General features: G+C 71.4%; 55 protein-coding genes and 1 pseudogene (1 of these 56 only partly in view). 40 read left to right on the top strand and 16 right to left on the bottom strand.

The annotated features are described in order from the left end of the window. On the top strand, positions 1-1555 hold the 3' portion of the coding sequence (gene ftsH, locus ACS04_RS08540; RefSeq protein WP_245236331.1) for an ATP-dependent zinc metalloprotease FtsH. Its footprint begins 281 nt before the window's first position; only the last 1555 of its 1836 coding nucleotides appear in the window; the start codon falls outside the window, past its left edge; the stop codon is at positions 1553-1555. A 34-nt stretch (positions 1556-1589) separates the two neighbouring features. On the opposite strand, the gene ACS04_RS08535 is transcribed toward ftsH, so the two are convergent. Continuing rightward, positions 1590-2267 (bottom strand): methyltransferase type 11, encoded by a 678-nt coding sequence (locus ACS04_RS08535; protein ID WP_048475929.1) that lies wholly within the window; start codon positions 2265-2267, stop codon positions 1590-1592. A 131-nt stretch (positions 2268-2398) separates the two neighbouring features. On the opposite strand from ACS04_RS08535, the gene proS reads away from it, so the two are divergent. From proS to ACS04_RS08445, 18 genes and pseudogenes are all read left to right on the top strand, one after another. Further along, positions 2399-3811 carry a proline--tRNA ligase gene (proS, locus tag ACS04_RS08530; RefSeq protein WP_048475928.1) on the top strand — a complete coding sequence of 471 codons (1413 nt, stop codon included), beginning with the start codon at positions 2399-2401 and terminating at the stop codon, positions 3809-3811. 213 nt (positions 3812-4024) lie between these two features. Further along, on the top strand, positions 4025-4624 hold the full coding sequence (locus ACS04_RS08525; RefSeq protein WP_048475927.1) for a hypothetical protein: 600 nt from the start codon (positions 4025-4027) through the stop codon (positions 4622-4624). A gap of 179 nt (positions 4625-4803) precedes the next feature. Beyond that, positions 4804-5244 (top strand): 30S ribosomal protein S16, encoded by a 441-nt coding sequence (gene rpsP, locus ACS04_RS08520; RefSeq protein WP_030162461.1) that lies wholly within the window; start codon positions 4804-4806, stop codon positions 5242-5244. Between the two features lie 2 nt (positions 5245-5246). After that, positions 5247-5486, top strand: coding sequence for an RNA-binding protein (locus ACS04_RS08515; RefSeq protein WP_030011889.1), 240 nt, complete (start codon positions 5247-5249; stop codon positions 5484-5486). 96 nt (positions 5487-5582) lie between these two features. Beyond that, complete coding sequence (gene rimM, locus ACS04_RS08510) at positions 5583-6146, top strand: ribosome maturation factor RimM (protein ID WP_048475926.1); 564 nt, start codon at positions 5583-5585, stop codon at positions 6144-6146. Beyond that, entirely contained in the window at positions 6146-6967 is an 822-nt protein-coding gene (gene trmD / locus ACS04_RS08505) for a tRNA (guanosine(37)-N1)-methyltransferase TrmD (RefSeq protein ID WP_048475925.1), read from the top strand. Before rimM ends, trmD begins: the two co-directional genes overlap by 1 nt. Before the next feature lie 133 nt (positions 6968-7100). Next, positions 7101-7451 carry a 50S ribosomal protein L19 gene (gene rplS / locus ACS04_RS08500; RefSeq protein ID WP_008737520.1) on the top strand — a complete coding sequence of 117 codons (351 nt, stop codon included), beginning with the start codon at positions 7101-7103 and terminating at the stop codon, positions 7449-7451. A 43-nt stretch (positions 7452-7494) separates the two neighbouring features. Beyond that, the gene (gene lepB / locus ACS04_RS08495) at positions 7495-8337 is read left to right on the top strand and encodes a signal peptidase I (RefSeq protein ID WP_048475924.1); all 843 of its coding nucleotides are present in this window, start codon (positions 7495-7497) and stop codon (positions 8335-8337) included. Continuing rightward, positions 8330-9376: pseudogene (lepB, locus tag ACS04_RS08490) on the top strand (signal peptidase I); the annotation flags it as partial. The gene lepB (ACS04_RS08495) and the pseudogene lepB (ACS04_RS08490), both read left to right, overlap by 8 nt. Beyond that, positions 9297-10196: a signal peptidase I gene (gene lepB, locus ACS04_RS08485; protein ID WP_048475922.1), complete on the top strand. Its 900-nt coding sequence runs from the start codon at positions 9297-9299 to the stop codon at positions 10194-10196. The pseudogene lepB (ACS04_RS08490) and the gene lepB (ACS04_RS08485), both read left to right, overlap by 80 nt. 44 nt (positions 10197-10240) lie before the next feature. Then, the gene (gene lepB / locus ACS04_RS08480; RefSeq protein ID WP_048475921.1) at positions 10241-11044 is read left to right on the top strand and encodes a signal peptidase I; all 804 of its coding nucleotides are present in this window, start codon (positions 10241-10243) and stop codon (positions 11042-11044) included. Next, the gene (locus ACS04_RS08475) at positions 11034-11540 is read left to right on the top strand and encodes an NUDIX hydrolase (RefSeq protein WP_048475920.1); all 507 of its coding nucleotides are present in this window, start codon (positions 11034-11036) and stop codon (positions 11538-11540) included. The genes lepB (ACS04_RS08480) and ACS04_RS08475 overlap by 11 nt, the downstream gene beginning before the upstream one ends. 55 nt (positions 11541-11595) lie before the next feature. Then, on the top strand, positions 11596-11904 hold the full coding sequence (locus ACS04_RS08470) for a DUF2469 domain-containing protein (protein WP_006139554.1): 309 nt from the start codon (positions 11596-11598) through the stop codon (positions 11902-11904). A gap of 163 nt (positions 11905-12067) precedes the next feature. Continuing rightward, complete coding sequence (locus tag ACS04_RS08465) at positions 12068-12439, top strand: YraN family protein (protein WP_048475919.1); 372 nt, start codon at positions 12068-12070, stop codon at positions 12437-12439. Beyond that, positions 12439-14079 (top strand): YifB family Mg chelatase-like AAA ATPase, encoded by a 1641-nt coding sequence (locus ACS04_RS08460; RefSeq protein ID WP_048475918.1) that lies wholly within the window; start codon positions 12439-12441, stop codon positions 14077-14079. Before ACS04_RS08465 ends, ACS04_RS08460 begins: the two co-directional genes overlap by 1 nt. Beyond that, positions 14076-15302, top strand: coding sequence for a DNA-processing protein DprA (gene dprA / locus ACS04_RS08455; protein ID WP_048475917.1), 1227 nt, complete (start codon positions 14076-14078; stop codon positions 15300-15302). Before ACS04_RS08460 ends, dprA begins: the two co-directional genes overlap by 4 nt. Before the next feature lie 209 nt (positions 15303-15511). Beyond that, entirely contained in the window at positions 15512-16348 is an 837-nt protein-coding gene (gene whiG, locus ACS04_RS08450) for an RNA polymerase sigma factor WhiG (protein WP_048475916.1), read from the top strand. Between the two features lie 52 nt (positions 16349-16400). Then, a complete protein-coding gene (locus tag ACS04_RS08445; protein ID WP_048475915.1) occupies positions 16401-16958 on the top strand; it encodes a TetR/AcrR family transcriptional regulator in 558 nt (185 codons plus the stop codon). Between the two features lie 101 nt (positions 16959-17059). Here ACS04_RS08445 and ACS04_RS08440 read toward each other — a convergent pair whose 3' ends face one another. Next, on the bottom strand, positions 17060-17524 hold the full coding sequence (locus ACS04_RS08440; RefSeq protein ID WP_053080728.1) for a M23 family metallopeptidase: 465 nt from the start codon (positions 17522-17524) through the stop codon (positions 17060-17062). 249 nt (positions 17525-17773) lie between these two features. Between ACS04_RS08440 and rpsB the strand changes: the two genes are divergently transcribed. The 9 genes from rpsB to ACS04_RS08395 all read left to right on the top strand — a co-directional run bounded on the left by rpsB (position 17774) and on the right by ACS04_RS08395 (position 27628). After that, positions 17774-18682: a 30S ribosomal protein S2 gene (gene rpsB, locus ACS04_RS08435; protein WP_048475914.1), complete on the top strand. Its 909-nt coding sequence runs from the start codon at positions 17774-17776 to the stop codon at positions 18680-18682. A 134-nt stretch (positions 18683-18816) separates the two neighbouring features. Further along, positions 18817-19653: a translation elongation factor Ts gene (gene tsf / locus ACS04_RS08430; protein ID WP_048475913.1), complete on the top strand. Its 837-nt coding sequence runs from the start codon at positions 18817-18819 to the stop codon at positions 19651-19653. Positions 19654-19816: 163 nt separating this feature from the next. After that, on the top strand, positions 19817-20596 hold the full coding sequence (gene pyrH, locus ACS04_RS08425; RefSeq protein ID WP_030162523.1) for a UMP kinase: 780 nt from the start codon (positions 19817-19819) through the stop codon (positions 20594-20596). A gap of 85 nt (positions 20597-20681) precedes the next feature. Beyond that, on the top strand, positions 20682-21239 hold the full coding sequence (frr, locus tag ACS04_RS08420; RefSeq protein ID WP_030162526.1) for a ribosome recycling factor: 558 nt from the start codon (positions 20682-20684) through the stop codon (positions 21237-21239). Next, positions 21239-22312 carry a phosphatidate cytidylyltransferase gene (locus ACS04_RS08415; RefSeq protein ID WP_048475912.1) on the top strand — a complete coding sequence of 358 codons (1074 nt, stop codon included), beginning with the start codon at positions 21239-21241 and terminating at the stop codon, positions 22310-22312. The genes frr and ACS04_RS08415 overlap by 1 nt, the downstream gene beginning before the upstream one ends. A 161-nt stretch (positions 22313-22473) precedes the next feature. Continuing rightward, positions 22474-23586, top strand: a complete 1113-nt coding sequence (gene rlmN / locus ACS04_RS08410) for a dual-specificity RNA methyltransferase RlmN (RefSeq protein ID WP_048475911.1) — start codon at positions 22474-22476, stop codon at positions 23584-23586. Between the two features lie 252 nt (positions 23587-23838). After that, entirely contained in the window at positions 23839-24936 is a 1098-nt protein-coding gene (locus tag ACS04_RS08405; protein WP_048475910.1) for a thiamine ABC transporter substrate-binding protein, read from the top strand. After that, entirely contained in the window at positions 24912-26594 is a 1683-nt protein-coding gene (locus ACS04_RS08400; protein WP_398022991.1) for an ABC transporter permease, read from the top strand. The genes ACS04_RS08405 and ACS04_RS08400 overlap by 25 nt, the downstream gene beginning before the upstream one ends. After that, complete coding sequence (locus tag ACS04_RS08395; protein WP_048475908.1) at positions 26594-27628, top strand: ABC transporter ATP-binding protein; 1035 nt, start codon at positions 26594-26596, stop codon at positions 27626-27628. The genes ACS04_RS08400 and ACS04_RS08395 overlap by 1 nt, the downstream gene beginning before the upstream one ends. A gap of 51 nt (positions 27629-27679) precedes the next feature. On the opposite strand, the gene ACS04_RS08390 is transcribed toward ACS04_RS08395, so the two are convergent. From ACS04_RS08390 to ACS04_RS08365, 6 genes are all read right to left on the bottom strand, one after another. After that, positions 27680-28582 (bottom strand): DMT family protein, encoded by a 903-nt coding sequence (locus ACS04_RS08390; RefSeq protein WP_048475907.1) that lies wholly within the window; start codon positions 28580-28582, stop codon positions 27680-27682. Positions 28583-28676: 94 nt separating this feature from the next. Continuing rightward, a complete protein-coding gene (locus ACS04_RS08385; RefSeq protein ID WP_048475906.1) occupies positions 28677-29792 on the bottom strand; it encodes an LOG family protein in 1116 nt (371 codons plus the stop codon). A gap of 26 nt (positions 29793-29818) precedes the next feature. Continuing rightward, positions 29819-30892 (bottom strand): hypothetical protein, encoded by a 1074-nt coding sequence (locus tag ACS04_RS08380; RefSeq protein WP_048475905.1) that lies wholly within the window; start codon positions 30890-30892, stop codon positions 29819-29821. Continuing rightward, positions 30874-31701, bottom strand: coding sequence for an ABC transporter ATP-binding protein (locus ACS04_RS08375; protein WP_078864554.1), 828 nt, complete (start codon positions 31699-31701; stop codon positions 30874-30876). The genes ACS04_RS08380 and ACS04_RS08375 overlap by 19 nt, the downstream gene beginning before the upstream one ends. A gap of 174 nt (positions 31702-31875) precedes the next feature. Next, a complete protein-coding gene (locus tag ACS04_RS08370) occupies positions 31876-33237 on the bottom strand; it encodes an aspartate aminotransferase family protein (protein ID WP_048475903.1) in 1362 nt (453 codons plus the stop codon). Positions 33238-33240: 3 nt separating this feature from the next. Further along, entirely contained in the window at positions 33241-33744 is a 504-nt protein-coding gene (locus ACS04_RS08365) for an Lrp/AsnC family transcriptional regulator (protein WP_030298396.1), read from the bottom strand. 169 nt (positions 33745-33913) lie between these two features. Between ACS04_RS08365 and ACS04_RS08360 the strand changes: the two genes are divergently transcribed. From ACS04_RS08360 to ACS04_RS08350, 3 genes are all read left to right on the top strand, one after another. Beyond that, positions 33914-35353 (top strand): gamma-aminobutyraldehyde dehydrogenase, encoded by a 1440-nt coding sequence (locus ACS04_RS08360; protein WP_048475902.1) that lies wholly within the window; start codon positions 33914-33916, stop codon positions 35351-35353. Between the two features lie 104 nt (positions 35354-35457). Then, on the top strand, positions 35458-36636 hold the full coding sequence (locus ACS04_RS08355; RefSeq protein WP_048475901.1) for an ABC transporter substrate-binding protein: 1179 nt from the start codon (positions 35458-35460) through the stop codon (positions 36634-36636). Between the two features lie 98 nt (positions 36637-36734). Continuing rightward, on the top strand, positions 36735-37235 hold the full coding sequence (locus tag ACS04_RS08350) for a hypothetical protein (RefSeq protein ID WP_048475900.1): 501 nt from the start codon (positions 36735-36737) through the stop codon (positions 37233-37235). Here ACS04_RS08350 and ACS04_RS08345 read toward each other — a convergent pair. From ACS04_RS08345 to ACS04_RS08325, 5 genes are all read right to left on the bottom strand, one after another. After that, positions 37202-38431: a serine hydrolase domain-containing protein gene (locus tag ACS04_RS08345; protein ID WP_048475899.1), complete on the bottom strand. Its 1230-nt coding sequence runs from the start codon at positions 38429-38431 to the stop codon at positions 37202-37204. The two genes, ACS04_RS08350 and ACS04_RS08345, sit on opposite strands and share 34 nt — an antisense overlap. A 145-nt stretch (positions 38432-38576) precedes the next feature. Beyond that, positions 38577-39314 carry a response regulator gene (locus ACS04_RS08340; RefSeq protein ID WP_048475898.1) on the bottom strand — a complete coding sequence of 246 codons (738 nt, stop codon included), beginning with the start codon at positions 39312-39314 and terminating at the stop codon, positions 38577-38579. Next, on the bottom strand, positions 39311-40495 hold the full coding sequence (locus ACS04_RS08335; RefSeq protein WP_048476004.1) for a sensor histidine kinase: 1185 nt from the start codon (positions 40493-40495) through the stop codon (positions 39311-39313). The genes ACS04_RS08340 and ACS04_RS08335 overlap by 4 nt, the downstream gene beginning before the upstream one ends. After that, positions 40495-41193, bottom strand: a complete 699-nt coding sequence (locus tag ACS04_RS08330; protein ID WP_398022985.1) for a glycerophosphodiester phosphodiesterase — start codon at positions 41191-41193, stop codon at positions 40495-40497. Before ACS04_RS08330 ends, ACS04_RS08335 begins: the two co-directional genes overlap by 1 nt. A gap of 31 nt (positions 41194-41224) precedes the next feature. Beyond that, a complete protein-coding gene (locus ACS04_RS08325) occupies positions 41225-42250 on the bottom strand; it encodes an adenosine deaminase (RefSeq protein ID WP_048475896.1) in 1026 nt (341 codons plus the stop codon). A gap of 108 nt (positions 42251-42358) precedes the next feature. On the opposite strand from ACS04_RS08325, the gene ACS04_RS08320 reads away from it, so the two are divergent. Then, entirely contained in the window at positions 42359-43060 is a 702-nt protein-coding gene (locus ACS04_RS08320; protein ID WP_048475895.1) for a DUF4190 domain-containing protein, read from the top strand. Positions 43061-43192: 132 nt separating this feature from the next. Here the strand turns inward: ACS04_RS08320 and ACS04_RS08315 are convergent, their stop codons facing one another. Continuing rightward, positions 43193-43747, bottom strand: coding sequence for a riboflavin biosynthesis intermediates N-glycosidase (locus tag ACS04_RS08315; protein ID WP_078864552.1), 555 nt, complete (start codon positions 43745-43747; stop codon positions 43193-43195). Positions 43748-43929: 182 nt separating this feature from the next. Between ACS04_RS08315 and ACS04_RS08310 the strand changes: the two genes are divergently transcribed. From ACS04_RS08310 to ACS04_RS08275, 8 genes are all read left to right on the top strand, one after another. Continuing rightward, positions 43930-45447, top strand: a complete 1518-nt coding sequence (locus tag ACS04_RS08310; RefSeq protein WP_048475894.1) for a gamma-aminobutyraldehyde dehydrogenase — start codon at positions 43930-43932, stop codon at positions 45445-45447. Between the two features lie 72 nt (positions 45448-45519). Further along, the gene (locus ACS04_RS08305) at positions 45520-46770 is read left to right on the top strand and encodes a polyamine ABC transporter substrate-binding protein (protein ID WP_048475893.1); all 1251 of its coding nucleotides are present in this window, start codon (positions 45520-45522) and stop codon (positions 46768-46770) included. A 70-nt stretch (positions 46771-46840) separates the two neighbouring features. Further along, positions 46841-47992: an ABC transporter ATP-binding protein gene (locus ACS04_RS08300; RefSeq protein ID WP_048475892.1), complete on the top strand. Its 1152-nt coding sequence runs from the start codon at positions 46841-46843 to the stop codon at positions 47990-47992. Beyond that, positions 47989-48918 carry an ABC transporter permease gene (locus ACS04_RS08295; protein WP_048475891.1) on the top strand — a complete coding sequence of 310 codons (930 nt, stop codon included), beginning with the start codon at positions 47989-47991 and terminating at the stop codon, positions 48916-48918. The genes ACS04_RS08300 and ACS04_RS08295 overlap by 4 nt, the downstream gene beginning before the upstream one ends. Beyond that, the gene (locus tag ACS04_RS08290) at positions 48918-49712 is read left to right on the top strand and encodes an ABC transporter permease (protein WP_048475890.1); all 795 of its coding nucleotides are present in this window, start codon (positions 48918-48920) and stop codon (positions 49710-49712) included. The genes ACS04_RS08295 and ACS04_RS08290 overlap by 1 nt, the downstream gene beginning before the upstream one ends. Before the next feature lie 21 nt (positions 49713-49733). Further along, positions 49734-51152, top strand: a complete 1419-nt coding sequence (locus tag ACS04_RS08285; RefSeq protein WP_048475889.1) for an NAD(P)/FAD-dependent oxidoreductase — start codon at positions 49734-49736, stop codon at positions 51150-51152. Between the two features lie 145 nt (positions 51153-51297). After that, a complete protein-coding gene (locus ACS04_RS08280) occupies positions 51298-51762 on the top strand; it encodes a bifunctional DNA primase/polymerase (RefSeq protein WP_048475888.1) in 465 nt (154 codons plus the stop codon). Positions 51763-51859: 97 nt separating this feature from the next. After that, positions 51860-53662, top strand: a complete 1803-nt coding sequence (locus ACS04_RS08275) for a chitinase (RefSeq protein WP_048475887.1) — start codon at positions 51860-51862, stop codon at positions 53660-53662. On the opposite strand, the gene ACS04_RS08270 is transcribed toward ACS04_RS08275, so the two are convergent. Together ACS04_RS08270 and gabT are read right to left on the bottom strand one after the other, a co-directional pair. Then, a complete protein-coding gene (locus ACS04_RS08270; RefSeq protein WP_342449403.1) occupies positions 53647-54252 on the bottom strand; it encodes a phosphatase PAP2 family protein in 606 nt (201 codons plus the stop codon). The genes ACS04_RS08275 and ACS04_RS08270 overlap by 16 nt on opposite strands. Before the next feature lie 385 nt (positions 54253-54637). Beyond that, positions 54638-55984: a 4-aminobutyrate--2-oxoglutarate transaminase gene (gene gabT, locus ACS04_RS08265; protein WP_048475886.1), complete on the bottom strand. Its 1347-nt coding sequence runs from the start codon at positions 55982-55984 to the stop codon at positions 54638-54640. Positions 55985-56373 lie beyond the last annotated feature (389 nt).

Here is a 56373-nt window from a genome sequence, read left to right as displayed (position 1 = left end):
CCTCAGCAAGCACCACGTCGTCGTCACGGCCTCCCCGGTCGTCGTCCAGCGCAGCTTCCTGGCCAACCTGCTGATCTCGCTCGCCCCGATGCTCCTGCTCGTCCTCCTGTGGGTGTTCATCGCCCGCCGGATGGGCTCGGCCATGGGCGGCGTCGGCGGCCTCGGCCGCAAACAGCCGCCCAAACCCGTGGAGCTGGAAGGCGGCAGACGCACCACCTTCGCCGACGTGGCCGGCATCGACGAGGTCAAGGGCGAACTCAACGACGTCGTGGACTTCCTCAAGAACCCCGAGCAGTACCGGGCCCTGGGCGCCCGCATGCCCGGCGGGGTGCTGCTCGCCGGACCGCCCGGCACCGGCAAGACCCTGCTGGCGCGGGCGGTCGCGGGCGAGGCCGGAGTGCCCTTCTTCTCCGCCTCCGCCTCCGAGTTCATCGAGATGATCGTCGGCGTGGGCGCCTCCCGGGTCCGCGAACTCTTCTCCGAGGCGCGCAAGGTCGCCCCCTCCATCGTCTTCATCGACGAGATCGACACCATCGGCCGGGCCCGCGGCGGCGGCGCCGCCATGGGCGGCCACGACGAGCGCGAACAGACCCTGAACCAGATCCTCACCGAGATGGACGGGTTCTCCGGCTCGGAGGGCGTCGTCGTCCTCGCCGCCACCAACCGCCCCGACGTCCTCGACCCCGCCCTCACCCGCCCCGGCCGCTTCGACCGCACGGTCTCCGTCGCCCCGCCCGACCGGGCCGGCCGCGAGGCCATCCTGCGGATCCACACCCGCGACATCCCGCTCGCCGCCGACGTGGACCTCGACCAGGTGGCCCGCATCACCCCCGGCATGACCGGCGCCGACCTGGCCAACCTGGCCAACGAAGCCGCCCTCCTCGCCGTCAAACGCCGGCAGGGCCAGGTCACGCAGGCCGACTTCATGGACGCCCTGGAGAAGGTCCAGCTGGGCGCGGCGCGCTCGCTCGTCATGCCCGAGGAGGAACGCCGCCGCACCGCCTACCACGAGAGCGGCCACGCGCTGCTCGGCATGCTCCAGCCCGGCGCCGACCCCGTCCGCAAGATCACGATCGTGCCGCGCGGCCGGGCGCTCGGCGTCACCCTCTCCACCCCCGACGCGGACCGCTACTCCTACACCGAGGACTACCTCCGCGGCCGCATCATCGGCGCACTGGGCGGCATGGCCGCCGAGCACGTCGTCTTCGAGGTCATCACCACGGGCGCCGAGAACGACCTCGAACAGGTCACCAACCTCGCCCGCGGCATGGTCGGCCGCTGGGGCATGAGCGAGCGCGTCGGCCGCCTCACCCCGATCCCGGCCGACGCGCAGAGCCCGTACGGACTGCTCGCGGCCCCCGCCACCCTCGACGTCGTGGACCACGAGATGCGGCGCATCGTCGACGAGTGCTACGAGGAGGCCTGCCGGCTGCTGCGCGAGCACCGGCCGAAACTCGACGCGCTGACCGAGGCGCTGCTGGCGAACGAGACCCTGGACGAGCCGGCCGCCTACGAGGCCGCGGGCATCCCCCGCCCCCCGAAGGACGCGAAGTAGCCGACGCCGCAGCCGCCGCCCGCGGCCGTCACGATCAGCGCACGCGGGCGACCACGTAGCGGAAGATGTTCGGCAGCCACACGGCGCCGTCCGCACGCTCGTACGGGTGAAGGGCCTCGGCCAGCTCCTTCTCGACCTGGGCCGGGTCGGACGCGGCCTCGTACAGCCCCGCCGACAGCAGCCCCCGTACCGCGCTGTCCACGTCCGCGTACCCGAAGGGGCAGAACACCCGCCCCGAGCCGTCGGGCGCGAGCCCGGCGCGCTCCACCGCCGCGTCCAGGTCCCGCGGCGCGGGGCCGCCGCCCAGCACCGCCGGCACCGTGCACCGCTCCGCCGGACCCCAGTCGGCCAGCACCACCGCCCCGCCCCGCCGGACGGCCGGCAGGGCCGCGTCCAGGGTCGCCTCGGACGGCGAGAAGGCCAGCAGCACGTCGTAGGGGCGCGCGCCGTCCGGCGGGGCCGCGACCACCTCCAGCAGCCGCTCGCGCGCCAGCGCCCGGCGCGCCGGATCCGCCTCCACCCCGGTGGCGGCGGCTCCCCGGCCCGCGGCCAGCAGCAGGGCCAGCCCGGCCCCGCAGTCCAGGCCGAGCAGCCGGTCACCCGGCCCGACCTCCAGCCGGTCGTAGACCGCTTCGTACAGCGGTACCAGCATCCGTTCCTGGATCTCCGCCCAGTCCCGGGCGACGAGCGTCGCCGTCGGCGTCGGTGTCATCGAAAGAGCGCTCCTGATTCCGTGTCGCCCCCTTGCCCCCCTTGCCAGGGAACTCCCCATTCGCCCCCGCGTCCAGAGGAGTGCGCCACCCGATTCACGCATCGAGTGCCCGGCGCCGTACCATTCGCGCCATGGCAAAGGCACCCGTTCTCACCCCCCAGGCGGAGGATTTCCCCCGCTGGTACCAGGATCTGATCAACAAGGCCGAGCTGGCCGACAACGGTCCGGTACGCGGCACCATGGTCATCCGACCGTACGGCTACGGGCTGTGGGAGCGGATGCAGCAGGAGATGGACGCGCGCATCAAGGACGCGGGCGCCCAGAACGCGTACTTCCCGCTGTTCATCCCGCAGTCTTACCTGACGCGCGAGGCCGAGCACGTCGAGGGCTTCGCCCCCGAGCTCGCGGTCGTCACGCACGGCGGCGGCAAGGAGCTGGACGAGCCGGTCGTCGTCCGGCCCACCTCCGAGACGATCATCAACGACTACTTCTCCAAGTGGGTCCAGAGCTACCGCGACCTGCCCCTGCTGATCAACCAGTGGGCGAACGTGGTCCGCTGGGAGATGCGCCCGCGCGTGTTCCTCCGTACGAGTGAGTTCCTCTGGCAGGAGGGCCACACGGCCCACGCCACGTACGAGGACGCCCGCGACTACGCCGCCCGCATCCACACGGACGTCTACGGCGACTTCATGACGAACGTGCTCGGCATCGACGTCGTGCTCGGCCGCAAGACCGCCAAGGAGCGCTTCGCCGGCGCCATCAACACCCTCACCCTCGAAGGCATGATGGGTGACGGCAAGGCCCTGCAGCTGGGCACGAGCCACGAGCTCGGCACCAACTTCGCCAAGGCCTTCAACACGCAGTACCTGTCGAAGGAAGGCAAGCAGGAGCTCGTCTGGCAGACCTCGTGGGGCGTCTCAACCCGCATGGTCGGCGGCCTGATCATGTCCCACGGCGACGACAACGGCCTGCGCGTCCCGCCGCGCCTGGCGCACGTCCAGGTCGTCGTCATGGCGATCAAGGGCGACGAGGCCGTGGCCAAGGTCCGCGAGCTCGGCGCGCAGCTGAAGGCCGCCGGCATCCGCGTGCACGTGGACGACCGCGTCGACACCCCCTTCGGCCGCCGCGCCGTGGACTGGGAGCTCAAGGGCGTACCGGTCCGCGTCGAGATCGGCCCCCGCGACCTGGAGGCCGGCACCGCGATGCTGGCCCGCCGGATCCCGGGCGGCAAGGAGCCCGTGCAGATCGACACCCTCGCCGACCTGCTGCCCAAGGTTCTCGACGAGGACCAGGCCCAGCTGCTGCGCGAGTCCCGCGAGCGCCGCCTGGCCCGCACCTCCGACGTCTCCACCATCGAGGAGGCCGCCGAGGCCGCCGTCGCCGGCGGCTGGGCGCGGATCCCGTGGGCCGACCTCGGACCCGAGGGCGAGGCCAAGCTGGGCGAGCAGGCCGTCTCCGTACGCTGCCTGATCGCCGAGGACGGGTCGGTTCCGGAGGCGGACGACGCCCCCGGTACCCTCGCCGTCGTCGCGCGTTCGTACTGATCGCCGCAGTCCGATCCGAGGGCCCGGACCCGGCGCACGGCACGAGCCGTGCGCCGGTGCCGGGCCCTTTGGTCGTCGTTACGTACCGACTCCTCCTGGGATCGGCGCACCCGTCCTCGTCGGGACGCATGAGACTGAACTGACTGGTACGTGCAAAAAATTTGGAATGGCCCGGAATCGGAACACCGGGGCACCCCGGCTCGTTGTCACGACGTGAGCACGACACCACCTGTTCTCGCCGCAGAGCTGGCGCAGGCGTGGGCCGACATTCAGCGGTACCACCCCGAGCTGCCTGACCTTGCCGCGCCCGAGTCCCTGATCGGAGAGTCCTCGTCCGCCTGCGGCGCCGAGCTCTCCTTCGAGCGACTGCTGCACGAGGCAGTCCACGGCATCGCCGCCGCCCGAGGAGTACGCGACACCTCCCGGGCGGGCCGCTACCACAACCGCAGATTCCTCGCTATCGCCGAGGAGATGGGGCTGGACCACTCCGACGAGCCGCACGCCAGCAGCGGCTTCTCACTGGTCTCGCTCAATCCCGAGGCGAAGAAGCGCTACCGCCCCACCATGGAGCGGCTCCAGCGCGCGCTGAAGGCGCACACGGCCGCGACGGCCGCCGACACCAAGCGCAGTTTCCGCGGGCCGGCCGCCCGGCACGGCTCCTCGGGTGGCGGTGTCCGCGTCAAGGCGGTCTGCGACTGCGGGCGCAACGTGCGGGTGGTCCCCTCCGTGCTGGCCCAGGCGCCGATCGTGTGCGGCGGCTGCATGAAGCCGTTCCGCATCCCCGAGGTGGCCCTCACCGCAGCTGCCTCCTGAGCCCGGCCGACTCCCCGCGAGAAGCGCCGCGGGCATGTGGCACAATGGCTAGCTGTACTCGACAGTCGCATAGGACCCCTCTCTCCTCCGGCTGACGCGTCCATCGGGCACCCGAGTACCGCAACCCCACGTGGCATCTCATGTGCCCAACCACGTCAAGTTCAGGAGACACCACTCCAGTGGCAGTCAAGATCAAGCTCAAGCGCCTCGGCAAGATTCGCCAGCCGCACTACCGCATCGTCGTCGCCGACGCCCGTACCCGTCGGGACGGTCGCGCGATCGAAGAGATCGGTATCTACCACCCGACGTACAACCCGTCGCGCATCGAGGTCAACGCCGAGCGTGCGCAGTACTGGCTGTCGGTCGGCGCCCAGCCCACCGAGGCTGTGCTCGCCATCCTGAAGCTGACCGGTGACTGGCAGGCGCACAAGGGCCTCCCGGCCCCCGCGCCGCTGCTGCAGCCGGAGACGAAGGAGAGCAAGCGTCGCTCCTTCGACGAGTTCGCCAAGGCCCTCGAGGGCATCGGCGAGACCAAGGGCGAGGCCATCACGCAGAAGGCGAAGAAGGCCGACAAGAAGGCGGACGAGGCTGAGGCCGCCGCCGAGTCGACCGAGGCCTGATCATGCTCGAGGAGGCTCTTGAGCACCTCGTAAAGGGCATTGTGGACAACCCCGACGAAGTGCAGGTCGCCTCGCGCAACCTGCGTCGTGGGCAGGTGCTCGAGGTCCGGGTCCACCCGGACGACCTCGGGAAGGTGATCGGCCGCAACGGCCGCACCGCGCGTGCTCTGCGTACCGTCGTGGGCGCCATCGGCGGCCGGGGGATCCGCGTCGACCTCGTCGACGTGGACCAGGTCCGCTGAGACTTGGTTCATCGAGAACGTGAATCACCGGCACGGGCCGGGGAGGGCATTCGTGCCCGCCCCGGCCCGTCGTCGTCTGAACAGGAGAAAACACAAGTGGAGCTGGTTGTCGCGCGGATCGGCCGCGCCCACGGGATCAAGGGTGAGGTCACCGTCGAGGTGCGGACCGACGAGCCGGAGCTGCGGCTCTCGCCCGGCGCCGTGCTGCGGACCGAACCGGCGTCGGCGGGCCCGCTGACCATCGAGACGGGCCGCGTGCACAGCGGGAGGCTCATGCTCCGCTTCGCCGGCGTCAAGGACCGCACCGGCGCCGAGGCGCTGCGCAACATCCTCCTGATCGCCGACGTCGACCCGACGGAGCTCCCGGAGGAGGAGGACGAGTACTACGACCACCAGCTGATGGACCTGGACGTCGTGCTCGAAGACGGCACCGAGATCGGCCGGATCACCGAGATCTCCCACCTGCCCTCGCAGGACCTGTTCATCGTGGAGCGCCCCGACGGCACCGAGGTGATGATCCCCTTCGTCGAGGAGATCGTCGCCGAGATCGACCTGGAGGAGCAGCGCTGCGTCATCACGCCCCCGCCCGGGCTGATCGACGACCGCGCCGAGATCGTCTCCACGCGCGACGCCGGGCCCGAGGCCGAGGGCGAAGCCTGATGCGTCTCGACGTCGTCACGATCTTCCCCGAGTACCTGGAGCCGCTGAACGTCTCCCTCGTCGGCAAGGCGCGGGCCCGCGGGCAGCTCGACGTACACGTCCACGACCTGCGGGACTGGACGTACGACCGGCACAACACGGTCGACGACACCCCCTACGGCGGCGGTCCCGGCATGGTCATGAAGACCGAGCCGTGGGGCGAGGCCCTCGATGCGGCCCTGGCCGACGGGTACGAGTCCGGAGCGCACGGGCCGGTCATGGTCGTCCCCACGCCCAGCGGCCGCCCCTTCACCCAGGAACTGGCCGTCGAGCTCTCCGAGCGGCCCTGGCTGATCTTCACGCCGGCCCGGTACGAGGGCATCGACCGCCGCGTCATGGACGAGTACGCCACGCGCATGCCGGTCTACGAGGTCTCCATCGGCGACTACGTGCTGGCGGGCGGCGAGGCCGCCGTCCTGGTGGTCACCGAGGCGGTGGCCCGGCTGCTGCCCGGGGTGCTCGGCAACGCCGAATCCCACCGCGACGACTCCTTCGCACCCGGCGACATGGCGAACCTGCTGGAGGGGCCGGTCTACACGAAGCCCCCGGTGTGGCGCGGCCGGGACATCCCGGAGGTGCTGCTCAGCGGCCACCACGGGAAGATCGCCCGCTGGCGCCGGGACGAGGCCTTCCGCCGCACCGCCCGGCACCGCCCCGACCTGATCGAGCGCTGCGAGGCCTCCGCCTTCGACAAGAAGGACCGCGAGATCCTGAGCATCCTGGGCTGGCGTCCGGCGGCCGACGGCCGATTTTGGCGTAGGCCGGAGGCCGTGGAAGAATAGGCGGCTGCTGTGTGCTCCCGGACGCCCCTGCCACAGGGGGACAGTCGTCCGGTGAGTGACGCGGCTCCCGAATTCTCTCCGGAAACCCGCACCGGCGGCCTGTGGCGTCGTGCGAAGAAAGCAGACGAAGAACATGTCTCACCTGCTCGATGGCGTCAACGCCGCCTCGATCCGCTCCGACGTCCCGGCCTTCCGCCCGGGTGACACGATCAACGTGCACGTCCGCGTCATCGAGGGCAACCGCTCCCGTATCCAGCAGTTCAAGGGCGTCGTCATCCGTCGCCAGGGCTCCGGCGTCTCCGAGACCTTCACCGTTCGCAAGGTCTCCTTCAGCGTCGGCGTCGAGCGCACCTTCCCGGTGAACTCCCCGATCTTCGAGAAGATCGAGCTCGTCACCCGCGGTGACGTGCGTCGCGCCAAGCTGTACTTCCTCCGTGAGCTCCGCGGCAAGGCCGCGAAGATCAAGGAGAAGCGCGACCGCTGATCTCCTCTCCGGGTCCCGGAGGCGGCCGGATAGGCTCCCCTCGATGGACACGGAAGCAGAGCTCACCCAGCGCGGCCACTCCTCCCCCGGACCGGGGGAGGGGCGGCCGCGTTTCGCGTTGTGGGGGCGCCGCGCGCTGCCCGGGTGGCGGGACCTCCTGACGGTGCGGGGGGCCGCGGCGCTCGGCGTGCTCTGTACGGCCTTCCTGCTGCTGATCAGCAATTTCGTGGTGCAGCCCTTCAAGATCCCGAGCCGGTCGATGGAGCCGACGCTCCAGGTCGGGGACCGGGTGCTGGTGAACAAGCTGGCGTACCGGTTCGGCGACCGGCCGAAGCGCGGGGACGTGGTGGTCTTCGACGGCCGGGGATCCTTCGTACGGGAGGGCGCCGAGGGTGATCCGATCGGCGGGGCCCTGCGCGGCGCGGCCTCCGCGCTCGGGATCGGCGAGCCGTCCGAGACCGACTTCGTCAAGCGGGTCGTGGGCGTCGGCGGGGACGACGTGGTGTGCTGCGACGCCGGCGGCCGGCTCAAGGTGAACGGGGTCGCGGTGGAAGAGCCGTACGTGTACCCGGGCGACGCGCCCTCGGCGGTGCCCTTCCGGATCGTCGTGCCCCTTGGGACCCTGTGGGTCATGGGCGATCATCGTTCCCAGTCCCGGGACTCCCGGGACCACCTGGGAGAACCGGGCGGGGGGATGGTGCCGGTGGAGAAGGTGATCGGGCGGGCCGACTGGATCGGCTGGCCGGCGTCGCGCTGGGGCTCGACCCCGGCGCATCCCCGGGGGCCCGCGGGTCCTGCCGCTTCCGCGGCCCCTGCCCCTGCCCTTCCCGCGACCCCCGCCGTTCCCACGGCCCCCGGCGGCTCCTCGGGCGGCGGTCATGGGTAACCGGGGGCGCACGAGAGGCGGCCGGGTCCCCGAGCCGGAGCCCGAGCCGGTGCCCGCGCCCGCCGAGACCGGGGGCCGCGCCGAGCGGCGCCGGCTGGCCCGGCGGGTCAAGCGGCGCAGACGCACCCGCCGGGTGGGCGAGGTGCCGCTGCTGATCATCGTGGCGCTGTGCATAGCGCTCGTCCTCAAGACCTTCCTCGTGCAGGCCTTCTTCATCCCGTCCGGATCCATGGAGCAGACGATCCGGATCGGCGACCGCGTGCTGGTCGACAAACTGACCCCGTGGTTCGGCTCCAAGGTCGAGCGCGGCCAGGTCGTGGTGTTCAAGGATCCCGGCGGCTGGCTCAAGGGCGAGGCCGCGCGCCCGGCCGAGGACCCGGTCGGCGTCAAACAGATCAAGGAAACGCTGACCTTCATCGGCCTGCTGCCCTCCGCCGACGAACAGGACCTCATCAAGCGGGTCATCGGCGTCGGCGGCGACACCGTCGTGTGCTGCGACGCCGAGGGCCGCGTCACCGTCAACGGGACGGCGCTCGTCGAGCCGTACGTGAGCCCCGGCAACGCACCCTCCGAAATCCGCTTCGAGGTGCGCGTCCCCAAGGGCCGGCTCTTCGTCATGGGCGATCACCGGGCCAATTCGGCCGATTCCCGCTACCACCTCGACGAGGCCTTCGACGGCACCATCGACGAGAACGGCGTCGTGGGGCAGGCCGTCGTCATCGCCTGGCCGTTCGACCACTGGCGCAAGCTCGAACAGCCGGCGACCTTCCGTTCGGTCCCCGATCCCGCCCCGAGCGGGCGACGCGGCCGCCGCGGGCGCCGACGGGGCCCGCCGTTCGCATAGTGTGTCCTCGGTCTCCCGCGCCTTTGGGAACTCCCGCTCGTTAAGGGAGGGGAGGGCCCGTGCCTGCTTCGGTGCGGGCGGCGATCTGCGAGGTTGAGGAGTGGATGTGGGGGATGTGGCGGTAGGCGCGCGATCCGGACGCGACGAAGGCGAGGAGCGGCCGGACGATGCCGAGCGCGGAGCCGAGGACGAGGGCAGCGGCGTTGAGGCGAAGCCCCACCGCTCGTTCTGGAAGGAGCTCCCGCTCCTCATCGGCATCGCCCTGCTGCTCGCCCTGCTGATCAAGACCTTCCTGGTGCAGGCGTTCTCGATCCCGTCCGACTCGATGCAGAACACCCTGCAGCGCGGTGACCGGGTGCTCGTGGACAAGCTGACCCCGTGGTTCGGCTCCGAGCCCGAGCGCGGCGAGGTCGTGGTCTTCCACGACCCCGCGAGCTGGCTGGCCGGGGAGCCCACCCCGGAGGCCAACTTCGCGCAGCAGATCCTCAGCAAGATCGGCCTGATGCCGTCCGCGGACGAGAAGGACCTGATCAAGCGGACCATCGCCATCGGCGGTGACACGGTCGAGTGCAAGAAGGGCGGACCGGTCGTCGTCAACGGCAAGGAGCTCGACGAGCCGTACATCTACCCGGGCAACACCCCCTGCGACGACGCCCCGTTCGGTCCGATCACCGTGCCCAAGGGCAAGATCTGGGTGATGGGCGACCACCGGCAGAACTCGCAGGACTCCCGCTACCACATGCAGGACTCCACCCAGGGCTTCGTACCGGTCGACAAGGTCGTCGGGCGGGCCGTGGTCGTGGCCTGGCCGATCACCCGCTGGGCCACCCTGCCCATCCCGGACACCTTCGACCAGCCCGGCATCGGGAACCAGACCAAGGCGACCGCGATGGGCCTCGGGGCCGCCGGGCTGGCGCCCGTCGGACTCGGCCCGGCCGCGGTGGGCCTGGCCGGAGCGGTTCCGGTCGTGCTGTGGCGCCGGCGGAGGCTGACCAGCGGGACTACCGGCAGGTAGGGTGCCGCCCAGGTCGTCGATCCCGGAAGTGTGGGGGCGCTGCAATGGGCGAAACACTGCAAACGCAGACAAGTAGGACTGAAGGAATACGCGGTGCCAAGGACGGCCGCGGCGGTCTCGGCCATGTGCTGGCGGGAGTCGTCGTGGCCGTCGGCTTCGTGCTCTTCCTGGGCGCTTTCGCCTGGGGGGCCTTCGTCTACCGGCCCTACACCGTGCCGACCGACTCGATGACGCCGACGGTGCAGCCCGGCGACCGGGTGCTCGCGCAGCGGATCGACGGAGGCGAGGTCCGGCGCGGCGACGTGGTCGTGTTCACCGACCACCTCTGGAGCGACACGCCGATGGTCAAGCGGGTCGTCGCCGTCGGCGGCGACACCGTGAAGTGCTGCGGCACCGGCGGCCGGCTCACGGTGAACGGCAAGGAACTCGACGAGCCGTACCTCGAACACACCGAGCTCGCGCCGGAGGCCGCGGCCGCCGGGCCCGTCCCGGCCTCGGACACCCCCTTCGAGGTCAAGGTGCCCGAGGGCAACCTCTTCCTGCTGGGCGACCGGCGCGCCGCCTCCCTCGACTCCCGGGCGCACCTCCAGGAGGCCGGCCAGGGCACCGTCCCCCGCTCCGCGGTCCAGGCCCGCGTCGACGCCCTCGCCTGGCCCTCGATGAAGATGCTCGAACGGCCCGGCACCTACGCCTCCCTCCCCGGCGGGACCTCGCGGCCCGGCCCGCTCCGCCTCCAGCTCACCGCGGTGGCGGCCGGAGCCGCCCTGGTGCTGCTGGGGGCCGCGTACGGGCCCCTGGTACGGGTCCTCGGCCGCGGGCGGCGGCGGGAGCCCGCCCGTGACCGCTGACGCGGCCGCCGCGGGCCGCCCCCGCCAGGTGTCCCGGGTGATCCTGCTGGACCCCGCGGACCGGATCCTGCTGCTCCACGGCTTCGAACCGAACGATCCCGCCGACCACTGGTGGTTCACCCCGGGCGGCGGACTCGAAGGCGGTGAGACCCGGGAGCAGGCCGCACTGCGGGAGCTCGCCGAGGAGACGGGGATCACAGAGGTGGACCTGGGGCCCGTCCTGTGGCAGCGGTACTGCTCCTTCCCCTTCGACGGGCGGCGCTGGGAACAGGACGAGTGGTACTACCTGGCCCGGACCACCCGCACGCGGACCGACATGGGCGGCCTCACCGAGCTGGAGCGGCGCAGCGTCAGCGGTGCCAGGTGGTGGACCTCCGAGGAACTTCTGTCGGCCCATGAGACGGTGTACCCGACCAGACTCGCCGAGCTGCTCCGTACGCTGCTCGACGACGGTCCTCCGGGTGCGCCGGTGGTCCTGGCCCCGGAAATCGTCTAGGGGTACGGGGGCCTGGCGCACAATAGGGGGACGCACGGCTGAAGGGGAACATGCCATGAGCGCCGAGGACCTCGAGAAGTACGAGACCGAGATGGAGCTGAAGCTCTATCGCGAGTACCGCGACGTCGTCGGGCTGTTCAAGTACGTGATCGAGACCGAACGTCGTTTCTACCTCACGAACGACTACGAGATGCAGGTGCACTCGGTCCAGGGGGAGGTGTTCTTCGAGGTGACGATGGCCGACGCCTGGGTGTGGGACATGTACCGGCCGGCCCGGTTCGTGAAGCAGGTGCGCGTGCTGACCTTCAAGGACGTGAACATCGAGGAGCTCAACAAGAGCGATCTCGAACTGCCCGGCAGCTGACGCCCGGCCCTCCGCCGCCCGCGCCGCGCCCGTGCGCACCCCGCCCCGGTCCCCCCGGATTCACCCTCACGGGTGAGTGGGTTGTCCACAATGCCCGCGCTGTCCACCAAGATCCACAGGGTGGGCGGGGCCGCGGGATCGTCGGGGGCGGAGGTGGTGCCCGATGAACGCGAAGGGCGTGGCACAGCAGGCATTGGGGCGGTACGGCGAGGAACTCGCGGTGAGGCGGCTCACCGAATCCGGGATGACGGTCATCGCCCGGAACTGGCGGTGCCGCAGCGGAGAGATCGACATCGTCGCGCGCGACGGGGACGCCCTCGTCGTGTGCGAGGTCAAAACACGCCGCACGGGGGATTTCGAACATCCCATGGCCGCCGTCCGGCCCGGCAAGGCCGAGCGCCTGCGCCGGCTCGCCGGGCGCTGGCTCGCCGACCACGGCGGACCACCCCCGGGCGGAGTACGGATCGACCTCGTGGGAGTCCTGCTGCCACGGCGCGGCGCACCCGTGGTGGAGCACGCCCGGGGGGTGGCGTGATGGGGTTCGCACGCGCCTGCTCCGTGGCCCTGGTCGGGGTCGACGGCGTGGTGGTCGAGGTCCAGGCCGACCTGGAGCCCGGCCTCGCAGCCTTCACCCTGGTGGGGCTGCCCGACAAGACCCTGACCGAAAGCCGCGACCGGGTGCGCGCCGCCGTCGTGAACTCCGGCGCCACCTGGCCGCAGAAGAAGCTCACCGTCGGGCTCAGCCCGGCCTCCGTACCCAAATCCGGAGCCGGATTCGACCTCGCCGTCGCGTCGGCGGTGCTGGGCGCCGCCGAAATGATCGACCCCGCGGCCATCGCCGATCTCGTGCTCATCGGCGAACTGGGACTGGACGGCCGGGTGCGGCCGGTGCGCGGCATCCTGCCGGCGGTCCTCGCCGCCGCCGACGCCGGCTACCGCAACGTGGTGGTGCCCCAGCAATGCGCCGCCGAGGCCATGCTCGTCCCCGACGTCAGCGTGCTCGGCGTCCGCAGCCTGCGGCAGCTCATCGCCGTCCTCACCGACGCGGAAGTCCCCGAGGAAAAACCACCGGATCGGCCCGGGCGGCCCGACCCCATGCTGGCCGGACTGGTGGTTCCGGGCGCGGGCATCGGCACCGGGATCTCCCGCGGCGCCGGCCGCACCGGGGGCGGCGAGACCCCCGACTTCCCCGAACTCTCCGACGTCGCCGGACAGCACGGCGCCCGCCGCGCCCTCGAAGTGGCGGCCTCGGGAGGCCACCACCTCTTCCTCAGCGGACCCCCGGGAGCCGGCAAGACGATGCTGGCAGAACGGATCCCCTGGATCCTCCCGCCGCTCTGCCGGCAGGACTCCCTGGAAGTCACCGCCGTCCACTCCGTCGCCGGGCTCCTGCCGCCCGGCGAACCGCTCGTCGCCCGGCCCCCGTACTGCGCACCCCACCACTCGGCGACCATGCAGTCCCTGGTCGGCGGCGGAGCGGGCGTGCCGAGGCCGGGAGCGGTCTCCCTGGCCCACCGCGGCGTGCTCTTTCTCGACGAGGCCGCCGAATTCAGCACGAAGGCCCTGGACGCGCTGCGCCAGCCCCTCGAATCGGGGCACGTGGTCATCGCCCGGGCCGCCGGCGTGGTGCGGCTGCCGGCCAGGTTCCTGATGGTCCTCGCGGCGAATCCCTGCCCCTGCGGGCGGCACACCCTGCTCGGGGCCGGCTGCGAATGCCCCGCCTCGGTGATCCGGCGCTACCAGGCCCGACTGTCGGGGCCGCTGCTGGACCGGGTCGACCTGCGCGTGGAGGTCGAGCCCGTCACCCGCTCCGACCTCCTGGGGCACGGCGGCCGCGGGGAGAGCACCGCCACCGTCGCCGACCGGGTACGCGAAGCCAGGGACCGCACCGCCGCCCGGCTCGCCGACACCCCGTGGCGCCTCAACGCCGAAGTACCGGGACACGAACTGCGCACCCGCTGGCAAGCCGCCCCCGGGGCTCTGGCCCAGGCCGAACGGGACCTGGAGCGCGGACTGCTCACCGCCCGCGGACTGGACCGGGTCCTGCGGGTCGCCTGGACCGTGGCGGACCTGCGCGGCCGCGACCGCCCCGACGCCCTGAACGTGGCCGTCGCCCTGGAACTGCGTACCGGCATCGCCCGCGGCGCCGCCCTGGCCATGGGAACCCGGTCATGACCGCCACCGGAACCGGACCGCGGAGCGAATCCGCGGCGCACACCGCGTCCGAGCCGGATCCCGATCCGGAGTCGCTGGCGCGGGCCGCCCTGACACGGGTGCTGGAGCCCGGCGAGGAGACCGGCGGGCGATGGCTGCGCGAGCACGGCGCCGTCGGGCTGATACGGCTGCTGACCGGCCCGGACGGCGAGGCGGCGACCTTGACCGGGGTGGGGGAGGGGCGGCTCGCCGGCTATCGCAGACGGGCGGCGCTCGCCGACCCCCGGCGTGACCTGGCGACCGCCGCCCGCAGCGGCGGCCGGTTCATCCGCCCCGGCTCCCCGCAATGGCCGACCCAGCTGGACGACCTCGGCGACGCCCGGCCGATCGGCCTGTGGGTGCGCGGCCGGGCGGACCTGCGGACCTGGGCGCTGCGCTCCGTCGCCGTGGTCGGGGCCCGGGCCTGCACCCCGTACGGGGCGCACATGGCCCAGACCCTGGCCGCCGGCCTCGCCGAGCGGGGCTGGGTGGTGGTCTCGGGGGCGGCGTACGGGGTGGACGCCGCGGCCCACCGGGGGGCCCTCGCCTCCGGCGGGGCCACCGCCGCGGTACTCGCCTGCGGGGTGGACGTCGCCTACCCGCGCGGCCACGCCGAGTTGCTCGGCCGCATCGCCGAACAGGGCATCGTCCTGGGGGAGCTGCCGCCCGCAAGCCACCCGACCCCGACCCGGTTCGTCCTGCGCAACCGGGTCATCGCCGCCCTGACCCGGGGCACCGTGGTGGTCGAGGCGGCCCACCGCAGCGGCTCCCTCGTCACCGCCCGCCGGGCCCAGCGGCTCGGCCGGTTCACCATGGGCGTTCCCGGACCGGCCACCAGCGGGCTCTCGGGAGGGGTCCACGAACTGCTGCGCGGCGAAGCCGTGCTCGTCACGGACGCGGCGGAAGTCATCGAGCTCGTCGGAGACATGGGCGAACTGGCCCCGCAGCGGCGCGGGCCGGTGCTCGCCCGGGACCTGCTGGACCGGGAAACCGCCCGCGTGCTCGAAGCCCTCCCGGCCGGCCGCCCCGTCCACGCGGGCGAAGTGGCCCTCGCCGCGGGCACCGGCACCGATGAAGTCATCGGCAGACTGTACGAACTTCACTCTCTGGGGTTCGTCGAACGGCAGGGCGAGGGCTGGCAGTTGACCACACAATCACCTGAAGGAGGCACAGAAACCGGCGGTGCCCGGCGAGGCGGTCATTGACCTGGGGCGTTCCGGTGAAAGAGTGAAGCCGATGAGAGACGCGGTCTCCCCGGTGGCAGCCGCCGGGACCCAGCGCCAGGCGCCGGTCCCGGGTCGCCCGCGCGAGTCAGGACGCCCCGGTGCCCGTGCGCGATCCCGTACTCTTCGCGCACCGCGACACTTCCGTCACGCTACGCTCCCAAGGAATCCCGCTCCGGCAAAGGCGAAGCATGCCCCAGCACACCTCAGGGTCTGACCGCGCTGCGGTGCCCCCCGCTGCCCGCGGCGGCGTGCGGACCACCGCGCCCTCGTCCCTCGAGGTGCTGTGGCGCTCGTACAAGGAGAGCGGCGACGAGCGCCTGCGGGAGCAGCTGATCCTGCACTACTCGCCCCTGGTGAAGTACGTGGCCGGCCGGGTCAGCGTGGGCCTGCCGCCCAATGTGGAACAGGCCGACTTCGTCTCCTCCGGGGTCTTCGGGCTGATCGACGCCATCGAGAAGTTCGACATCGACCGGTCCATCAAGTTCGAGACGTACGCGATCACCCGCATCCGGGGCGCGATGATCGACGAGCTGCGCGCCCTGGACTGGATCCCGCGCTCGGTCCGGCAGAAGGCCAGGGCCGTGGAGCGCGCCTACGCCACCCTCGAAGCCCAGCTGCGCCGCACCCCGACCGAGCACGAGGTCGCCGGGGAGATGGGCATCGCCGTGGAGGAACTCCACGCCGTGTTCAGCCAGTTGTCCCTGGCCAACGTCGTGGCCCTGGAGGAGCTGCTGCACGTCGGCGGCGAGGGCGGAGACCGCCTCTCGCTGATGGACACCCTGGAGGACACCGCCGCCGACAACCCGGTCGAGGTGGCCGAGGACCGTGAGCTGCGCAGGCTCCTGGCCAGGGCGATCAACACCCTGCCGGAGCGGGAGAAGACCGTCGTCACGCTCTACTACTACGAGGGCCTCACCCTCGCCGAGATCGGCAACGTGCTCGGGGTCACAGAGAGCCGGGTCAGTCAGATCCACACCAAGTCGGTGCTCCAACTGCGGGCCAAGCTGGCGGATGTCGGCCGATGAGCTTGCGCCCCCTCCGTAGAGTGGACGTGTGCCCAGGATTCGAGCGGCCTCCGTGGCCGAGCACCGGTCGATGCAGCGCGGCGCCCTGCTGGACGCCGCACGCTCCCTGCTGTCCGAAGGCGGGACGGAGGCGCTGACCTTCCCCGCCCTCGCGGAGCGCACCGGCCTCGCCCGGTCCTCCGTGTACGAGTACTTCCGCTCCCGCGCGGCCGTGGTCGAAGAGCTGTGCGCGGTGGACTTCCCCGTGTGGGCCGCCGAGATCGAAGCGGCGATGGAGCGGGCCGAGACGCCGGAGGCCAAGGTCGAGGCCTATGTCCGCAGCCAGCTGGGACTCGTCGGGGACCGGCGCCACCGGGCGGTGGTCGCGATCTCGGCCAGCGAGCTGGACGCGGGGGCGCGGGAGAAGATCCGCGCTGCGCACGGGGGTCTCGTGGCGATGATCGTGGAGGCACTGGGCGCCCTGGGGCACGAGCAGCCCCGCCTCGCGGCGATGCTGCTCCAGGGGGTCGTCGACGCGGCGGTGCGCCGCATCGAACTCGGCGCCGCCGAGGACCCCGGTGTGGTGACGGAGGCGGCCGTGGGCATGGCCCTCCGGGGCGTGCAGAGCTGAGGCTGCCTGGCCGCCACGGGCACGCGCCGCCCTCACCTGCCGGGTTGCCCGGAGGGCGATCGGCTCGTCCGTCGGTGCCTTCTCGGGCTGCGCGGCCCCGGTCAGTCGTCCTGGGGGGTGAGGGGCAGGAGTCTTGGTGTCGGGTGGGGGAGGACGGTCAGGGGGTTCAGGTACGCCGTGCCCGAGAGGAGGCCCCAGTGGAGGCAGGGGGTCGCGCAGTGCGTGCCCTCCGTGAGGACCGCCACCACTTGGCCGGCCGTGACCTCCTCGCCCTCCGCGACCAGCGGCCGGACCGGTTCGTACGTGGTGCGCAGGCCGCCGGGAAGGGTCAGGGACAGGACCCCGCGGCCGGCCACCGGCCCCGCGTGGTGCACCCGGCCCGGGCCCACCGCCCTGACCTCGGCGCCCACCGGGGCGGCCAGGTCCACCCCGCGGTGCCCCGCCGCGTAGGGGGTCGGGGGCGGGTCCCACCAGCGCGTCACCACCAGGGGCGGCGGCAGCGGCCGGGCCCCGGCGGAGAACGCCTGCGTCAGGGCCAGGAGCAGCGTGATCAGCAGTGTCGTCATGCCGTCCAGGTTGCCGTCGGGTCGCGCAGCGTGAGCGGGCCTGTGGACAAGGGGCCGGGTGTGGACAACGGCGTCACCTGGCATACCGCCCGGTCCCGTACACTTCTTACGGCGATCCGGGTCACCGGGTCGACTTCGCACGCCCCAGCACCAGCCGCTCAGGCCGGGTGAAAGCGTCTCTCGGTCCCCTTCCGGGGGCAGGGCGCGGTGGGGCGTCAGGAACCAAACCGAGAAACCAAGGAGATGGCCATGGCCGTCGTAACGATGCGGGAGCTGCTGGAAAGCGGCGTCCACTTCGGTCACCAGACCCGTCGCTGGAACCCGAAGATGAAGCGCTTCATCTTCACCGAGCGCAACGGCATCTACATCATCGACCTGCTCCAGTCGCTGTCGTACATCGACCGCGCCTACGAGTTCGTCAAGGAGACCGTCGCCCACGGCGGCTCCATCATGTTCGTCGGTACCAAGAAGCAGGCCCAGGAGGCCATCGCCGAGCAGGCGACGCGCGTTGGTATGCCGTACGTCAACCAGCGGTGGCTGGGTGGCATGCTCACCAACTTCTCCACCGTCTACAAGCGCCTCCAGCGTCTGAAGGAGCTTGAGGCGATCGACTTCGAGGACGTCGCCGCCTCGGGTCTCACCAAGAAGGAGCTCCTGGTCCTCTCCCGCGAGAAGACCAAGCTGGAGAAGACCCTCGGTGGTATCCGCGAGATGTCGAAGGTTCCCAGCGCCGTCTGGATCGTCGACACCAAGAAGGAGCACATCGCCGTCGGTGAGGCGCGCAAGCTCCACATCCCGGTCGTCGCGATCCTCGACACCAACTGCGACCCCGACGAGGTCGACTACAAGATCCCGGGCAACGACGACGCGATCCGCTCCGTCACCCTGCTCACCCGCGTGATCGCCGACGCCGTCGCCGAGGGCCTCATCGCCCGCTCCGGCGCTGCGACCGGTGACTCGAAGCCGGGCGAGAAGGCCGCTGCCGAGCCGCTCGCCGAGTGGGAGCGCGACCTGCTCGAGGGTGAGAAGAAGGCCGACGACGCCGAGGCCGCCCCGGCCGCCGAGGCCGCTGTCGAGACCCCGGCCGCCGAGGCCGACGAGACCCCGGCCGCCGAGGCCGTCGTCGAGGCTCCGGCCGCCGACGCCGAGCAGGCCTGACCCTCTGAGAGAGCCCGGCGTTCATCCGCCGGGCACTCGCAGCACGGACGATGACGGCGGGGGAGCCGCGCCACAAGCGCGCTCCTCCGCCGTTCACCCGTAGATCTACGACTTCGAGAGAGAATCACAGACTCATGGCGAACTACACCGCCGCTGACGTCAAGAAGCTCCGCGAGCTCACCGGCGCCGGCATGCTGGACTGCAAGAACGCGCTGGTCGACTCCGACGGCGACGTCGACAAGGCCGTCGAGGCGCTCCGTATCAAGGGTCAGAAGGGCGTCGCCAAGCGCGAGGGCCGTTCTGCCGAGAACGGTGCCGTCGTGTCCCTCATCGCCGACGACAACACCTCCGGTGTCATCGTCGAGCTGAAGTGCGAGACGGACTTCGTCGCGAAGGGCGAGAAGTTCCTCGCCGTCGCCAACGAGCTGGCCGCGCACGTCGCCGCGACCTCCCCGGCCGACATCGAGGCGCTGCTCGCGTCCGAGATCGCCCCGGGCAAGACCGTCACGGCCTTCGTGGACGAGGCGAACGCCAACCTCGGCGAGAAGATCGTCCTGGACCGCTTCGCGCAGTTCACCGGCGGTTACGTCACGTCGTACATGCACCGCACCATGCCCGACCTGCCGTACCAGATCGGTGTCCTGGTCGAGCTCGACAAGGAGAACGCCGAGGTCGCCCGCGGCGTCGCGCAGCACATCGCCGCGTTCGCGCCGAAGTGGCTGTCCGCCGAGGACGTCCCGGCCGAGGTCGTCGAGTCCGAGCGCCGCGTCGCCGAAGAGGTCACCCGCGCGGAGGGCAAGCCCGAGGCCGCCCTGCCGAAGATCGTCGAGGGTCGTGTCAACGGCTTCTTCCGCGACAACACGCTGCTCGGCCAGGCGTACGCCCTGGACGCCAAGAAGTCCGTCCAGAAGGTTCTGGACGAGGCCGGTGTCACCCTGGTGCGTTTCTCGCGCATCAAGGTCGGCATCTGAGTCCGTCCTCACAACGACGGACACCGGACCCCGGTAGGGTCTGAAGCAGTCGTCCGCGTGCGCGCGGAACGACCGCAGATCTGACGAGGAGGCCATTGCCGTAGAGGGAACCGCGAGGACCCACCGGCAATGGCCTTCTTCGTATGTGCACGAGGAGATCTCCATGAATCAGGGCGTGGACCCCCACACCGCTTCCGACGACAAGAGCGACCACGACAAGAAGGGCCGCCGCTTCATGCTGAAGCTGTCGGGCGAGGCCTTCTCCGGTGGTGGAGGACTGGGCGTCGACCCCGACGTCGTCCATGCCATCGCGCGCGAAATCGCCGCGGTGGTCCGTGACGGCGCGGAGATCGCCGTCGTGATCGGCGGCGGAAACTTCTTCCGCGGCGCCGAACTCCAGCAGCGCGGCATGGACCGTGCCCGGTCCGACTACATGGGCATGCTGGGCACCGTCATGAACTGCCTCGCCCTCCAGGACTTCCTGGAGAAGGAAGGCATCGACTCCCGTGTGCAGACGGCCATCACCATGGGTCAGGTCGCGGAGCCGTACATCCCGCTGCGCGCCGTACGACACCTGGAGAAGGGCCGCGTCGTGATCTTCGGCGCCGGCATGGGCATGCCGTACTTCTCCACCGACACCACGGCCGCCCAGCGGGCCCTGGAAATCGACGCCGAGGCCCTGCTCATGGGCAAGAACGGCGTCGACGGGGTCTACGACTCCGACCCGAAGAAGAACCCCGACGCGGTGAAGTTCGACGCGCTGGAGTACAGCGAGGTGCTGTCCCGCGACCTCAAGGTCGCCGACGCCACCGCCATCACGCTGTGCCGCGACAACAAGCTGCCGATCCTGGTCTTCGAGCTGCTCGCCGAGGGCAATATCGCCCGCGCCGTCAAGGGTGAGAAGATCGGCACGCTCGTGAGCGACCAGGGCACCCGGGCCTGAGCGCCTCGACGCCGGGCCCGGCCCCGCTGGGCCGAGCCCGCCCCGCCCGCCTGAACCATCCATATCTGACATGCAGGAGCACGTGGTGATCGAAGAAATCCTCCTCGAGGCCGAGGAGAAGATGGAGAAGGCCGTCGTCGTCGCCAAGGAAGACTTCGCGGCGATCCGCACCGGTCGTGCGCACCCGGCGATGTTCAACAAGATCGTGGCGGACTACTACGGCGCCATCACGCCCATCAACCAGCTCGCGTCCTTCTCGGTGCCCGAGCCGCGCATGGCGATCGTGACCCCGTTCGACAAGAGCGCCCTGCGCAACATCGAGCAGGCCATCCGCGACTCCGACCTGGGTGTCAACCCCAGCAACGACGGCAACATCATCCGGGTGACCTTCCCCGAGCTGACGCAGGACCGCCGCAAGGAGTACATCAAGGTCGCGCGCACCAAGGCCGAGGACTCCAAGGTCTCGATCCGCGCCGTCCGCCGCAAGGCGAAGGACTCCCTCGACAAGCTCGTCAAGGACAAGGAGTCCGGCGAGGACGAGGTGCGCCGCGCGGAGAAGGAGCTCGACGACACCACCGCGAAGTACGTCGCGCAGGTCGACGAGCTGCTCAAGCACAAGGAAGCCGAGCTCCTCGAGGTCTGATGAACGACTCTCCCTGGGCCACGGAGCCGGTTCCGGCGGGTCCCGCATACGATGCGCTGGTGGGCCCGCACACTCGGCCCATGCCCATCGTGCCCGATGCCGCCGGCCGTGACTTCGACGACCGGGAAGCACGCGATCGGGGGGCCGCCACCGACGGCGGCCCCCCGTTCCGCGCCGAGACGCCGCCGCAGGAGCCCATGCCCAGCCCCCCGCCTCCGCCCTCGCAGGCACCGCAGGACGCCACGCCGCCGCCGAAGAAGCGGGCGGGGCGGGACCTGCGTGCCGCCATAGGGGTCGGCGTCGGCCTCGGTGCGGTGATCTTCGCTTCGCTGTTCATCGTCAAGGCGGTCTTCGTCGGCGTCATCGCCGTCGCGGTCGTCGTGGGCCTGTGGGAGCTCACCTCCCGGCTCCAGGAGAAGAAGGGCATCAAGGCCCCGCTCGTCCCGCTCGCGGTCGGCGGCGCCGCGATGGTCATCGCCGGGTACGTCCGGGGCGCCGAGGGCGCCTGGGTGGCCATGGCCCTGACGGCGCTGGCGGTCCTCGTCTGGCGGATGACGGAACCGCCGGAGGACTACCTCAAGGACGTCACCGCAGGCGTCTTCGCCGCCTTCTACGTGCCCTTCCTGGCCACCTTCGTCGCGATGCTGCTCACCGCCGACGACGGCCCGGAGCGCGTGGTCACCTTCCTGCTGCTGACGGTGGTCAGCGACACCGGGGCGTACGCGGTGGGCTGGCGCTTCGGCAAGACGAAGCTGGCGCCGCGCATCAGCCCCGGCAAGACCCGCGAGGGGCTGTTCGGCGCGGTGGCCTTCGCGATGGCGGCCGGCGCGCTGTGCATGGAGTTCCTGATCGACGGGGGCGCCTGGTGGCAGGGGCTGCTGCTCGGCCTCGCGGTCGCGGTCAGCGCCACGCTGGGCGACCTCGGCGAGTCGATGATCAAGCGGGACCTGGGGATCAAGGACATGGGCACGCTCCTGCCGGGCCACGGCGGCATCATGGACCGCCTCGACTCCCTGCTGCCGACCGCCCCGGTGGTGTGGCTGCTGCTCGCCGCGTTCGTCGGCACCGGCTGAAACCGGGCCCCGGCGGGTTCCGGCCCGCGGGCGGTTCACCAGGGCAACCCCGCTGAGCTGGGACGACGTACGTCCGAAGGCTTTGGGTGGGTCCGGGCGGTTACTCTAGAGGGGCGCGCTGCTTCTGCGGCGCGCCTTTCGTCTTACGAGGAGTACCAGCCATGGCCCGCCCTGTCCCGGGAGAGCTCACCTTCGTCGCCCCTCGCGGGGCCAAGAAGCCGCCCCGGCATCTCGCCGACCTCACCCCCGAGGAGCGTCGCGAGGCGGTCGCGGCGATCGGCGAGAAGCCCTTCCGGGCCAAGCAGCTCTCGCAGCACTACTTCGCCCGGTACGCGCACGACCCGGCCGAGTGGACCGACATCCCGGCGGGCTCGCGGGAGAAGCTCCGCGAAGAGCTGCTGCCCGAGCTGATGAACGTCATCCGGCACATCTCGTGCGACGAGGACACCACGCGCAAGACCCTGTGGAAGCTGCACGACGGCACGCTCGTCGAGTCCGTGCTGATGCGCTACCCCGACCGGGTCACCATGTGCATCTCCTCGCAGGCCGGCTGCGGCATGAACTGCCCGTTCTGCGCCACCGGCCAGGCGGGCCTGGACCGCAACCTGTCCACCGCCGAGATCGTCCACCAGATCGTCGACGGCATGCGCGCGCTGCGCGACGGCGAGGTCCCCGGCGGACCGGCCCGCCTCTCCAACATCGTCTTCATGGGCATGGGCGAGCCGCTGGCCAACTACAAGCGGGTCGTCGGCGCCATCCGCCGCCTCACCGACCCCGAGCCCGACGGCCTCGGCCTGTCGCAGCGCGGTATCACCGTCTCCACCGTCGGCCTGGTCCCGGCGATGCTGCGCTTCGCCGACGAGGGCTTCAAGTGCCGCCTCGCCGTCTCGCTGCACGCGCCGGACGACGAACTGCGCGACACCCTCGTCCCCGTGAACACCCGCTGGAAGGTCCGCGAGGTCCTCGACGCCGCCTGGGAGTACGCCGAGAAGTCCGGCCGCCGGATCTCCATCGAGTACGCCCTGATCCGCGACATCAACGACCAGGCCTGGCGCGGAGACCTCCTCGGCCGCCTGCTCAAGGGCAAGCGCGTCCACGTCAACCTGATCCCGCTGAACCCGACGCCGGGCTCGAAGTGGACCGCCTCGCGCCCCGAGGACGAGAAGGCCTTCGTCGAGGCCATCGCCCGCCACGGCGTGCCGGTGACCGTTCGGGACACCCGCGGCCAGGAGATCGACGGCGCCTGCGGCCAGCTGGCCGCCTCGGAGCGCTAGCCTGCGGTCTCCGCGGGCCCGATTCGGCCACGGGGTACCCTGTGGCCGAACCAATTGCATATTCCGACAGGGGAGCGCCACAGCGCTGAGAGTGCGGTAACCATCATCCGCAGACCCTCTGAACCTCGCCCCGGTCATTCGGGGTAGGAAGTTCGGTCATCACTCAAGCTGTTGCGCCCTGCCCGGCGACCGCTCGCACTGAGCGCCGGGCAGGGCCGCGTCTTCTCCTGGTCATCCCAGGAGGAATCACCAGTGAGCACCACCAGGAAGTTCGCGGGCGCGGCGCTCGCGGCCGCGCTCGGCGTCGCCACGCTCAGCGCCTGCGGCGGCGCGAAGGACGAGTCCGCGTCCGGCGCGAGTGGCGCGCCGAAGTCCAAGACCGTCACGCTCGTCTCGCACGACTCCTTCAACGTGACCGACTCGGTCCTCAAGGAGTTCGAGCAGCAGAGCGGCTACACCGTCAAGGTCCTGAAGTCCGGGGACGCGGGCGCCGCCCTCAACCAGGAGATCCTCACCAAGGGCTCGCCGCGCGGCGACGTGTTCTTCGGCGTGGACAACACCCTGCTCTCCCGCGCCCTCGACAACGGAATCTTCACGCCGTACGAGGTCAAGGGCCTGGGCGACGTGAAGCCCGAGTACGTGCTCGACAAGGAGCACCGGGTCACCCCGATCGATTCCGGCGACATCTGCGTCAACTACGACAAGGCGTACTTCACGGACAAGAAGATCGCCCCGCCGCAGACGCTGGACGACCTGGTCAAGCCCGAGTACAAGAACCTGCTGGTCACCGAGAACGCGGCGACCTCCTCGCCGGGTCTCGGCTTCCTCCTCGCCTCCGTCGGCAAGTACGGCGAGGAAGGCTGGAAGGACTACTGGAGCAAGCTCAAGGCCAACGGGGTCGAGGTCGTCGACGGCTGGGAGCAGGCCTACAACGAGCGCTTCTCCGGCTCCGCGGGCGGCAAGAAGGCCAAGGGCGACCGGCCGCTGGTCGTCTCCTACGCCTCCAGCCCGCCGGTCGAGGTCCTGTACGGCGAGCCGCAGCCGGCCGAGGCGCCCACGGGCGTGGCCACCGGCACCTGCTTCCGCCAGGTCGAGTTCGCGGGCCTGCTCAAGGGCGCGAAGAACGAGGAGGGCGGCAAGGCGCTCCTCGACTTCCTGGTGGGCAAGAAGTTCCAGGAGGACATGCCGCTCCAGATGTTCGTGAACCCGGTGGTCAAGGACGCGAAGCTGCCGGAGCTGTTCACGAAGCACGGCGTGGTCGTCGAGAAGCCCGAGAACGTGGCTCCCGAGACCATCGCCAAGAACCGTGAGCAGTGGGTCAAGGCATGGTCCTCGCTCGTCGTGAAGTAGGACGCGAGAGCGCGCGCGGTACGGCCGTCCGGCTCCTGCTGATGGCCGTACCGCTCGCCTTCTTCGGGCTCTTCTTCGCGTATCCGGTCGCCGCGATCGTCGGTCGCGGGATCAAAACCGGCGAGGGCTGGCAGTTCGGCCGGATCGGCGAGGTGCTGGGCCGGCCGGACATCGCCGGCGTGCTCTGGTTCACCACCTGGCAGGCGCTCGCGTCCACGGCGCTCACGCTCCTGATCGCACTCCCCGGCGCGTACGTCTTCGCGCGCTTCGAGTTCCGCGGCAAACAGCTGCTGCGGGCGGTGGTCACGGTCCCGTTCGTCCTGCCGACGGTGGTCGTCGGCACCGCCTTCCTGGCGCTGGTCGGGCGGGGCGGGCTGCTGGACGAGCTGTGGGGGGTGCGGCTGGACACCACCGTGTGGGCGATCCTGCTCGCGCACGTCTTCTTCAACTACGCCGTCGTCGTACGGACGGTCGGCGGGCTCTGGGCGCAGCTGGACCCGCGCCAGGAGGAGGCCGCCCGGGTGCTCGGCGCCGGGCGGTTCGCCGCCTGGCGGCGGGTGACGCTGCCCGCGCTCGGACCCGCGGTGGCCGCGGCCTCGCTGATGGTGTTCCTGTTCACGTTCACCTCCTTCGGCGTCGTGCAGATCCTCGGCGGCCCCTCGTACGCCACCTTGGAGGTGGAGGTCTACCGGCAGACCGCGCAGCTGCTCGACCTGCCCACGGCCGCCGTCCTCACGATGGTCCAGTTCGCGGCGGTCGGCCTGATCCTCGGTGTCCACGCCTGGACGGTGCGCCGGCGGGAGACCGCCCTGCGGCTCGTCGATCCGGCGCGGACCGCGCACCGGGTCCGCGGGCCGGGGCAGCGCGCCCTGCTGGGCGGGGTGCTGCTGACGGTGGCGCTGCTGATCGTGGCCCCGCTGGCGGTGCTGGTGGAGCGCTCCCTCGATGCGCCCGGCGGGTACGGGTTCGGGTTCTACCGGGCGCTCCAGGACGCGGGCGCGGGTGGCGGAACGTTTCTGGTGCCCCCGCTGGAAGCCATCTGGAACTCCCTCCAGTACGCGCTCGCCGCCACCGCCATCGCCCTGGTGATCGGCGGGCTCGCGGCGGCGGCGCTGACCCGGCGCGGGGGCCGGTTCGTGCGCGGGTTCGACGCGCTGCTGATGCTTCCGCTGGGGGTGTCGGCCGTGACCGTGGGCTTCGGGTTCCTGATCACCCTGGACGAGCCCCCGCTGGACCTGCGCACCTCGTGGATCCTGGTGCCGCTCGCGCAGGCGCTGGTGGGGGTGCCCTTCGTCGTACGGACCATGCTGCCGGTCCTGCGCGCCGTGGACGGGCGGCTGCGCGAGGCCGCCGCCGTGCTCGGGGCCTCCCCGCTGCGGGCCTGGCGGGAGGTGGACCTGCCGCTGGTGCGGCGGGCGCTGCTGATCGCGGCCGGTTTCGCCTTCGCCGTCTCGCTGGGGGAGTTCGGGGCGACGGTCTTCATCGCGCGGCCCGACCGTCCGACGCTGCCGGTGGCCGTGGCGCGGCTGCTGGGGCGGGCCGGTGAGCTGAACTACGGGCAGGCCATGGCCCTGAGCACGATTTTGATGCTGGTGTGCGCGGTGTCCCTGCTGGTGCTGGAGCGGCTGCGCCCGGACAAGACCTCGGGAGAGTTCTGATGACGTTGCTCGAACTGGCCGGGGTGTCGGTGCGCTTCGGTGAGCGTGCCGTCGTCGACGCGGTCGACCTGGAGGTCGCCGAGCAGGAGATCGTGTGCGTGCTCGGGCCCAGCGGCAGCGGCAAGTCCACGCTGCTGCGGGTGGTGGCCGGGCTCCAGCCGGTCTCGGCGGGGCGGGTCCTGCTGGGCGGGGCGGACCAGGCGCGGGTGCCGGTGCACCGGCGCGGGGTCGGCCTCATGTTCCAGGACCACCAGCTGTTCCCGCACCGGGACGTGGGCGGCAATGTCGCGTTCGGGCTGCGCATGCGCGGCTCGGCCCAGGGGCCCGCGCGCGCGGCGTACGCGTCCCGGGTCGCGGAGTTGCTGGAGCTGGTCGGGCTCCCGGGGGCCCAGGGCCGCCCGGTGGCTTCGCTGTCGGGCGGTGAGCAGCAGCGGGTCGCCCTGGCGCGGGCGCTGGCGCCGTCGCCGAGGCTGTTGATGCTGGACGAGCCGCTGGGGCAGCTGGACCGCGGGCTGCGCGAGCGGCTGGTGGTGGAGCTGCGGGAGCTGTTCTCCCGGCTCGGGACCACGGTGCTGGCCGTCACCCACGACCAGGGGGAGGCCTTCGCACTGGCCGACCGGGTGGTGGTGATGCGGGAAGGGCGGATCGCGCAGGCCGGGACCCCGCTGGAGGTGTGGCAGCGGCCGGCCTCGGAGTTCGTGGCGCGCTTCCTCGGCTTCGAGAACGTCATCCCGGCGGTGGTGGCGGGCGGGGCCGCGGTGACGGCCTGGGGAAAGGTGCAGGTGCCGGCCGGGTCGCCGGAGGGGGAGCAGAGCCTGCTGATCCGTCCGGCCGGAGTGGTGCCGTCGGCCGCGGGGCTGCGCTGCGAGGTGCTGTCGCGAACGTTCCGCGGGACGCACGTCGCGCTGCGGTTGCGGCCGGAGGCCGGGCCGGAGCTGGAGGCGGAGTGCGGGCTGGCCGGGGCGCCCGGGGTGGGGGAGCGGGTCGCCGTGGCCTTCTCCCCGGCCGAGGTGGTCGTGCTTCCGGCGGCGTAGCCGCCGGCCCGGCCCTCCGCCCCCGTCCCGGCCCCCGGCCCGGCCCGGTCCTCAGACGCCGGCGGGGGCGGGTTCCTGCGCCGGGGTCGTGGCGCCCTCGTGGTTGCCGTACCAGGCGACGGCCACCGCGCCCGTGACGGCCAGGACGAAGCCGAGGACCGCCAGCCAGGCCAGGCCCGGACGGGAGGCGTCGCCCAGCCACAGGACGCCGATGGCGCCCGGCAGGACGGTCTCGCCGACCACCAGCGCGGCCGTCGCGCCGTTCACCGAGCCGATCTGGAGGGCGACCGTGTGCAGGTACATGCCGCCGACGCCGGCCAGCACGATCGCGTAGAGGGCCGGGTCGGCGAGCAGCGTGCCCAGGTCGAAGGGGTCGATGCCGTCGAGGATCCGGACGCCGACACCCAGCGCGCCGAAGGCGAGGCCTGACAGCAGGCCCGCCAGGATCGCCGCCCGGGAGCCGAGGAGGCGCACGGCCACCGTCCCGCCCGCGATGATCAGCAGGGTCACCGCGAACAGCCACCAGTGCGTGGACATCGGCGCGTGGTGGCCGCCCTCGTGGCCCGCCGCCGTCGCCAGCAGGACCAGCGCCGCGCAGACGACGCCGATGGAGGTCCATTCCTTGCGGGTCAGCCGGATGCCCAGCATCTTCACGCTGAGCACGGCCGTGATCACCAGGTTGGCGCTGATGACGGTCTGCGAGAGGAACAGCGGCAGCAGCCGGGCGGCCAGCGCGCCCAGCCCGAAGCCCACGAAGTCCAGGATGGTGCCGACGATGAACTCCCACGTCATCGCGGCCTTCGCGGTGGACGAGAGGTTCGGGCCGCCGTGCGCGGTCACCCCCGCGGCGGCCGGGGACATCCGGGCCGCCCTGCGGGAGCCCACGGCTTGCAGGACGGACCCCGTGCCGTAGCAGATGGACGCCGCGATCGCGGTCAGCAGGCCTATGAGCACCGAGGGCTCCGTTCACGTCTGGCGGTTTTGCGTGTTGATTACCTATGGCAGACGTGTGATCGGCCCGGGAAGTTGCCTCCCGTCGGCAGATGGTTCACTTCGTCCGGGCGGCGGCCGTCATCGCCGCGAGCGCGGCGGGGGCTTCGTCGACCGAGTCGACGAGCGCGATCCGCGATTCCATCGCGCGGCCGCGTGCCAGGGCCTTGAGCAGCGGCCACGCCGGCAGGTGCTCGGTCCAGTGCGTACGGTCGACCAGCACCATCGGGGTCGGCTCGCCCCGCGACTCGTAGTAGTTCGGCGTCGCGTTGTCGAATATCTCCTGGAGGGTGCCGGCGGCACCGGGCAGGAAGACCACGCCCGCGTTGGAACGGGCCAGCAGTCCGTCCTCGCGGGTGGCGTTCGCGAAGTACTTGGCGATGTGGCCGGCGAAGGCGTTCGGCGGCTCGTGCCCGTAGAACCAGGTGGGGATGCCCACCGAGTCGGCGCCGTCCGGCCAGCGCTCGCGCACGGCGAACGCCGCCCGCGCCCAGTCGGAGACCGAGGGGGTGAAGGAGGGGGCCTTGGCCAGGATCTCCAGGGCCTCCGGCAGGGCCTCGTCGGGGGCGCTCGCCAGGTAGGCGCCGAGGTTCGCCGCTTCCATCGCCCCCGGGCCGCCGCCGGTGGCCACCGTCAGCCCGGACCGGGCGAGCTCGCGGCCGAGTTCGGCCGCGCCCCGGTAGTCGAGGCCGCCGCGGGACATCGCGTGGCCGCCCATGACGCCCACCACCCGGGCGCCGGCGAGGTGTTCGTCGAGGGCGTCGGAGATCGCGTCGTCGTGGATGGACCGCAGCATCGAGGAGAAGACGTCGCCGTCTGCCTTGGTCTCCTGGAACCAGGCGTACGACTGGGCGTCCGGAGTGGTCTCGTAACCGCCGGGCAGCCCCGTGAACAGCTCGTCGGCGCTGTACAGGAGGCCGCGGTACGGGTTGAACGGGAGGTCCGGGACGGGCGGGAAGACGAGCGCGCCGTCCGCGCGCACCTTCGCCGAGGCGTCGGGCTCCATCGGGCAGCCGAGGAAGACGGCCGCGGAGGTGTCGCTGGAGAGCAGGGCGAACGTGCGCTCCAGCAGGTTGACCGACTGGACCCGGTAGCCGCTGAGCGAGCCGCGGGCCGCGACCCGGTCGAATTCGGCGAGCGTCTCGATCTCGGTGTCGCTGCATCGGTTGACCATTCGGCCCACCCTAAGGGCTGCCCGGGTCAGCGGGTCAATGCCAGCGACGTCAGCTGTGCCACACCCCACACGACGGGTCCGCAGAAGGCCACCAGCGCGGTCGCGCGCAGGGTCGCGGCCCTGCGCAGGACCCCGCCCGGGGTGCCCATGTCGCGCAGTGCCGTCCGGGTGGCCGAGCGGTCCTGACGGACCTCGACGGCGCGGGTGAGCAGGGTCGCGGCCGCGCACAGGATGACAAGGGCGCAGGCCGGGCCGGTCAGCGGGCCCAGCGGGACGCCGAGGCCGACGCGTGCGGGCAGGGCGGCGGTGGTGAGGGCGCCCGCGCCGATCGCGCACAGGACTCCGAGGGGGCGGCCCAGCCGGGGCGCCTCCTCCTGGAGGGTGCGCCCGGCCAGCAGTCGCATGGCGCCCGGGCGGACCGCCTGGACCAGGGCTCCGCAGGCGTAGGCCAGTCCGGGGCCCGCGAGGGAGAGGCCTACGGCGGTGAGGGCCCAGCCGGCCGGTGTCCCGGCACCGCCGGGGCCCGCGTACGCCAGGGCCGCCAGTCCGCAGGCGGTGAGGGCGATGCCCCAGGGCAGGGCGGTCTGCGGGGCCAGCGGCGGGTGCGGGCGCAGGGCGAGGGCGGTGGCGGCGGAGGCGCTCAGCGGGATCAGGGCCAGCAGGGTGAGGGCGGCCGCCACGGGCAGCGGCCGGTCGGCGTGCAGCAGTGCGGCCGCGGCTCCGTCGAGGGGCAGGCCGGTGAGTTCGCCCCGCAGGTGCAGGAAGGCGGCCAGGGCCAGGGCGCTGCCCAGGGTGCACGCGATGGCGGTGGAGACCGTCGCGACGAGGGTGAGCCGTACGGGGCCCAGCCCGACGGCGTCCAGCCCCTCGCGGGGCCGGGTCGCGGGGTCGGTCCGGGCGACGGCGACCGCGAACTGCACGGTGACGGCGAGCGGGACCATGGCCCACAGCAGGCGCGGGAACGATCCGGCAGGCCGGGCGGTGGCTTCCGCGAGCACGTACAGCAGGAGGAATCCGGTGCCGGCGCAGGCGGCGGCTACCAGCAGCCGACGCAGCTGGACGAGCGGGCGGGACCCGCGGGCTAGGCGGAGAGCGAGCACGCGGTCTGGCCCTCCGGGGTCTCGTCGGAAGGACCGCCGCCGTCGTCCGCGTCGCCCGGGCCGCCGGCTCCGCTGCCGGCGTGGGCGGCGAGGCGGCCGTCGAGGAGTTCGACGCTGCGGTCGGCCACGGCCGCGCTCTCCTCGTCGTGGGTGGCCAGCAGCACGGTGATCCCGTGCGAGCGGGCCGCGGTGGTGAGCGTACGGAGCAGCAGGGCGCGCTCGGCGCGGTGCAGCGGGGCGGTGGGCTCGTCGGCGAAGACGACCGAGGGTTCCTTGACCAGGGCGCGGGCGAGGGCGACCCGCTGGGACTCGGCGCGGGTCAGGGAGCCGGGGCGCTTGCGGGCGAAGGCGCCGATGTCGAGCCGGTCCAGCCATGCGCAGGCGGCGGTCTTGGCGGCGCGGTGGGAGGCGCCGGACACCAGCAGCGGCAGGGCCGCGTTCTCCCACACCTTGAGCTCGGGCAGCAGCAGGGGATCGGGGCCGATCCAGCCGAACCGGTCGCGGCGCAGCCGCTCGCGGGCCGTGGCGCCCATGGTGTGGACGGGCAAGCTGTTGAACCAGATCTCGCCCTGCTCGGGGACCAGATGTCCGGACAGGCAGCGCAGCAGGGTGGTCTTACCGCTGCCGCGCGGTCCGGTCACGGCCAGGATCTCGCCCTGGCGGACGCCCACCGAGACCCCGCTCAGGCCGGGCGAACCCGCGCCGGACTTGGTTCGGGGGGACCCCCCGTGGGAGTAGTGAACGGACCGTGCCCAAAGGACGTCATTGTCCGGTGGGGCGTTGTCCGGTGGAGCCACCATGGCGTACACCTCCGTCCGGGGGAACGAAGCGGAACCGGCCTAAGTCACTGGCGCCGCACTGAGATGTAAAGAGATGAACGTCTTGAATGGTGACAGCACACGGCCCGGACCCCCGCGTTCTCACTCGAACGGGGGATCCGGGCCGTGTGGTTCGGACGGTTTGCTGCTCGTCGGTACCGCTGTTTACAGCTTCGTCCACGCCTCGGTGAGCACCGAGCGCAGGATGCCCTCGATCTCGTCGAAGGTGCCCTGGTCCGCGATGAGCGGCGGGGCCAGCTGGATGACCGGGTCGCCGCGGTCGTCGGCCCGGCAGTACAAGCCGTTCTCGAAGAGCGCCTTGGAGAGGAAGCCGTAGAGCACGCGCTCCGTCTCCTCGTCCGTGAAGGACTCCTTGGTGACCTTGTCCTTGACGAGCTCGATGCCGTAGAAGAAGCCGTTGCCGCGGACGTCGCCGACGATGGGCAGGTCGTGCAGCTTCTTCAGCGTCGAGAAAAAGGCGTCCTCGTGGTCCAGCACGTGCTGGTTGAGGCCTTCCTTGTCGAAGATGTCGAGGTTGGCGAGCGCCACCGCGGAGGACACCGGGTGTCCGCCGAAGGTGTAGCCGTGCAGGAAGGTGTTGTCGCCCTTGTAGAACGGCTCGGCGATGCGGTCCGAGACGATGCAGGCACCGATCGGGGAGTAGCCCGAGGTCATGCCCTTGGCGCAGGTGATCATGTCGGGCACGTAGCCGAACTTGTCACAGGCGAACATCGTGCCGAGGCGGCCGAAGGCGCAGATCGTCTCGTCGGAGACGAGGAGCACGTCGTACTCGTCGCAGATCTCGCGGACCCGCTGGAAGTACCCGGGCGGCGGCGGGAAGCAGCCGCCGGCGTTCTGCACCGGCTCCAGGAAGACGGCGGCGACGGTGTCGGCGCCCTCGAACAGGATCTCCTGCTCGATCTGGTCGGCGCACCAGCGGCCGAAGGCCTCGGGGTCGTCGCCGTAGATCGGGGCGCGGTAGATGTTGGTGTTCGGCACCTTGTGCGCGCCGGGGACCAGCGGCTCGAAGGGGGCCTTCAGGGCCGGCAGACCGGTGATGGACAGGGCGCCCTGCGGGGTGCCGTGGTAGGCGACCGCACGCGAGATGACCTTGTACTTGGTGTGCTTGCCCTGGAGCTTGAAGTACTGCTTGGCCAGCTTCCACGCGGTCTCGACGGCCTCGCCGCCGCCGGTGGTGAAGAAGACCTTGTTCAGGTCGCCGGGGGCGTAGTCGGCGAGGCGCTCGGCGAGCTCCACGGCCTTGGGGTGCGCGTACGACCAGATGGGGAAGAACGCGAGTTCCTGCGCCTGCTTGTAGGCGACCTCGGCCAGTTCCTTGCGGCCGTGACCGGCGTTGACCACGAACAGTCCGGCGAGACCGTCCAGGTAGCGCTTGCCCTTGTCGTCGAAGATGTAGGTGCCCTCACCCCGCACGATGGTGGGGACGGGGGAGTTCTCGTACGACGACATGCGGGTGAAGTGCATCCACAGGTGGTCGTACGCGGTCTTGGAGAGGTCCTGGCTCACGGGCTATCGAGTTCCCCACATGTAGGTCTGCTTCTTCAGCTTCAGATAAACGAAGCTTTCGGTTGATCGCACGCCGGGGAGCGCGCGGATCTTCTTGTTGATCGTCTCCAGCAGGTGGTCGTCGTCCTCGCAGACGATCTCCACCATCAGGTCGAACGAGCCCGCGGTCATGACCACGTACTCGCACTCGGCCATCTGGGTCAGCGCGTCGGCCACCGGGTCGAGGTCTCCCTCGACGTTGATGCCGACCATGGCCTGGCGTCGCAGGCCCACGGTGAGCGGGTCGGTGACGGCGACGATTTGCATGACGCCCTGGTCGAGCAGCTTCTGCACGCGCTGGCGCACGGCTGCCTCCGACAGGCCCACGGCCTTGCCGATCGCTGCGTAGGGACGGCGACCGTCCTCCTGCAGTTGCTCGATGATCGCCAGGGACACAGCATCGACCGAAGGGGACGGTTGTCTGTTCCTGGAATCTGCGCTTCGACTGACCACGACCTCACTGTGCACGAGGAGTCGTCTGTTCCGCAAGACGGAATCGATGAAATCCGTTGTTTGGACTCCTGGATCTCACTGATTTCGCAGTTGGTGGCGTCCGGCCCTGCCGAAAGCATCCGCCTAGGGGCTAGGATTGGGATTCGTCTCAATCGTTGGACATGTGATCAGGAGTGTGGCTGGAGTGACCACCGAACTGCGTCGTCTGCGCAACTACATCGGCGGAGAGTTCAAGGACGCCGCCGACGGGCGGACCACCGAGGTGGTCAACCCCGCCACCGGCGAGGTGTACGCCACCGCCCCGCTCTCCGGGCAGGCCGATGTCGACGCCGCCATGGCCGCTGCCGCGGCCGCCTTCCCGGGCTGGCGCGACACCACCCCGTCGGAGCGCCAGAAGGCCCTGCTCAAGATCGCGGACGCCTTCGAGGCGCGCGCGGACGAGCTCGTGGCCGCCGAGTCGGAGAACACCGGCAAGCCGCTGGGCCTCACGGCCAGCGAGGAGCTGCCGCCGATGGTGGACCAGATCCGCTTCTTCGCGGGTGCGGCACGCCTCCTGGAGGGCCGCTCGGCCGGTGAGTACATGGACGGGATGACCTCGATCATCCGTCGTGAGCCGGTCGGCGTGTGCGCCCAGGTCGCGCCGTGGAACTACCCGATGATGATGGCCGTCTGGAAGTTCGCCCCGGCCATCGCCGCGGGCAACACCGTGGTGCTCAAGCCCTCGGACACCACCCCGGCCTCCACCGTCCTGATGGCGGAGATCATCGACTCGATCCTGCCCAAGGGCGTCTTCAACGTCGTGTGCGGCGACCGCGAGACCGGCCGGGCCATGGTCGAGCACCCCACCCCGGCGATGGCCTCCATCACCGGCTCGGTGCGCGCCGGCATGCAGGTCGCCGAGAGCGCCTCGAAGGACGTCAAGCGCGTCCACCTGGAGCTCGGCGGCAAGGCCCCCGTCGTCGTCTTCGAGGACGCCGACCTCGCCAAGGCCGTCGAGGACATCGCGGTCGCCGGCTACTTCAACGCAGGCCAGGACTGCACCGCCGCGACCCGCGTGCTCGTGCACGAGTCCATCCACGACGAGTTCGTGACCGCCCTCGCCAAGGCCGCCGCCGACACCAAGACCGGCGCCCCGGACGACGAGGACGTGCTCTACGGCGCCCTGAACAACCCGAACCAGCTGAAGCAGGTCGCGGGCTTCATCGAGCGCCTCCCGGCGCACGCCAAGGTCGAGGCCGGCGGCCACCAGGTCGGCGACAAGGGCTACTTCTACGCCCCGACCGTGGTCTCGGGCCTCAAGCAGGACGACGAGATCATCCAGAACGAGGTCTTCGGCCCTGTCATCACCGTCCAGTCCTTCACCGACGAGGCCCAGGCCCTGGAGTACGCGAACGGAGTCGAGTTCGCCCTCGCCTCCTCCGTGTGGACCAAGGACCACGGCCGCGCGATGCGGATGTCCAAGAACCTCGACTTCGGCTGCGTGTGGATCAACACCCACATCCCGCTCGTCGCCGAGATGCCCCACGGCGGCTTCAAGAAGTCCGGCTACGGCAAGGACCTCTCCGCCTACGGCTTCGAGGACTACACCCGCATCAAGCACGTGATGACCTCGCTCGACGGCTGATCGATCTCCGCGGGGATCGCATCGATCACCGCAGGGGCTTGGGAGGGCGGGCAGTAGACAGTGTGTCTATTGCCCGCCCTCCCGCGTTCCCCGAGGCTTTGCCCATGCCTGAACTCGCCTTCTCCCGCCGCGCGGCGCTGCGCGGCCTCGGTGCCGCCGGCCTGTTCGCGGCCCTGACCGGCTGCGGTGTGCCCGCCGCGTTCGTCCCCGAGGACCGGCGGGGAGGCGCGGACCGCTCCGAGCGGGACAAGCGGGTGGCTTTTTCGAACTGGCCCCTCTACATCGACACCGACGACGAGGACGAGGAGCGCAGGCCCACGCTGGACGCCTTCTCGGAGAAGACCGGTATCGAGGTCCGGTACACCGAGGAGATCAACGACAACGACGAGTTCTTCGGCAAGGTCAGCCCGGCCCTGATGAACCACCAGGAGACCGGCCACGACCTGGTGGTCGTCAGCGACTGGATGGCCGCCCGCTTCGTCCACCTGGGCTGGGCCCAGAAGATGGACCGCTCGGCGCAGCCCAACGTGGCCGCCCACCTGGACCCGCAGCTGCGCTCGCCCGCCTTCGACGAGGGCCGCCTGCACACCGTCCCGTGGCAGTCGGGCATCACCGGCATCGCCTACAACCGCAAGGCGCTGGGCCGGGAGATCAAGTCGGTGGGCGACCTGTGGCAGCCGGACCTGGCCGGCAAGGTCACCCTCTTCTCCGGCCTGGACGAGTCCTTCGCCCTGCTGATGCAGGGCAACGGCGTGGACGTCACCCGGTGGACCGAGTCCGACTTCCACCGGATGTGCGACCAGGTGGAGAGCATGGTGAAGAGGAAGCACATCCGCCGCTTCACCGGCAACGACTACACCTCCGATCTGAGCAAGGGCGACGTACTGGCCTGTCAGGCCTACTCCGGTGACGCCATCCAGCTCCAGGCCGACAACCCGGACATCGAGTTCGTCGTCCCCGAGGAGGGCGCCGAACTCTGGGCGGAGAGCCTGCTCGTCCCCAACCTGGCCCGGCACAAGGCCAACGCCGAGGCCCTGGTCGACTACTACTACGCGCCGGAGGTGGCCGCCGAGCTCGCCGCCGCCGTGAACTACGTCTGCCCCGTCCCGGCGGCACGCGAGGTCATGGCCGCCTCCGGTGACAAGGAGACCGCCGAACTCGCGGAGAACCCGCTGATCTTCCCCGACGGGGAGATGCGCAAGCGGCTCGTCGTCGCCCGGGACATCTCCTCGATCGAGCGCCGCTCCCTCGCCCAGCGCTGGAACGCCATCGTCGGCCTCTGAGGGCCCGGCCCCGCGGGAACGACCACGGTCCGCCACAAAAATGAACGTGTTCAGAGAATTGGCTGAACGCGTTCAGAAATCAGCGTACGCTTCCTTCCATGAGCGAGAGAAGCGCCCTTCAGCGGCGGATCCGTGCCTGGCTGGCCCTGTTCATCACCTGCCTCGTGCTCAGCGGTCTCACCGCCTTCCCGCTGGTCAGTGAATTGCAGTGGGCCAACTCCCTGCTCTCCCACGAGTGGCTCCGGCGGGTGGGCGATGGGCTGGAGCGGGCCGATGCCGACTACCCCTTCCTCCTCTACGGCACCGACTGGCTCGCCTTCGCCCACCTGGTGATCGCGGTCTTCTTCTACGGGGTCCACCGCGACCCCGTCCGCAACATCTGGATCGTCGAGGCCGGCATGATCGCCTGCGCCGGCGTGATCCCCCTCGCCCTGATCTGCGGCCCCATCCGGGGCATCCCCTTCGGGTGGAGCCTGATCGACATGTCCTTCGGCGTCTTCGGAGTCCTGCCCCTGCTGGTGCTCCGGCGGATGATCAAGCGCCTGGAGGCCATGCCGGCCCAGGGCTACCGGGCGAAGGCCGCCGCGACGATCCCGTAGGCCACCGGGTTCATCTCCCGACCCTTGGCGTCGGTGGAGTTGACCGAGTAGACCAGGGTGCGCGAGAGATCGCGCGCCCCGCCGATCACGGTGCTGTAGCCGAACCGGGAGCCGGTCTTGCCGTAGACCACCGTGCCGTCCGGCAGGGCGAACCGCGCCAGCCCCGCGGTCTGCTCCGCGGCCTTTCCGGTCTCGAAGTCCGCCACCGCCGGCACCGTGAACATCTCCTCCAGCTGCGCCTTCGGCACCACCCGGCCGGTGAACAGGGCCTGGGTGAACCTCTCCAGGTCCGCCGTCGTCGATATCAGGTCCCCGGCGGCCCAGCCGGCCGAGGAGTTCCACTCCGTCACATCCACCAGGGAGGTCCCGCCACCGGGCTTCGCCACCGCCTGGTAGCCGTGGTGGTGCGGGCCCGCCAGCCGGCTCTCCGTACGCGACGGAACAGAGGTGTGGCGCAGCCCCAGCGGCCCCAGGATCCGGGCGGACAGGGCCTGCTCGTACGTCGTGCCCGTCAGCTTCTCGATCAGCACGCCCAGCACCGTGTAGTCGATGTTGAGGTAGTGCTGGCGCTCGCCAGGCCGGAACTCGGGCCCCTTCGCCGCCGCTTCGGCGATCAGACCGTGCGGATCGACCACGTCGTACCGGTGCGCGTACTGCGCCTCGAACGAGTCCCCCGGACCGTCGGCCGCGGGGATGCCGCTCGTGTAGTTCAGCAACTGGCGCACGCTGATGGGCTCGAAGCCTCCCGGTCCCGACGGCAGCAGCCCCGGCAGGTACTGCTGCACGGGCCGGTCCAGATCGACCGTGCCCTCGGCGGCCAGCTGAAGGACCATCGCCGCCGTGAAGGTCTTGGTCACCGAACCCGCTCGGAAGCGGGCGTCGTCGAACGCCTTGCGCCCCGTGCGGACATCGGCCACGCCGGAACTGCCCACCCAGCGGCCGCTCGTCCCACCGACGCGGACCAGCGCGGCCGTCGCGTCCTTGCTCTCCGGGCCCACACCGGCGATCGCCTTCCGCAGGGCCGCCGCATCGGGCGGGGCCGTGTAGAGGGGCCGCTCGGTGGCTTCCGCCGGCACCCGCACGGCCACCGCGCCGGCACCGGGCGCCGCGGCCGCAGCCGTATGGGCGGCGGCCGGACCGGCCGCCACACCGAGGACCAGGGCGGTGGCGATCAGTGTGCGCTTGCGTACGTCCATGGCGGGAACCCCCTGCGAGTCATCCGGGCCCCAGCGGCCCCGATGACTCAATGCTGCAGGTCACCGGGGTCCCCGCGGATCACCCGCGGGAGGGGTCTTCACCGGTACGACAAGTCACCTGTGCGAGGGACCGGCCCGCCCCCTCTCACTCCCCAGAGGGAGATACCCCGGAGCCAGCCGCGCTCCCGGCCCCGCTCCGAGCCGCGCTCCCAGCCCCGCTCCCCACCCCGATCAACCCCGTCTCGTACGCGCAGATCACCGCCTGGATCCGGTCCCGCAGCCCGAGCTTCCCCAGCACGTTCCCCACGTGCGACTTCACGGTGTGCTCGCTCACCACGAGCGCGGCGGCGATCTCCGCGTTCGACAGCCCCCGTCCCAGATGCACCAGCGTCTCCCGCTCCCGCGCCGTCAGCACCTCCAGCCGCTCCGCGGGTACGGGCCCCGCGGCCGCCGGCCGCGCCGTCACCGCCGTGTACTCCTCGATCAGCCGCCGCGCCACCGAAGGCGCCAGCAGCGAATCGCCCGCCGCCACCACGCGTACCGCATGCACCAGATCGTCCCGCCGCACGTCCTTCAGCAGGAACCCGCTCGCCCCCGCGTGCAGCGCCTCGTACACGTACTCGTCCGCGTCGAAGGTCGTCAGCATCACCGACCGGCACGAGTTCCCGGCCGAGATCGCCCGGCAGGCCCCGATCCCGTCGAGCACCGGCATCCGCACGTCGAGCAGCGCCACGTCCGGACGCAGCTCCCGCACCGCCGCCACCGCCGCCGCGCCGTCCCCGACCTCCGCGACGACCTCGACGTCCTCCTGCGCGTCCAGGATCATCGCGAAGCCGCTGCGCACCAGCTCCTGGTCGTCCGCCACCACCACGCGAATCGTCAACGCCCCACCTCCAGCGGCGAGGTTACTAGGCGCACGCAGACCGAAAAGCCCAGGCCGCCCGGGCCCGGACCGTACTCCGCCGTCCCGCCGTGCGCCGCCGCCCGCTCCCGGATCCCGATCAGGCCGTGCCCCCCGCCGGCGGCCGCGGGTCCCGGACCCCGCCCGTCGTCGGTCACCCGCACCGTGAGCGTCCGCTCCCCGTACTCCAGCCGCACGGACACCGCCGACGCCCCGGCGTGCTTCACCACGTTCGTCAGCGCCTCCTGCACCACCCGGTGCACCGTCGCCTCCAGCGCCGCCGGCAGCGGGCGCACCGCTCCCGTCCGCTCGTACGACACCCGCTGCCCGCTGCCCCGGACCCGCTCCAGCAGCCCCGCCAGCTCCCCGATCCCGGGCTGCGGCGACCGCGGAGCGGCCTCCTGCGCCGCCCCCCGGTCCGTCCGCAGCACGCCCAGCATCGTCCGCAGCTGCGCCATCGCGTCCCGCCCCGTCTCGGCGATCGCCTCGAAGGCAGCCTCCGCCCGCTCCGGAGCCCGGCGCACCGCCACCGGACCGGCCTCCGCCTGCACGATCATGATGCTGACCGCGTGCGAGAGGATGTCGTGCATCTCCCGTGCGATGCGGGCCCGTTCGCGCGCCGCCGCCTGCTCAGCCTCGATCCGGTTCGCCCGCTCCAGCTCCGCCGCCCGCGCCTCGACGGCTTCCGTGTACGCCTGACGGGTGTACTGGAGCCGCCCCAGCGCGTACGCCGCCGCGAAGACGAACAGCGCGAACAGCAGCTCCCTGGCCGTCCCCGTGTTGAGCGCCACCGAGGCGAGGATCAGCCCCGTCAGCACCACGCCCATCGTGATCCGCACCCGGGCCGGACACAGCAGCGCCATCGTGTACACGCCGATCAGCGGGGCGTACGGCAGCGGCTGGCCGGGGCCGTCCAGCGCCAGCGTGTAGAGCGTGCCGGCCGCGACCATCCCGAAGATCGCGGGCACTGGCGCCCGCCGCCGCCACACCAGCGGCACGTTGCCGAGCGTGGTCAGCAGGTACGCGGGCCAGGTGGCCGGCGAATCCAGCGGATCGCGCGGCACGACGAACGGGATCGTCGTCGCCACCTGGACCAGCAGCGTCAGCCCGAGGTCCTGCCACCGCGGATCCGCCCGCCGGAGCCGCTCCCCCCAGGCCCGTATCACCGGCCGGGCACCGCGAGTTCCGCCCGTACGCGGGCCAGCGCGTCCAGCCGGTTGGTGGTGACCGCGTCCACCCCGGCCGCGATCAGCCCGCGCATCGCCCACGCCGTGTCCGCGGTCCAGGCCGAGACCAGCAGGCCCTCCCGGTGCAGGGCGTCCGTCAGCTCCCGGTCCACCAGCCCGAAGCGGTAGTTGAGCCAGGACGGCGCCACCGCGTCGATCAGCACCCGACGGGGCGGCGCCAGCGTGGTCCAGGTCAGCGCGATCTCGGCGCCCGGATCGGCGGCGCGCACGGCCAGCATCGTGTCCGGGCCCGCGCAGTAGTACGTACGGTCGCGGGCTCCGCACTCCCGGACCTGGCCGACGACCGTCCGCACGGCCTCGGCCGTGGCGCCAGGCAGGTCGATCATCACCCGGCCCGCGCCGGCCGCCATCAGGGCCTCGCGCAGGGTCGGGATCCCGCCCCGCGTCAGCTCCACCAGCTGTGCGGCCGTGACGGCGTCGAGCCGCACGTCATGGCCCCACAGCCGCTTGAGCGTCTCGTCGTGGAGCAGGACCGGCTGCCCGTCGCGGGTCAGCCGGACGTCGATCTCCACCGCGTCCGCCCCGCGCGCGAAGGCGGAGCGGATCGAGGGGAGGGTGTTCTCACGGACACGGTAGGGATCGCCGCGGTGGCCCACGGCCGTCAGGGTGCGCATGACAGCCATTGTCGGCGTTCCCCACGGTCCGTCAGGGCGCCAGCCAGGCGGCGGTGTACGTGTCGATCTCCGCGGTGAGCTTCGCCTTGCCGGCCTCGTCCAGGAAGGAGGCCTCGACGGCGTTCTTCGCCAGCTGCGCGAGCCCGCGCTCGTCGAGGTCGAGGAGGCGTGCGGCGACCGCGTACTCGTTGTTGAGGTCGGAGCCGAACATGGGCGGGTCGTCGCTGTTGATGGTGACGAGCACGCCCGCCCGCACCATCTCCTTGACGGGGTGGAGGTCCAGGTCGGTCACGGCCCGCGTGGCGATGTTGGAGGTCGGGCAGACCTCCAGTGCGATCCGGTGCTCGGCGAGGTAGGCCAGGAGTTCCGGGTCCTGCGTGGCGCTGGTGCCGTGGCCGATGCGCTCGGCGCCCAGCTCGCGGATGGAGTCCCAGATGGTCTCGGGACCGGTGGTCTCGCCGGCGTGCGGCACGCTGTGCAGGCCGGCCGCGCGGGCGGCGTCGAAGTACGGCTTGAACTGCGGGCGCGGGACGCCGATTTCAGGGCCGCCGAGGCCGAAGGAGACCAGGCCCTCCGGGCGCAGTTCGACGGCGAGGCGCGCGGTCTCGGCGGCGGCCTCCAGGCCGGCCTCGCCGGGGATGTCGAAGCACCAGCGCAGGATGACGCCGAGCTCGGTCTCGGCGGCCTTGCGGGCGTCCTCGATGGCCTCCATGAAGGCCTTCTCGTCGATGCCGCGGCGCGTGGAGGAGTACGGGGTGATGGTCAGCTCGGCGTAGCGGATGTTCTGCCGGGCCATGTCGCGGGCGACCTCGTACGTGAGGGTGCGTACGTCGTCGGGCGTGCGGACCAGGTCCACGACGGACAGGTAGACCTCGATGAAGTGCGCGAAGTCGGTGAACGTGAAGTAGTCGGCGAGCGCCTCGGGGTCCGTGGGGACCTTGGAGTCGGGGTGGCGGGAGGCGAGTTCGGCCACGATGCGCGGGGAGGCGGAGCCGACGTGGTGGACGTGGAGTTCCGCCTTGGGCAGCCCCGCGATGAAGGGGTGCAGATCGGGCATGAGGGAGCCTCCGGGAGGACGGGTGCGGACAGAACGGGCTTCATCGTAGGCAGCTCCGGGACCGTCGGTGACAGCACATAGCATGGGCGTACGAGAGGGGGGCGCCGCATGACCGAACAGAGCCCCGAGCCGCAGGATCCGTGGGCGCCGCCGGAGCGGCCGGCGGTGGAGCTCGGCAAACCGCAGGCCACACCGGGGGAGTCGGGGCCGCCGTCCGTGCACGACCAGCCGACGATCGCGGGGATGCCGGGGGCCGACGCCCCGCCGGCGCAGATACCCGGGCCGGCGCCGGTTCCCGCCGCGGTGCCCGCACCCGCACCGGGCACGGCGCTGCCGCCCGCGTACGGGTACCCGGCGCAGCCGGACCCGGGGGGCTACGCCTACCCCGGACCGCCGCCCGCGCAGCCGGCGTACGGCCATCCCGGATACCCGGGGCGGCAGGGCTATCCGGGGTACCCCGGCTACCCGGGCTACCCCGGCTATCCGGCGAAGAGCAACGGCTTCGGGATCACCGCCTTGGTCCTCGGCATCATCGGCGTGGTCACCTGCTACCTGGGCGTGCTGTTCGGCGTCCCGGCGCTCGTCTTCGGCATCCTGGGCCGCAAGAAGGCCCAGCGCGGCGAGGCCGACAACGGCCCGATGGCTCTTGCCGGCATCATCCTGGGCGCGATCGGCATCCTGATCGGCATCCTGATGATCGGGCTCGTCATCGCCGGCGTCCTGCTCGGCGACCAGGGGAGCGGCTCCGGCTCCGGTTCCGACTACGACGGCGGCTCGTCCTCGCACACGCACGTGCGCGAGCGCGTCTGACACGCTGACACGCCGGGTCCGCGGGTCCGTCGGATCCGCCGGGCCCGTCGGGGTACGGGCGCGGCGGGCACGGCACGAAGCCGCGGCCGCCTCGCTCGCCCGCCGCGCATGCGGGAGCGCGCCCGCCCGGGGTCAGGCCTCGCCCGCGCGCAGCAGTCCGCGCGCCTCCATCAGCGCGAATCCCAGCAGGTTCAGCCCCCGCCAGCGGGCGGGGTCCAGGGCGCCCTCGTCGTCCGCCGCCAGCCCGATGCCCCAGATGCGGTCCATCGGGCTCGCTTCCACCAGCACGCGGTCCCCGGTGCCCAGCAGGTACGCGCGCAGCTCGGGGGTGGACGCGAACTTGTGCACGCTGCCCTCCACCACGAGCGCGAACCGCTCCCGCGCCCATATCGCGTCGTCGAAACCGCGCACGAGCCGGCCGGCCTTCTTGGCCTGCGCCGGAGTCTTCGCCTCCAGCGCGGCGCGCTCGGCCTCCGCGTCCCCGAACAGCCGGGCCTTGCCGGCCATCATCCAGTGCTCGGCCGTGTCGTAGCGGACCTCACCGACCGTGAACGGGGAGGGCCACCACTGGCTCATGCAACTGGGGCCGAGCGTCCCGTCGGGGCGCGGCCGGTGCCCCCAAAAGGGCAGGTACTTCACCCGCTCACCACGGCTGACCTGCTCGATCAACGTGTCGATCTTCTCCATGCACGCGAGTGTGGCAGTCGCCACTGACACTTCGTACGGGATTTGCGATGTGTCTCGACACATGGTCGACCGATTCCGTCGCGTAATCAAAAGGCAACAACGGAATCACTTGGCGGTGGGGAACACCTCTGCCAGGATCGGCACTCAATTCGAGCTGAAGCTACGGAGAGCGTGAGAGCGTCATGGTGAATCGCTTCCAGGTCAAAGACCGCTTCGCAGACGGTGCGCAGTACATCGACGGGCGGCTGAGGTCCGGTACCTCCGGACAGTCGCACACCGTCGTCGATCCTGCGACGGGCGAGGAGGTGCTCACGTACGAGCTGGCCTCCACCGCCGACGTCGACGAGGCCGTCGCCGCCGCCAAGCGGGCCTTCCCCGCCTGGTCCGCGGCCACCCCCGGCGAGCGCTCCGACGCCCTGCACCGGCTGGCCGCCGTGCTGGCCGAGCAGGCCGAGGACTTCGCGTACGCGGAATCCCTGCAGTGCGGCAAGCCGATCAAGCTGTCCACCGAGTTCGACGTACCGGGGACCATCGACAACACCGCCTTCTTCGCGGGCGCCGCCCGCCACCTCCAGGGGCAGGCGGCAGCTGAATACTCAGGAGACCACACCTCCTACGTACGCCGCGAGGCCATCGGGGTCGTCGGATCCATCGCGCCCTGGAACTATCCGCTCCAGATGGCCGCCTGGAAGATCCTCCCGGCCATCGCCGCGGGCAACACGATCGTCCTCAAGCCCGCCGAGCTGACCCCGCTGACCTCCCTGATGTTCGCCCAGGCGGCCAAGGACGCGGGCCTGCCCGACGGCGTGGTCAACATCGTCACCGGCGCCGGCCGGGACGCGGGCGAGCACCTGGTGGGCCACCCGGACGTGGTCATGACCTCCTTCACCGGCTCCACGGCGGTGGGCAAGCGGGTCGCCGAGATCGCCACCGCCACCGTCAAGCGGCTCCACCTGGAACTCGGCGGCAAGGCGCCCTTCCTGGTCTTCGACGACGCCGACCTGGAGGCCGCGGCCCACGGCGCCGTCGCCGCCTCCCTGATCAACACCGGCCAGGACTGCACCGCCGCCACCCGCGCGTACGTCCAGCGCCCCCTGCACGAGGCCTTCGTCTCCCGCGTGGCCGAGCTGATGGAGACGGTCCGCCTCGGGGACCCCTTCGACCCGGCCACCGACCTCGGTCCGCTCGTCTCGCACGCCCAGCGCGACCGGGTCGCCGGCTTCGTCGAGCGCGCCCGCGGCTACGCCACCGTCGTCACCGGCGGCGAGGTCCCGGGAGGCGAGCTCGCCGAGGGCGCCTACTACCGGCCCACCCTCGTCAGCGGCGCCGCCCAGGACAGCGAGGTCGTCCAGTCCGAGATCTTCGGACCGGTCCTCGTCGTCCTGCCCTTCGACACCGACGACGAGGGCATCGCCCTGGCCAACGACACCCCGTACGGACTGGCCGCCTCGGCCTGGAGCCGCGACGTGTACCGGGCCGGCCGCGCCACCCGCGAGATCAAGGCGGGCTGCGTCTGGGTCAACGACCACATTCCGATCATCAGCGAGATGCCCCACGGCGGCTACAAGGCGAGTGGCTTCGGAAAGGACATGAGCGCCTACTCCTTCGAGGAGTACACGCAGGTCAAGCACGTGATGTACGACAACACCGCGGTGGCGGCCAAGGACTGGCACCGCACCGTCTTCGGGGACCGCACCTAACCGTCCACGGCTGCCGCCGCGTGGCAGCCGGCCGCCTGACCAGCGGCGCCACCCCTCCCGAAAGGGCAGTTCATGGAGCAGTTCGAGCCCGACCGCCTCTCGGCGGCGCAACTGGCCGCGATGCGGCGCAGCATCACCGGCGGGCGCGGCGCCCTCACCCGCCGCTCGCTGCTGCGCGCCTCCGGAGTAGGAGCGCTCACCCTCGGCGGCCTGGCCTCCCTGTCCGCCTGCGGCATCCCGCCGGCCAAGCGCGCGGGTGAGGCGTCCGCCGCCTCCGAGGACCGCTCGGACCAGGAGAAGGAGATCGACTTCTCCAACTGGACCGAGTACATGGACACCAGCGAGGACGAGAAGACCCACCCCACGCTGGACGAGTTCACCCAGCGGACCGGGATCAAGGTCAAGTACGCCGAGGACATCAACGACAACGTCGAGTTCTTCGGCAAGGTCCGCCCGCAGCTCGCGGCCGGCCAGGGCACCGGCCGCGACCTGATCGTCGTCACCGACTGGCTCGCCGCCCGCATCATCCGGCTCGGCTGGGCGCAGAAGCTGGACCCCTCCCACCTCCCGCACGCGTACGCCAACCTGATCCCGCAGTTCCGCAACCCCGACTGGGACCCGGGCCGCGCGTACAGCTACCCCTGGACCGGCATCGACACCGTCATCGCCTACAACGCGAAGGCCACCGACGGCAAGAAGGTCGACTCCGTCACGCAGCTGCTCGACGACCCCTCCCTCAAGGGCCGCGTCGGCTTCCTCACCGAGATGCGCGACAGCGTCGGCATGACCCTGCTCGACCAGGGCAAGGACCCGGCGAACTTCACCACCGCCGACTTCGACTCCGCCATCGGCCGGCTCCAGAAGGGCGTGGACACCCAGCAGATCCGCCGCTTCACCGGCAACGACTACACGGCGGACCTCGACAAGGGCGACCTCGCCGCCTGCCTGGCCTGGGCCGGCGACGTCATCCAGCTCCAGGCCGGCAACCCGGACATCAAGTACGCGATTCCGGCGCCCGGTTACATCACCTCCAGCGACAACCTGCTGGTCCCCGCCCATGCCCGGCACAAGGCCAACGCCGAGAAGCTGATCGACTTCTACTACGAGCCGCCGATCGCCGCCCAGCTGGCCGCGTTCATCAGCTACGTGTGTCCCGTCGAAGGCGTCAAGGAAGACCTGGCGAAGATCGACCCCGCGCTCGCGGACAACCCCCTGATCATTCCGGACAAGGCGATGGCGGCCAAGGCCCACGCCTTCCGCTCCCTCAGCAGTGAGGAAGAGACCGCCTACGAGGAGAAGTTCGCCAAGCTCATCGGAGCCTGACCGAACCCCTTCGTGCCGGCACCCGCGCCCCGCACCCTTCCGACGACACCACCACCGAAGGCCCAGGCCCATGACTGACAAGACCGCGGGCGGCGACGTCCGCCTCGCCGGGATCAGCAAGCACTACGGCTCGTTCACCGCCGTGCACCCGCTGGATCTCACCATCCCCCAGGGCTCCTTCTTCGCCCTCCTCGGCGCCTCGGGCTGCGGGAAGACCACCACCCTGCGCATGATCGCCGGCCTGGAGGAGCCCTCCACCGGAACGGTCAGCCTCGGCGAGCGCGAGGTCACCCACCTGCCGCCCTACAAGCGCCCGGTCAACACCGTGTTCCAGAGCTACGCGCTCTTCCCGCACCTGGACATCTACGAGAACGTGGCCTTCGGACTGCGCCGCCGCGGCATCAAGTCCGTCAAGAAGCAGGTCGAGGACATGCTGGAGCTGGTCGAGCTGGGCCAGTTCGCCCAGCGCAAGCCCCACCAGCTCTCCGGCGGCCAGCAGCAGCGCGTGGCCGTGGCCCGCGCGCTCGTCAACCACCCCCAGGTACTGCTCCTCGACGAGCCCCTGGGCGCCCTCGACCTCAAGCTGCGCCGCCAGATGCAGCTGGAGCTCAAGCGCATCCAGACCGAGGTCGGCATCACCTTCGTGCACGTCACGCACGACCAGGAGGAGGCCATGACCATGGCCGACACGGTCGCCGTGATGAACGGCGGCCGCGTCGAGCAGCTGGGCGCCCCCGCCGAGCTGTACGAGAACCCGAAGACCACCTTCGTCGCCAACTTCCTCGGCACCTCCAACCTCATCGAGGCCGAGGTGCTGGAGGCCGGCGGCTCCGACGTGCTGGTGGGTTCGGCGGACGCCAGGCTGCGGCTGCCCGCGGCCCGATGTTCGACCACGCCCACCGCCGGCGGAAAGCTGCTGGTCGGGGTGCGTCCCGAGAAGATCTCCCTGGTGCACGCGGCGGACGAGGACACCGTCGCGGCCGGCCGCAACAAGGTCCGCGGCACGATATCCGCCTCCTCCTTCATCGGCGTCTCCACCCAGTACGTCATCGACAGCCCCGTCTGCCCGGAGCTGGAGGTGTACGTCCAGAACATCGAGCGCGACGCCCGCCTGGTCCCCGGCGCCGAGGTGGTGCTGCACTGGAACCCCGAGCACACCTTCGGCCTCGACGCGGCCCAGGACATCGACGCGGGCATCGAGACGGTCGAGGAGGGCGCATGAGCGCCCCGGCCACGCCGGCGCAGGCCGCCGTCGCCGCCGAGCCCCCGGTCCACAGGGCCTCGCTGCGCAAGCGGCTGGTCCCGTACTGGCTGCTGCTCCCCGGCATCCTGTGGCTGCTGGTGTTCTTCGTCCTGCCGATGATCTACCAGGCCTCCACCTCGGTGCAGACCGGCTCCCTAGAAGAGGGGTTCCAGGTCACCTGGCACTTCCAGACGTACTGGGACGCCCTCACCGAGTACTACCCGCAGTTCCTGCGCTCCCTGCTCTACGCCGGCACCGCGACGGTGCTGTGCCTGCTGCTCGGCTACCCGCTGGCCTACCTCATCGCCTTCAAGGCGGGACGCTGGCGCAACCTCCTGCTGGTGCTGGTGATCGCCCCCTTCTTCACCAGCTTCCTGATCCGCACCCTGGCCTGGAAGACGATCCTGGCCGACGGCGGCCCGGTGGTGGGGGTCCTCAACACCCTGCACGTCCTGGACGTCACGAGCTGGCTCGGGATGACCCAGGGAGACCGGGTGCTGGCCACGCCGCTCGCGGTGGTCTGCGGTCTGACGTACAACTTCCTCCCCTTCATGATCCTGCCGCTCTACACCTCGCTGGAGCGCATCGACACCCGTCTCCACGAGGCGGCCGGGGACCTGTACGCCCGCCCCTCGACCACCTTCCGGAAGGTGACCTTCCCGCTCTCCATGCCGGGCGTGGTCTCCGGGACCCTGCTCACCTTCATCCCGGCGAGCGGCGACTACGTGAACGCCGAACTGCTCGGCTCCACGGACACCCGGATGATCGGCAACGTCATCCAGTCGCAGTACCTGCGCATCCTCGACTACCCGACGGCCGCCGCGCTGTCGTTCATCCTCATGGCCATCGTGCTGATCATGGTCACCATCTACATCCGCCGAGCGGGGACGGAGGACCTGGTCTGATGCGTTGGCTCCGGCGCAATCTCGTCGTCATCTTCGGCCTCGGCACGCTCGCGTACATGATCCTGCCGAACGTCGTCGTGACCGTCTTCTCCTTCAACAATCCGGCCGGCCGGTTCAACTACGCCTGGCAGGAGTTCTCGCTCGACGCCTGGAAGGACCCCTGCGGGGTCGCCGACCTGTGCGGCTCGCTGTCCCTCTCGCTCCAGATCGCCGTGTGGGCCACCCTCGGCGCCACCGTCCTCGGCACGGCCATCGCCTTCGCGCTGGTGCGCTACCGCTTCCGGGCGCGCGGCGCGGTCAACTCGCTGATCTTCCTGCCGATGGCCATGCCCGAGATCGTCATGGCCGCCTCGCTGCTCGCCCTGTTCCTGAACATGGGCATCCAGCTGGGCTTCTGGACGATCCTGATCGCCCACATCATGTTCTGCCTCAGCTTCGTCGTCGCCGCCGTCAAGGCGCGCGTCCTGTCGATGGACCCGCGGCTGGAGGAGGCCGCCCGCGACCTCTACGCGGGCCCTGTGCAGACCTTCCTGCGGGTGACCCTGCCGATCGCGGCACCCGGTATCGCGGCGGGCGCGCTGCTGTCGTTCGCGCTGTCGTTCGATGACTTCATCATCACCAACTTCAACTCGGGCAACACCGTCACCTTCCCCATGTTCGTGTGGGGATCGGCCCAGCGCGGTACGCCTGTACAGATCAACGTCATCGGTACGGCGATGTTCGTCATCGCGGTGCTGGTGGTGCTCGTCGGCCAGATGGTCGGCAACCGCCGCAAGAACGCACAACCCAAGTAACTCTGTAGGGAGTTGGAAGACATGGCCCCAGTCGCCATGCGAAGTGTGGCTCAATCCCTTTCCGGAGCACTGCCGGTCTCGTACTGGCTGGACGACCCCGGCAAGCCCGCCGCGCAGCCGGCGCTGACCTCCGACGAGGCCTGCGACCTGCTCGTCATCGGCGGCGGCTACAGCGGGCTGTGGACCGCGCTCATCGCCAAGGAGCGCGACCCCGCCCGGGACGTCGTCCTGATCGAGTCGAAGGAGGCGGGCTGGGCCGCCTCCGGCCGCAACGGCGGGTTCTGCGCGGCCTCCCTCACGCACGGCCTGGCCAACGGCATGGCGCGCTGGCCGGGCGAGCTCGCCAAGCTGGAGGAGCTGGGCGCCCGCAACCTCGACGAGATCGAGGCGGCCATCGCCCGCTACGGCATCGACTGCGATTTCGAACGCACCGGCGAGATCGACGTGGCCACCGAGCCCCACCAGGTCGAGGAGCTGCGCGAGCTGTACGAGGAGGCCGGGAAGCTGGGCCTCGGCGGCGGCTCGCGCTGGCTGGACCGCGAGGAACTGCGCGCCGAGGTCGACTCGCCGACCTTCCTCGCGGGCCTGTGGGACACCGACGGCGTCGCCATGCTCAACCCCGCCCGGCTGGCATGGGGCCTGAAGGAGGCCTGCCTGTCGCTGGGCGTGCGGATCTACGAGAACACCCGCGGGCTGGACCTGGCCGCCTCGGGCGCCGGGATGGCCGTACGCACCCCGTACGGGCGGATCTTCGCCCGCCGCGTGGCGCTCGGCACCAACATCTTCCCCTCGCTGGTCAAGCGGATCCGGCCGTTCACGGTGCCCGTCTACGACTACGCGCTGATGACCGAGCCGCTGACCGCCGACCAGCTGAAGGCCATCGGCTGGAACAACCGCCAGGGGCTGGGCGACAGCGCCAACCAGTTCCACTACTTCCGCATCACCCCGGAGAACCGCATCCTGTGGGGCGGCTACGACGCCATCTACCCCTACCGCGGCAAGCTGGACTCCGAGTACGACCACCGCCCCGAGACGTACCTGAAGCTCGCGCAGCACTTCTTCGCCGCGTTCCCGCAGCTGGAGGGCATCAAGTTCAGCCACGCCTGGGGCGGGGCCATCGACACCTGCTCGCGCTTCTCGGCCTTCTTCGGCACCGCGCACGGGGGCAAGGTCGCCTACGCGGCCGGCTACACCGGGCTCGGGGTGGGCGCCACCCGCTTCGGCGCGGACGTGATGCTCGACCTCCTCGACGGGGCCCGCACCGAACGGACCGAGCTGGAGATGGTGAAGTCCAAGCCGATGCCCTTTCCGCCCGAGCCCTTCGCCTGGACCGGGATCACGCTCACCAAGTGGTCCCTGGCCCGGGCGGACGCCCGCGGCGGCCGCCGCAACCTGTGGCTGAAGGTCATGGACAAGTTCGGCCTCGGCTTCGACAGCTGACCGCCCGCCCCCGCCCCGGCGCGCGCCGCGCTTCACCCCGTGAGCCGCTTCACCCCCACGGGGTGGGCGAACCCGCGTCATCGCAGGGCCCGGCCCCGCTCTCTTCCGGTGAGGAACCCTCATCCGAGAGAACGGAGGCCGGGCGATGCGCGGCACGGACATCAAGAGCGCGGTGGAATGGCTCGTATCGGTGGCGCCGGATCCCGACGCCTGCCGGTGGGAGTGGGAGCGCAACCCCCTCGGGGTCGCCCTGCTGCCCGCCGGCCGGCGGTGGGACGTGCTGATCCTGCCCGGGGAGCTGGGGCAGACCGCGCTCGACGTACTGACCCTGCTCCTCGACCGGCCCGGCCCGGTGCTCGCCGACTTCGGCGACACCCGGCTGGGCTTCTTCGTGCCCCCGGGGACCGCGTCCCGCTGGCTCGGCACCGGCGTGCGGGGAGCGGGGCGGGGGACCTGGATCGTGGTGCCGTACCCGGGCCGGACCACGGGCGGGGTGCACTGGCTGGTGGCCCCGGACGGCAGCGGGACGCTCACGGACCCCGTGCTGCTGGAGCTGGCCATGCACGAGGCGGCGGCCCGGGTGGCGGGGCAGGAGGGCCGCAAGCCTTGACAAGGGCATTGGTCTGGACCATGTTGGGCGCCGCTGCCGCATTCCCGGCGGCCTGGCTCCATCCCCCCATGCTCCGGAGGCAGTTGTGCGCAGACGCATGTCCTTCGTTACCGCGGCCGCCCTCGCGGTGGCCGCCTTCCTCGCCGCGGGCCCGCCGGCCGCGGCGGCCGACGCCGACCTCGCCCGCAACGGCGGCTTCGAAGCCGGACTCGACGGCTGGAGCTGCTCGGCCGGCAGCGGAACCGTCGTCACCACCCCGGTCCACGGCGGGAGTTCCGCCCTCCGGGCCACCCCGGCCGGCCAGGACAACGCCCGCTGCTCCCAGGCCGTCACCGTCAAGCCCGACTCGACGTACACGCTGGCCGCCTGGGTGCAGGGCGCGTACGTCTACCTCGGCGCGGCCGGGACCGGCACCACCGACGTGTCCACCTGGACCCAGACCCCGGGCGCCTGGAAGCAGCTGAGCACGACCTTCCGCACGGGGCCGGCCACCACCTCCGTGACGATCTACACGCACGGCTGGTACGGCCAGAGCGCCCACCTCACGGACGACGTCACGCTCGTCGGCCCCGACCCGGGCGGCACCGGACCGGGCCAGCCCCAGCCCCCGGCCGCCCCCACCGGCCTGACCGCGTCCGGCGCCACCGCGAGCAGCCTGAACCTCTCCTGGTCGGCCGCCTCCGGCGCCACCTCGTACACGCTCTACCGCGACGGCGCCGCACCCGTGGGCGTCACCGGGACCTCGGCGACGGTCACCGGCCTCGCCGCGTCCACCCCGTACACCTTCCGGGTCACCGCGGTGAACGCGGCCGGCGAGTCCGCGAAGAGCGCCCCGGTCACCGCCTCCACCACGAGCGGGTCAGGCGGCCCGGGCAACCCCGGCCTGCCGGCCCACGCCCTGGTCGGCTACCTCCACGCGAGCTTCGCCAACGGCTCCGGCTACGTGCGGATGGCGGACGTCCCCGCCTCCTGGGACGTCATCGACCTCGCCTTCGGCGAACCGACGTCGGTGACCTCGGGAGACATACGCTTCTCGCTCTGCCCGGTCGCCGAGTGCCCGAACGTGGAGTCCGCCGCCGAGTTCAAGGCGGCCATCAAGGCCAAGCAGGCGGCCGGCAAGAAGGTGCTGATCTCGATCGGCGGCCAGAACGGCCAGGTCCAGCTCGCCACCACGGCCGCCCGCGACACCTTCGTCTCCTCCGTCAGCAAGATCATCGACGAGTACGGGCTCAACGGACTCGACATCGACTTCGAGGGCCACTCGCTCTCCCTCGCGACGGGGGACACCGACTTCCGGGCCCCCACCACCCCCGTGATCACCAACTTGATCGCCGCCGTGAAGACGCTCAAGGCCAAGTACGGCCCCGACTTCGTCCTGACCATGGCCCCCGAGACCTTCTTCGTCCAGCTGGGATACCAGTACTACGGCTCCGGCCCCTGGGGCGGCCAGGACCCGCGCGCCGGCGCCTACCTCCCCGTCATCCACGCCCTGCGCGACGACCTCACCCTGCTCCACGTCCAGGACTACAACTCGGGCTCGATCATGGGCCTCGACAACCAGTACCACTCCATGGGCGGCGCCGACTTCCACATCGCCATGACCGACATGCTGCTCACCGGCTTCCCGGTCGCGGGCGACACGGCGCGCTTCTTCCCGCCGCTGCGCCCCGACCAGGTGGCCATCGGCCTCCCGGCCACCACCAACGCGGGCAACGGGCACACCCCGCCCGCCGAGGTGAACAAGGCCCTGGACTGCCTGACGAAGAAGACGAACTGCGGGACCTACCAGACCCGCGGCACCTGGCCCGCCCTGCGCGGCCTGATGACCTGGTCGGTCAACTGGGACCGCTTCGGCGCCTGGGAGTTCTCGAAGAACTTCGACGCCTACTTCGGCGGCTGACCGCCGCCGGCCCGGCCGGTCGGGTCCCCGAAGGCTCCGACCGGCCCGCGCCGTCGGCCGCGATCGGCCCGTGCGCGTGGTCCGGCGGCGCGGCGGACGGTGTGGGCGACGGGCGCCAGCAGGAGGGCGCACAGGAAGCAGCTGGCCAGGACGTCCACGGGCCAGTGCCAGCCGCGCAGGATCAGGCCGGTGGCGGTGGCGGCGGTCAGCAGGAGGGCCAGGGCCATCGGCCACGGGCGGCGCGCGTACGGGGAGACCAGCAGGGCCGCCCCGATGTACGCGACGGCCGAGGTCGCCGTGTGGCCCGAGGGGAAGTAGCCGGCGGCCCACGGCTCCAGGGGCCCCGGGCGGGCGGTCCACTCCTTCAGCGGCACGATCACGGCCGGGACCAGGGCCATCGCCAGCCCGGCCGCCAGCGCCGGGGCCCAGGACCGCGAGCGGCGGACGGAGTACGCCATCGCCAAGGCCAGGACGGGGACGGCGACCGGGACGTTGCCGAGGTCGCTGAGGCGCTCGGTGACGGAGTCGGGGACCGTGCGGACCAGGGCGCGGCTCAGGCGCGCGTCCGGCGTGAGCAGCGGACCCGACACCAGGACCTGCCAGGTCGTCAGGGCGAGCCCCAGCAGGGGGAGAAGGAGGAGGAGAATGGCCGGCCGTCCCGGAACAGGGGGGATGGTTCCGGGACGGCCGCCCGGATCGGGTTGCCGAGCGCCCCGGGGGGTTTGGGGCGAACGGCCGTCCGATCGGTGAGGAGTGTGCGCGAACGCAGGCCCAGTGCGGCGCTGGGGAAGCCCGGTACTGGAGTCGCCCCCGGTCTCCCGGGAGCGGGGTGTCTCACTCATCTGCAGAAACCGTACGGCAGCGAAAAGGGGACCGACAGCAGGAACGCGCTCCTGCCATCGGCCCCCCACATCTTCTTCACAGCGCCTGCCCGTTACCGGAGGTAGCGGCGGGCTCCTGTGTTCGGAAGCTAGCTCAGACGTCCGTGCCGATGGCCGCGAACGCCGCCTCGATGAGGTCCAGGCCCTCGTTCAGCAGGTCCTCGCCGATGACGATCGGCGGCAGGAAGCGGAGCACGTTGCCGTAGGTGCCGCAGGTGAGGACGAGCAGGCCCTCGGCGTGGCAGGCCTTGGCGAGCGCGCCGGCCGCCTCCGGGAACGGGGTCTTGGAGACCGGGTCCTTGACGAGTTCGATCGCGATCATCGCACCGCGGCCGCGGATGTCGCCGATGATGTCGTACTTCTCCTGCATGGCCGTCAGGCGGGTCTTCATGACGGACTCGATCCTCTTCGCCGCGGCGTTGAGGTCGAGCTCCTTCATCGTCTCGATGGAGCCCAGCGCACCGGCGCAGGCCACCGGGTTGCCGCCGTACGTGCCGCCCAGGCCGCCCGCGTGCGCGGCGTCCATGATCTCGGCGCGGCCCGTCACGGCGGCGAGCGGCAGACCGCCCGCGATGCCCTTGGCGGTGGTGATCAGGTCCGGGACGATGCCCTCGTCCTCGCACGCGAACCACTGGCCGGTGCGGCAGAAGCCGGACTGGATCTCGTCGGCGACGAAGACGATGCCGTTCTCGTTGGCGAACTTCACGATCGCCGGCAGGAAGCCCTTGGCCGGCTCGATGAAGCCGCCCTCGCCGAGGACCGGCTCGATGATGATCGCGGCGACGTTGTCGGCGCCGATCTGCTTGGTGATCTGGTCGATCGCCTGGGCGGCGGCCTCGGGGCCGCAGTTCTCGGCGCCGGTGGGCCAGCGGTAGCCGTAGGCGACCGGGACGCGGTAGACCTCGGGGGCGAACGGGCCGAAGCCGTTCTTGTACGGCATGTTCTTCGAGGTCAGCGCCATCGTGAGGTTCGTACGGCCGTGGTAGCCGTGGTCGAAGACGACGACGGCCTGGCGCTTGGTGTACGCACGGGCGATCTTGACGGCGTTCTCGACGGCCTCGGCGCCGGAGTTGAACAGCGCCGACTTCTTCGCGTGGTCGCCCGGGGTCAGCTCGGCCAGCGCCTCGCAGACCTCGACGTAGCCCTCGTACGGCGTGACCATGAAACAGGTGTGGGTGAAGTCCGCGAGCTGCGCGGAGGCGCGGCGCACGACGGCCTCGGCGGAGGCGCCCACGGAGGTCACGGCGATGCCGGAACCGAAGTCGATCAGGCGGTTGCCGTCGACGTCCTCGATGATGCCGCCGCCGGCGCGGGCCGTGAAGACGGGGAGCACGGAGCCCACGCCGCCGGCCACCGTCTGAAGGCGGCGGGCCTGCAGCTCCTGCGACTTGGGGCCGGGGATCGCGGTGACGATCTTGCGCTCCTGCGGGACAGCGGTCATAGGGGGCTCCTGGGGGGTGTTTTCGGACGCACTTGTGTCTTTGTCCGCAGGCTAGGCCCGGGGGAGGGGGTACGGCATGCTCCGTTCGGGAGTGGTACCCGCGTGTCCTTGTCCGTCACGGCCATAGGAGGCAGTGGCCACCTGTCTTGTGGACGCTGCGGAGACAGGGCCCCGTACGGGGCCCACGGGCGCCCGCGGACAACTACATTGAGCGACGCAGCGCAGGCACGGGCAGGGGGCAGGGGTTTCATGGACACCGACGGCACGTACGGCCACAGCCACGGCGGGCCCGGCGGCCCGCCCGACGAGGTGACCGCCGCGGGCCACGTGCCCCGCCCCGCCGGACCGCCGCCCGCCCTCCCGCCCCGGCCGGCCAAGGCTCCGCCGCC

It is taken from the genome of Streptomyces roseus, assembly GCF_001044425.1.
Taxonomy (GTDB): domain Bacteria; phylum Actinomycetota; class Actinomycetes; order Streptomycetales; family Streptomycetaceae; genus Streptomyces; species Streptomyces roseus.
This window is presented reverse-complemented; position numbering and strand designations above follow the sequence as displayed.

Coding starts and splice junctions, on each gene's coding strand:
- lepB (WP_048475924.1), top strand. CDS start 7,495: ATGGACACGGAAGCAGAGCTCACCCAGCGCGGCCACTCCTCCCCCGGA.
- ACS04_RS08415 (WP_048475912.1), top strand. CDS start 21,239: ATGAACGACTCTCCCTGGGCCACGGAGCCGGTTCCGGCGGGTCCCGCA.
- ACS04_RS08305 (WP_048475893.1), top strand. CDS start 45,520: ATGGAGCAGTTCGAGCCCGACCGCCTCTCGGCGGCGCAACTGGCCGCG.
- rlmN (WP_048475911.1), top strand. CDS start 22,474: ATGGCCCGCCCTGTCCCGGGAGAGCTCACCTTCGTCGCCCCTCGCGGG.
- ACS04_RS08280 (WP_048475888.1), top strand. CDS start 51,298: ATGCGCGGCACGGACATCAAGAGCGCGGTGGAATGGCTCGTATCGGTG.
- ACS04_RS08515 (WP_030011889.1), top strand. CDS start 5,247: ATGCTCGAGGAGGCTCTTGAGCACCTCGTAAAGGGCATTGTGGACAAC.
- ACS04_RS08295 (WP_048475891.1), top strand. CDS start 47,989: ATGAGCGCCCCGGCCACGCCGGCGCAGGCCGCCGTCGCCGCCGAGCCC.
- lepB (WP_048475921.1), top strand. CDS start 10,241: ATGGGCGAAACACTGCAAACGCAGACAAGTAGGACTGAAGGAATACGC.
- ACS04_RS08400 (WP_398022991.1), top strand. CDS start 24,912: ATGGTCCTCGCTCGTCGTGAAGTAGGACGCGAGAGCGCGCGCGGTACG.
- ACS04_RS08285 (WP_048475889.1), top strand. CDS start 49,734: ATGGCCCCAGTCGCCATGCGAAGTGTGGCTCAATCCCTTTCCGGAGCA.
- ACS04_RS08290 (WP_048475890.1), top strand. CDS start 48,918: ATGCGTTGGCTCCGGCGCAATCTCGTCGTCATCTTCGGCCTCGGCACG.
- whiG (WP_048475916.1), top strand. CDS start 15,512: ATGCCCCAGCACACCTCAGGGTCTGACCGCGCTGCGGTGCCCCCCGCT.
- proS (WP_048475928.1), top strand. CDS start 2,399: ATGGCAAAGGCACCCGTTCTCACCCCCCAGGCGGAGGATTTCCCCCGC.
- ACS04_RS08465 (WP_048475919.1), top strand. CDS start 12,068: ATGAACGCGAAGGGCGTGGCACAGCAGGCATTGGGGCGGTACGGCGAG.
- ACS04_RS08325 (WP_048475896.1), bottom strand. CDS start 42,250: ATGCCCGATCTGCACCCCTTCATCGCGGGGCTGCCCAAGGCGGAACTC.
- ACS04_RS08355 (WP_048475901.1), top strand. CDS start 35,458: ATGCCTGAACTCGCCTTCTCCCGCCGCGCGGCGCTGCGCGGCCTCGGT.
- ACS04_RS08310 (WP_048475894.1), top strand. CDS start 43,930: ATGGTGAATCGCTTCCAGGTCAAAGACCGCTTCGCAGACGGTGCGCAG.
- ACS04_RS08460 (WP_048475918.1), top strand. CDS start 12,439: ATGGGGTTCGCACGCGCCTGCTCCGTGGCCCTGGTCGGGGTCGACGGC.
- ACS04_RS08535 (WP_048475929.1), bottom strand. CDS start 2,267: ATGACACCGACGCCGACGGCGACGCTCGTCGCCCGGGACTGGGCGGAG.
- ACS04_RS08300 (WP_048475892.1), top strand. CDS start 46,841: ATGACTGACAAGACCGCGGGCGGCGACGTCCGCCTCGCCGGGATCAGC.
- ACS04_RS08385 (WP_048475906.1), bottom strand. CDS start 29,792: ATGGTCAACCGATGCAGCGACACCGAGATCGAGACGCTCGCCGAATTC.
- ACS04_RS08315 (WP_078864552.1), bottom strand. CDS start 43,747: ATGGAGAAGATCGACACGTTGATCGAGCAGGTCAGCCGTGGTGAGCGG.
- ACS04_RS08345 (WP_048475899.1), bottom strand. CDS start 38,431: ATGGACGTACGCAAGCGCACACTGATCGCCACCGCCCTGGTCCTCGGT.
- ACS04_RS08330 (WP_398022985.1), bottom strand. CDS start 41,193: ATGCGCACCCTGACGGCCGTGGGCCACCGCGGCGATCCCTACCGTGTC.
- tsf (WP_048475913.1), top strand. CDS start 18,817: ATGGCGAACTACACCGCCGCTGACGTCAAGAAGCTCCGCGAGCTCACC.
- ACS04_RS08320 (WP_048475895.1), top strand. CDS start 42,359: ATGACCGAACAGAGCCCCGAGCCGCAGGATCCGTGGGCGCCGCCGGAG.
- dprA (WP_048475917.1), top strand. CDS start 14,076: ATGACCGCCACCGGAACCGGACCGCGGAGCGAATCCGCGGCGCACACC.
- ACS04_RS08395 (WP_048475908.1), top strand. CDS start 26,594: ATGACGTTGCTCGAACTGGCCGGGGTGTCGGTGCGCTTCGGTGAGCGT.
- ACS04_RS08350 (WP_048475900.1), top strand. CDS start 36,735: ATGAGCGAGAGAAGCGCCCTTCAGCGGCGGATCCGTGCCTGGCTGGCC.
- pyrH (WP_030162523.1), top strand. CDS start 19,817: ATGAATCAGGGCGTGGACCCCCACACCGCTTCCGACGACAAGAGCGAC.
- rpsB (WP_048475914.1), top strand. CDS start 17,774: ATGGCCGTCGTAACGATGCGGGAGCTGCTGGAAAGCGGCGTCCACTTC.
- ACS04_RS08470 (WP_006139554.1), top strand. CDS start 11,596: ATGAGCGCCGAGGACCTCGAGAAGTACGAGACCGAGATGGAGCTGAAG.
- gabT (WP_048475886.1), bottom strand. CDS start 55,984: ATGACCGCTGTCCCGCAGGAGCGCAAGATCGTCACCGCGATCCCCGGC.
- trmD (WP_048475925.1), top strand. CDS start 6,146: ATGCGTCTCGACGTCGTCACGATCTTCCCCGAGTACCTGGAGCCGCTG.
- ACS04_RS08275 (WP_048475887.1), top strand. CDS start 51,860: ATGTCCTTCGTTACCGCGGCCGCCCTCGCGGTGGCCGCCTTCCTCGCC.
- rplS (WP_008737520.1), top strand. CDS start 7,101: ATGTCTCACCTGCTCGATGGCGTCAACGCCGCCTCGATCCGCTCCGAC.
- ACS04_RS08440 (WP_053080728.1), bottom strand. CDS start 17,524: ATGACGACACTGCTGATCACGCTGCTCCTGGCCCTGACGCAGGCGTTC.